The sequence below is a fragment of the Myroides guanonis genome, from assembly GCF_900114085.1.
GTDB classification, from domain to species: domain Bacteria; phylum Bacteroidota; class Bacteroidia; order Flavobacteriales; family Flavobacteriaceae; genus Flavobacterium; species Flavobacterium guanonis.
Genome location: NZ_FORU01000018.1, coordinates 1 through 57671 on the forward strand (window position 1 = coordinate 1; position 57671 = coordinate 57671).

The following is a 57671-nucleotide window of genomic DNA, read 5'->3' on the forward strand; positions in this document are numbered from 1 at the left end:
TCGTATCTCTTATATTGTTCGAGATATCGGATGTAGTTTGTTGCTTACTGATAGTTCTACAAAGGATGTTTTGAACTCTTTATTATTAGATGTCACTACAATAATATTAGGAGGTTCTTCTGCTGTATATAATAACTATTCAGTTGGTTCATTAGATTTATCTTACCCATCTAATTCTTTGAGTTATGTGATTTATACCTCAGGTAGTACTGGAGTTCCTAAAGGAGCAATGATAGATCATTGTGGTTTATTAAATCACCTTTTGGTAATGATAGATGAGTTAGAAATGGATAGTAGTAGTGTTGTAGCTTTTACAGCACCATTTACCTTTGATATTTCGGTATGGCAATTATTAAGTGGTTTATTATGTGGAGCTCGCATAGCTATTTATAATGAGCGTATGATTTTGGATACCTATGATTTTCAAGAAGCTTTATCGACATATCAAGTTACACATCTTCAATTGGTTCCTTCGTACTTGTTAAGTTTATTAGAAACAGATTCAAGGAAAGGCTTAGAAGATTTACATTATTTTTTAATTACTGGAGAGGCAGCTACGGTATCATTATTACGATCATGGTTTTCTTTATACCCTTCTATTCCTGTAGTAAACGCTTATGGTCCGGCAGAAGCATCCGATGATGTGAGCCTTCATATCATGAAAGAATCTCCAAAAAGTGTTGTTGTTCCTGTTGGGAAACCAGTAGCCAATATGTCTTTGTATGTAGTGGATATCTTTGATAATTTGTGTCCAGTAGGTATAATAGGAGAGTTATGGGTTAGTGGAGTAGGTGTAGGTCGTGGTTATTTAAACCAACCTGAACTTACATCTGAAAAATTTATAAAGAATCCATTTAAAGAAGGTGAACGAGTATATAAGACAGGCGACTTAGCCCGTTGGTTACCTGATGGTATTATAGAATATATAGGCAGAAAAGATGATCAGGTTAAAATCCGTGGCTATCGAATCGAGCTTGGCGAGATAGAGAATGTATTATCTTCTTTACCGGGAGTAACACATTGTTGTGTACTAGCTAAGGAAGATATAGGTGGCAACAAGCGCCTGGTTGGTTATATTGTGTTTGAGGGTGATTTCGATAAAGAAGTATTACAAAACCAATTAAAGCTAAGCTTGCCGGAGTATATGGTTCCTCAATTATGGGTGACTTTAGAAGAAATGCCATTAACCAGTAATGGAAAGCTGGATAAGAAGTCATTACCAGATCCTGATAGTTCAGAATTATCCAGCAAAGAATATGTAGCACCACGCAACGAAACAGAAACACAATTAGCAGAAATCTGGCAGAATTTATTAGGAGTGGAACAAGTAGGAATTCATGATGATTTCTTTGAATTGGGCGGTCATAGTTTACTGGCCACGCGTTTAGTTTCGATGATTCGTAAAGATTTGATGATAGAAGTTTCTATCCGTGAAGTATTTGAATATACCACAATTTCTGAATTAGGGACTCATATATCAGTCCAGTCAGAAGGGGTTTTATTGCCAGGTATCGTTGTAGAGGATCGTCCGGCTCGTATTCCTTTATCGTTTAGTCAGGAGCGACTATGGTTTTTAGATCAGTTACAAGGCAGTACCGAATATCATATCCCTATTGTTCTTAGTTTAGAAGGAGCATTAGAGGTATCAATATTAGAGCAAACCTTACAGGAAATTGTTTCGCGTCATGAAGTACTGCGCAGTTTGCTTTTATCAGAAGAAGGAATCGGTTATCAGGAAATTATTAGCGCAGAAAGCTGGTCATTAGATCAATTAGAAATAAAGAATGCATCAATGCTGGAAAGTAGTCTGGAGGATTATCTGATGCGCCCTTTTGATTTATCAAAAGATTATAAGTTACGAGCTTGTTTGTGTACATTAGGGAATGAGAAGTATGTTTTGGCTTGCGTTTTTCATCATATTGCCAGTGATGGCTGGTCAGAGGGAATCCTGACCAATGAGTTTATGGGATTATACAGTGCTCTGCAGTCTGGCCGTAAGGCAGTTCTACCGGAGCTTAGCTTACAATACACAGATTATGCCATTTGGCAGCGCAAGTATTTAGAAGGCGCTGTTTTAGATAATCAGTTATCCTATTGGGAAGAAAAATTAAAAGATGTAAGTGCCTTGTCTTTACCTACGGATTATGTTCGTCCTTCAGTACAGAGCAATGCCGGAGCTAGTGTTTCTTTAGAGTTAGATCAGAACTTGAGAAATTCATTAATTTTTTTATGTAAAGAAGAAGGTGTGACGCTGTTTATGTTATTGCTATCCGCCTTTAAGGTATTGTTATCCCGATATAGTGGACAGGACGATATTTGCGTAGGAACACCAATTGCGAATCGAACCCAATTAGAGTTAGAAGGAATGATTGGTTTTTTTGTAAACATGCTTGCACTTCGCAGTGATTTAAGCGGCGATCCTAGTTTCAAGGATTTATTGTCAAGAGTAAAGCAGACAACTCTGGAGGGTTATGATCATCAGTTAACACCTTTTGAAAAGGTTGTTGATAGGGTGATTACGACCCGAGATATGAATGTGACTCCATTGTTTCAAGTTTTATTTTCATTACAAAATGAGGGGGATAATTTTGAAGAAAAAGACAGAGGTTTAAATGATATTATCATTTCAGGATATGAGTTCGATAACGCTACTTCCAAGTTTGATTTAGCATTTAGTGTATTAGAGAGTAGCAATGGCATTTCATTAGGAATAAATTATTGTACAGCTTTATTTGATAAGACTACGATCGACCGTATGTTATCACAATATCAAGAGTTGTTGGTTAGTATTGTAAGTAATATCACGCTGCCGATAAACAATATATCGATGCTCACCCAAGAAGAAAAACATCAATTATTGGATGTTTTCAACAATACTGATGTTGCCTATCCATTAGATAAAACCGTAGTAGATTTGTTCACCGAACAGGTTAAACGAACACCAAATGCTATCGCAGTTGTTTATGAACAAGGAGAGCTAACCTATAAAGAATTAGATAACCACTCAAATCAATTGGCTCATTATTTATTATCTAATAATAATATTAGTACAGATAGTCTAATTGGAGTAGTTTTAGATCGCAGTGAATGGTTAATTATTTCGTTTCTTGCTATATTGAAAACAGGTGCAGCTTATGTGCCAATAGACCCAAATTTTCCAGAAGAAAGAAAAACGTATATAAAGAAAGACAGTAATTGTAGTATTATTGTAGATACTCTATTACTAGAAGCATTCAAAGAGGATAGTTCTTCGTATTCTGATGATTTACCTGAAATAAATATAAGCCCTGATAATTTGGCATATGTTATCTATACTTCAGGTAGCACAGGCAAACCTAAAGGGGTTATGATTGAGCATAGAAACTTGGTTCATTTATGTTTTTGGCATCGATTAGCCTATTCTGTAACTGCTAAAAGCAGAAGTACTCTATTCTCAGGAGTTGGTTTTGATGCTAGTGTTTGGGAAATTTATCCATACTTGCTTTTTGGAGCAAGCTTATATCCTATTTCTGAAAAATTCCATTACGATTTGGATAAATTTTCGAATTTTTTAATCGAGCATGCTATTACACATACTTACATGCCTACATTATTGTGTGAGAGCTTTGTAGATAAAGAAATCTCTTTACCAAACATTATTGTTTTAACAGGAGGAGAGGTATTACACTTAAATAAATCAAGTGATATTACTATTTATAATAATTACGGACCAACAGAAACTACAGTAGTTGCTACCAATTATAAAGTATTAAATACTCCAACCCCAATGGTTAAAATTCCTATTGGTAAGCCTATTAATAATACTCAGGTTTACATTATGAATGAAGTACAGAATCTCTTACCCATTGGAGTTGTTGGCGAATTGTGTATTGGTGGATTGGGCGTAGCCAGAGGTTATTTAAACCAAGAAGAATTAACGAATGAGAAGTTTATAGTAAATCCATTTAAAGAAGATGAACGAATTTATAAAACAGGCGATTTAGCCCGTTGGTTACCCGATGGAAATATAGAATATATTGGCAGAAAAGATGATCAGATTAAGATCCGAGGTTATCGAATCGAGTTGGGAGAGATTGAGAATGTATTGTCTTCTTTACCGGGAGTAACACAATGTTGTGTATTGGCTAAGGAAGATACACATGGAGCTAAACGCTTGGTTGGTTATGTTGTAACTAACGGTGATTTCAATAAAGAAATATTACAAAACCATTTAAAGCGAAGCTTGCCTGAGTATATGGTTCCCCAATTGTGGGTAACTTTAGAAGAAATGCCATTAACCAGTAACGGAAAGCTGGATAAGAAGTCATTACCGGATCCGGATAACTCAGAATTATCCAGTGAAGAATATGTAGCACCACGCAACGAAACCGAAGCGCAGTTAGCAGAAATCTGGCAGAATTTATTAGGATTAGAACAAGTAGGAATTCATGATAATTTCTTTGAATTGGGTGGTCATAGTTTATTGGCGACGCGTTTAGTTTCAATGATTCGTCAGGAGTTATCAATAGAGATTTCTATTAGAGATGTTTTTGAATATACGACGATTTCTGAATTAAGTACTCAAATATCAAAACAGTCAGAAGTGGTTTTATTGCCAAGTATTGTTGCAGAGGAGCGTCCGGCTCGTATCCCATTATCGTTTAGTCAGGAACGACTATGGTTTTTGGATGCATTGCAAGGCAGTACCGAATATCACATCCCTAGTGTTCTTAGTTTAGAAGGAGCATTAGAGGTATCGATACTGGAACAAACCTTATATGAAATAGTCTCGCGCCATGAGGTTTTACGCAGTATGCTTCTTTCAGAAGAAGGAATCGGTTATCAGAAAATTATCAGCGCCGAGGGTTGGTCATTGGATAGAGCAATTGTATCAAATGAGTTATTATTAGAAAATAATATAGCAGGCTACCTGAATAAACCTTTTAATTTATCGAAAGATTACAAGCTTCGAGCATGTTTATATACATTAGGGAATGATAAGTATGTTTTGGCTTGTGTATTTCATCATATTGCCAGTGATGGCTGGTCAGGGGGAATCCTTAATAATGAGTTTCTGGAATTGTACAGTGCTCTGCAATCGGGTCGTCCAGTAGCATTACCGGAGCTTAGTTTACAATACGCAGATTATGCCATTTGGCAGCGCAAGTATTTAGAAGGCGCTGTTTTAGAGGAACAGTTATCATATTGGAAATCAAAATTAAGTGGTGCAAGCACATTATCTTTACCTACGGATTATGTTCGCCCTCCTGTGCAGAGCAATGCAGGAGCAGGTATTTCTGTAGAGTTAGGCCAGAAATTGGGAACTTCTTTAAGTTCTATATGTCAGCAAGAAGGCGTTACGTTCTTTATGTTGTTGTTATCTGCTTTTAAGATTTTATTATCTCGTTATAGTGGACAGGATGATATTTGTGTAGGAACACCAATTGCGAATAGAACGCACTCGGATTTAGAAGGAATGATAGGCTTTTTTGTCAATACCTTAGCACTTCGCAGTGATTTAAGTGGCGATCCTAGTTTCAAGGATCTATTAGCAATGGTAAAACAAACAACTTTAGAGGGTTATGACAATCAGCTGACACCTTTTGAGAAGGTTGTAGATCGAGTGATTACGACCCGGGATACGAACATGACACCATTGTTTCAGGTAATGTTTGATTTTCAAAACGTGGAATCAAACTCTGCAGAAGTTGTAGAACAAGGAGTCGGTATAAAAGGAGTTACACTATCAAATTACGCTTTTGATATTGTTACAGCTCAATTTGATATAATATTTAGTGTATCAGAAAGTAGCAATGGCATTTCGTTAGGAATAAATTATTGCACGGCTTTATTTGATAAATCAACAATAGATCGAATGTTGCTGCATTATCAAGAGTTGTTGGTTAGTATTGCAGGCAATATCACGCAGCCGATAAGCAATCTATCGATGCTCATCAAAGAAGAAAAACATCAATTACTGGATGTTTTTAATGACACCGATACTGCATATCCAAAAGACAAGACTGTAGTAGATATATTCGAAGAGCAGGTTAAACGCACCCCGGATGCAGTCGCTTTAGTTCATGGAGATAGTTCTATGACTTATAAAGAATTAGAGGAACGTTCCAATCAATTAGTTCATTACCTAAAATCTATGGGTGTGACTAGCGATTCCAGAATAGCTATTCTGTTTGATAAGCGTTTTGAAATGATCATTAGTATGTTAGGTATTCTCAAATCAGGATGTACTTATGTTCCACTAGATGCTTCATTACCATCGAATCGTTTATCCTATATACTTGAAGATTCTAGCGTGAGCTTTCTTCTTTACAGTGAAAATTCTTTGCTGTCTAAGTTATCTGTTTCAGAATTTATTTTTCTCTTAGACATTACAGAATCATATATTTATGAATCTTTGGCTATTTCATGTGAAATAACACCTGCTTCAGCAGCTTATGTTATGTATACCTCAGGAACCACGGGCAATCCAAAAGGAGTGATGGTTAGCCATGGCAATATTGTTAGTTTATGTACAAGTTGTGATTATACTGCTTTAAATTCAGATACTGTTTGGCTGTCCACCGGATCTATTGCTTTTGATGCTACAACCTTGGAGTTTTGGGGTACTTTATTAAATGGAGGTCAATTAATATTAGCAGATACAAATTCTTTATTAGAGATCAACAGTTTAAAAGACCTTATAATCAAACATAAAGTTACCACTATGTGGATGACAGCCTCTTGGTTTCATCAGGTAGTTGAAGAAGATTCCTCTGTTTTTGAACCTCTTATTTCTTTGCTGGTTGGAGGAGATGTAGTCTTATTCAATTATACCAATAAGTTAAAAGAACTATATCCAGCTCTTCAGATTATCAATGGTTATGGTCCTACAGAGAATACTACATTTTCTACTACCTATAGTATTGACAGGGTAACAGAGAAGGCTCTTCCTATCGGGAAACCAATAAAAAACAGCCACGTATATATTACGGATTCGGAATTAAATTTAGTACCAGTAGGAGTTGTCGGTGAATTATGTGTTGGCGGAAGTGGAGTTGCATTAGGTTATTTAAACCAAGAAGAATTAACGTTAGAGAAATTCATAAATGATCCATTTAAAGAAGGCGAACGAATATATAAGACAGGGGATTTGGCACGCTGGTTACCAGATGGCAATATTGAGTTTATCGGCAGAAAAGATGATCAGGTTAAGATCCGCGGCTATCGAATTGAGTTAGGTGAGATTGAGAATGTATTGTCATCCTTACCGGGAGTAACACAATGTTGTGTATTGGCGAAGGAAGATGCAAATGGCACTAAGAGTCTAGTGGGTTATGTTGTCCTGGAAGATGCATTAGACAAAGAAGCTTTACAAGAACAACTAAAGCTAAGTTTGCCGGAGTATATGGTTCCTATGATCTGGGTTGCATTAGAAGTAATGCCATTAACCAATAATGGAAAGCTGGATAAAAAGTCATTACCGGATCCGGATGGTTCAGAATTATCAAGCAAAGAATATGTAGCACCCCGTAATGAAACGGAAGAACAGTTAGCTGTAATCTGGCAGGAAATATTAGGGATTGATAAAGTCGGAATCCATGATAATTTCTTCGAATTGGGTGGTCATAGTTTATTGGTTATAAAATTAGTTTCCCTTATTAATGAGGTATTCTCTACAGATATCAGTATTAATACGGTCTTTGAATATTCAACAATCTCTGAGTTTGTTGATAATATGCATTCAGTGAATCATTTTAAAAATAGTCTTATGGTTCCTTTGCAAGAAAAAGGAAGTCTAAACGCTATATATCTAACGCCACCAGGAAGCGGAACAGTGAATTGCTTTATTGAACTGATAAAACTATTAGGAAAAGATCAGCCTGTTTATGCATTTCAATGTTCAGGATTATATGGAGAATCTCCAATTTCAAAATCTATTGAAGAAATGGCTTCAACGTTTATTACAGAAATGCAAAAAAAGGATCCGCATGGTCCTTATCGACTTGGAGGATATTCATTTGGTGCAACCGTAGCTTATGAAATGGCAGTGCAATTACAAAATGGCGGATTTCACGTCGAAGAACTAGTGATTTTTGATGGAAGAGTTTCATTTAAAGATATTAGTAAATTTGATGAAGATAAATTATTTCGGGAATTTTTAGAAAACCAAACAGAGATATTTGGGGAAGACTTTAATTTTTTAGATTTAGCTCTTGAAGATAAATCTAAAGAAGAACAACTCGCAGCAGTAAACAAATTGCTCCGGGAGTCAGACTTTAAAGTGAGTGAGAAGGAACTAAAAGGACGTCTAGAAGTTAGTTTCTACAATGAAAATTGTTCTTATTTACACAAGGTAGAAGAAAAACTGAATACACAAGTTATCTTGTTTAAAACAACATATGCAGAAATGGATGGAAAAATAGTTTTTAACGATGATGATGTTTATGGATTTGACTATGGGTGGAATAAATATACTAATAAAGAAGTAATAGTACATTCAATATCTACAACCCATGATGCACTGTTAAATAGAGAAAATGTTGAGCAAATTTGTATGTATCTTAAAACATTAAGTAATAATAATTAAGCAGATAATTTAAAAAACTAAAAATATATGGAATTTGGAATTATGTTTTTTGCTAGTAGTGAAGATTCCTTATCAGGAAATATTTATGATTTGGTAAAAAAGTGCGCCGTTTATGGTGATGAAAATAATTTCTCATCTATTTGGGTTCCAGAACGTCATTTTACAGAATTTGGAGGAATATTTAATAATCCGGCAGTGCTTCAAGCAGCTCTGGCAAGTATAACCAAAAGAATAAGACTCAATAGTGGAAGTGTCGTTATGGCACTTCACGATCCCATACGGGTAGCAGAAGAATGGGCAATGGTTGATAATTTATCTAATGGACGTGTTGGATTATCAGTGGCTTCAGGATGGAATCCAGATGATTTTGTTTTTTTCTCACAAAATTATAAAGACAAACATAAAGTAATGTATGAAGGAATATCTACAGTTAAAAAGTTATGGAGAGGAGAATCTATAGAGCGATTAAGTGGTAATGGGAAAAAGGTAGCTGTCAAGATATATCCATCTACAGTCCAAAAAGAAGTGCCATTTTATCTAACGGTAAGCGCAAATTCTGAAGGATTTAAAAATGCAGGAAAATTAGGGTTTAATATTCTGACTTCAGTTCTAGATCAAACAGTGGAAGAGTTGTCAGAAAAAATAGACCTCTATCGACAAGCACGTAGAGAAAACGGTTTTGATCCTAAAACAGGTAAAATTACCTTGATGCTGCACACATTTATTGGGTTAGATAATGAAGCTATAAAAGAGGAAGCAAGAAAACCCTACTGTAATTTTTTAAAACGAAATAAAAAATTATTTGAAGGAATGGCTTATAATAGAGATAGTGATTTTTCATTGGATTCGTTGTCAGAGGAAGATCTGGATGATTTTTTGAATTTTCTATATGAAAGATTTGCTAATACCAAAGGATTGATAGGCAGTAAAGAAGCGTGCATGGATATGGTGCAAAAAACAGAAGAGGCAGGAGTGGATGAAATAGCCTGCTTGCTTGATTTTGGTCCGTCATCTGATAGAATATTGGAAAATTTAAAATACATAACTGAATTAAAGCAATCTTGCTAAAATATTCGGTAATGTATTAGACGTGTTGTTGGTCAATTCTTAGATTGGCATCTGCAAATCAGTAATTTATATAGTATTTCACAAACAAAAAAAGAACCTTCAGGTTGTTTTTTGTTTCCAATTGTGTACGCAGTGTAGGCACAATTGGATTGGTGCTTTAAAACTAAATTAGGAAAACCTTAATAGTAATAATAATTAAACAAGTAATTTTAAAAATTGAAAAAAATGAATAAAAGTCAAATCGAAAGTTATAATGAGGATGGTTATATTATAATTGAAAACATGTTTACTTTAGAGGAAGTGAATAAATACAAGAATGAAATATCTTATTTTGAAAATAAAAAGGATATACCAAATGTTATTTGCGAGGATAATAAGATTCGTTCGATATTTGCACCTCATATGTATTCTCAAGTATATGAAGACTTGTACAAAGATTTAAGGTTATTGAATATAGCTAAAAAATTGGTAAAGGAAAATTTATATTTATATCAATATAAATTAAATCTTAAAGAGCCATTTTTAGGAAAATGGTGGGAGTGGCATCAGGATTATCCCTATTGGCACTTCGATGATGGAGTGGCATCGCCAGATATGACTTCTGCAATGATTTATTTAGATGATGCAAAATCCTATCAAGGTCCTTTAATGGTTATTCCAGGGTCACATAAGGAAGGGATAGCAAAATTTAAAGAGAAAGATACTCTTGATAAAAATGATATATTAAATTCACTTAGTTCAAACTTAAAATTTACTGTTGATAATAGCATCGTTAAAGCATATGCAGATCAAAACGGTATTGAGGTTTTAGAACTTAAAGCCGGATCAGTTATTTTTTTTCATCCGAATTTGTTTCATGCTTCTACAGGTAATCTTTCTCCCTATGAAAGAGATACAGTCATAATAACTTATAATAGTATTAATAACTTGCCGGTTTCAGAAAATAAGAGACCTGATTATATTTGCTCTACAAACAATAGTGTTTTGACTGAAAGTGATGAATTGTGTAATTTATAATTTATTTCCATTTTAGAAAAACGATATAGATTAATGAAGCAGCTGTAAATTATTGCAGCTGTTTTTTTATAAGTTGATTTTTCATGGATAGTCTGGAAAAATGGTCAGTGAGACCATACTTTTTAGCATAATAATTTGACCAGTAGTGGAAAAATTGGTTCAATTGACCATTATCTATCAAAATGGAATGGTCATCTTCATTAGGTTTAAATTTATCGAATATTCAATAAAACCTCATAAATATTACTTACAAAACATTAGCCACTCACATCATAAAGATGTTTACAACATTTCAGAGGGTTATATGTTATTTTGCGAGTATAGTATTCCGTTCCAACGACTTGTTTCCTATTTTTCAATAATGCTAAGGATTATATCTCTTTTATTTCGTAGTCTTTCTCTTTAAAATCTTAAAGCTCCTACTCTTATATGGTCTGTTGTGCAGCCACGAGTATTGCGATTAATTGTGCGGCTGGTACCACCAGATTGTGTTTGGCATCCACTTCTGCCTGCATATTGAATGAAACTTCAACCGCTTGTCATTGCACCAGTAAGGCTCCGACATCTTATCAGTGGTGTTTAATTGGGGTTCACCGCTTGCTTGCAATTTCTCTTCCAGTAACTCATAGCAAAGTTTATTCTTTTACAAACGTGCTATCTTCTGTTGAACGTTTTTGATTTCTTTAGAATTCTCTTTCTTATCATTTTCTTCCAGTAGTCCTAAGTTTTGGTATCAATATATATTCCAAATGTTTGTCTATTTTCCTTTGATTAAAATTAGCTTTCTTGCTATTGTGCGCTCGGCTTTTGGTGCCATCTATAGCAATGGTTTCCCCTGCTATTAAATCAGCATCTTTTAAAAAGCTAACAAAGAGTTTGAATAAGTTCTTTAATGCTACAGGATTGTCTTTTCTGAAATCGGAGATGCTGTGGTAATTGGGACGAATATCTTCCAATAGCCATTCAATATTTCTAAACATTCTTTTTCTAATTTGCGACTGCTTCTTAATCTGGTGAGATAACAGTATAAATAGATTTTCAGAAATATTCCACTCTTATAACCTGACGACCTTCTTTTTTTTAAAGTGTTTTAACCTAAAACCCAAGCTTAGACAAATTTACAAAAAGATGCAAAGCATCTATAAAACGAACTTGATCATCGGCAGAAATAGGGTCTTCTAAACTTCAAATACGCATCAGATGTTGGGAAGTACCTAGGATATGTTGCATTCTTAAAATACGAAAAATCCTGTTTTTAAAAACAATACTTCCTATATTTGTTTAAAACTAAACGGAAGTTTTTTCACAGAATAACGTTGTACGACATTTGACTAAAAAAACGGATAAAAATAAAATTCAAAAACTTTTTACAAATTTTATTTATTTTATTAAGCTTATTTAACGAAATTTTTATGATAAAATTAATGCTTCAGAAAAAATATATCATAGGTTTGTTAAAATTAATTAACTGAAAAATCTTATGAAAAACATCTTTTTAGCTGTATTACTGTCTTCCTTTTTTTTTGTTAAAGCACAAAATAAAAAAGACATCATCCTAAATCCTTATGAGAAGAAAAATGAACTTATCTTGGATTTAATCGGACCGTTATTGAGTGGAGGAATTAATGCAAGTTATGAAAGACATTTAAACAAAAAGTCATCATTGGGAGTTACTTTATGTTATATATACGATAACACCAAGGAAACAGATATGAATTATTCCATATCTCCGTATTACAGAATGTATTTTGGCAAAAAATATGCTTCTGGTTTTTTTGTTGAAGGATTTGGAATGGTTCATTCAACTGATGGAAAAAAAATATATGACACAGTAGAAAAATTAACATTTACTGAAAACCCTAGTGTTATTAATCTTACCATTGGTGTAGGCTTAGGCTGGAGAGGTGTCGCAAAAAGTGGATTTACTTATGGCGCAAACCTAGGTATGGGAATAACTTTCTTAAATGCTGACAAAACTGACCACGACCACGTTGCTAAATTTTCTTTAAACGTAGGCTATCGATTTTAATGAAATTTCAGCATATAAACTTGGTTCTTTCTGGTAATGGTAATGAGGCTGTCCGAAAAGGGCAGCCTTTTTGATGTAGCAAATTTTAGGAATTGATTTTTCTTTGGTTGATTTATGAAAAAATATTCTGTTACGGTTTTAAAAAGGTAAATTTCGACTTTTGTAAGTCTATTTCGAACTCGTACAGAAAATTTTATGGCACAAACTTCTAAGTGGGCATTTATCACATCTTTTTGCTTGATAATATAGAACAAATTCTGGACAACAAACCGGTTGTCCTTCATTTTTTTCTTCTGCTCTTTATGAAAATAATTATACTTTACATAGGCTGTTATTTCTTTACTTTCAAGCATTTCGTAGTTTTCTTCGCTTCCATAACCAGCATCGGCTACCAACTGTTTTGCTTTGTTTTTGGTACCTTTTTTCAAATTCCTCCAGATGGGATTTTAAAGTTGCAGTATCGTTAGGTGTTTGATGGATAGATACGTTTGTAAGGAATTGATTTTCTGTGGATATCTGAGGATTATATGCAGGTTTTAACTGTCCGTTTTTCATATGGTCTTCCTTCATTCTTATAAAGGTAGCGTCAGGATCAGTCTTGCTGTAGGAGTTTCTATTGCCTAAAATCACTAAATCTTTTCGTGTTTTTCGAGTTTTGGCAGATGTTCCTCTTGAAGTTTTTGAAGCTCTTTGGCTGTTTTTTTGTTTGGCTCCTTGAGCTTTTTATTTAACTCAGCCAATTTTTCTTTTAGCTCTTCCGAGTTTATTTTTTTTGGTAACTCTTCCTTGTTAATCTTTCGGCTATCTGATGCTGCAGGCTGTAAATACAGAATAAATTCTGATACGGCTAACGAGGTATTTATAAAGAATTTAAAACAGTTTGTTCCTATACCGGAGATAAAAAATATTTATATTACTGTTTTATCAGAATGTTATAGAGAGCAGACCAAAGAAATATATGAAGAAAAGCTTAAAATAATAGCTCAGCTCAAAGATTATGAAAAGAGACTTTCGCACGCAAGAGATTTATTAGCAACACAACAAATCGATGCTTCAGATTATAGAGATATGAAATCTGATTATGGGCAGTAATTAACAGGCTGGAATTAAAATTAGCAGGTATTAATGTAGATGATCAAGATATTGATGAAATATTAAAAGTAGGTGTAGAAAACCTCTTGAAGCTCAATGAATACTACGATAGTGGGGATTGGTCTCAATCAAGAATTGGTTCGATTTATCCTGAGAATTTCACGATTTCAGAAAATCAGTTTCGAACTACAAGGATCAATGAAGTTTTGCAAGTTATCTATTTGATTAATAGTAGAATATCAACAAATAAAAAAGGGACAAAGAAGAAAAAGTCTTCTTTGTCCCATGTAGTAGCGAAGACGGGAGTTGAACCCGTGACCTCAGGGTTATGAATCCTGCGCTCTAACCAACTGAGCTACCTCGCCATTTTGGCTTGCATTACTTGTGCAATGCGGGTGCAAATATAGAATTAAAAATCAATATTCCAAAAATTATATATTTAAAGATTTAGATAAAAACTTAAATTTTTATTTTTTAATATTAATTTAAATGTTCTATATTACACGTCAAAATTGAAAAACTATGAAAATTAAGTACGAATTAGAATTCCCAATTAACTCATCTCCACAGCTGCTCTTTCAGTATATTTCTGATCCGTCTGGGTTGAGTGAATGGTTTGCTGATAATGTTAATTCTAGGGGGGAGTTTTACTCATTCCATTGGGATGATTCAGAAGAAAAAGCTCGGTTAGTTACAAAAAAAACAGATGAACGTGTTAAGTTTAGATGGCTAGATGAAGATAACGAAGAAACTGAGTATTTTTTCGAAATCAAAATTCTCAAAGACGAAATTACAAAAGATGTTAATTTAGTTGTAGTTGATTTTTCTGATGAGGAAGATTTAGAACAATCAAAACTTTTATGGGAAAATCAGATTTCAGATCTTAAACAAGTATTGGGTTCTGTATAATAAGCTTTATATTTGCTGTTCTTTTAAATAGAGGCATATAATGGTTAATTTAAACGGACAGCAAAAAGCTATTTCAAATATATCGATTGAAACCAATAGAGGGTTTCTCTATGGTGATGCAGTTTTCGAAACAATTAAAGTTTTAGATGGTAAAGTATTATTTTTAGAAGATCATTATTTTCGATTGATGTCTTCAATGAGGATATTGAGAATGGAAATTCCGATGAACTTTACTATGGAGTTTTTTGAGAAAGAAATTAAAAAATCTATTTCTATAGAGAATATCAACTCTTCAACGGCTTATAGAGTACGTTTTACGGTTTATAGGGATTCAGAGGGTTATTACTTACCAAAAGAGCAATCAATCGGGTACGTTGTGACTTCAGAGAGGCTTTTAAACGAAATGTATGTTTTTAATGAAGGGACATATGAAGTAGAATTGTTTCGTGATTTTTATATTACTAAACATTTGTTATCGACTTTAAAAACGACTAATAAATTAGTTCAAGTTGTAGGAAGTATTTTTGCGAAAGAGAATGGTTTTGAAAATTGTTTAGTATTAAATGATGAAAAAAATGTAATAGAAGCTCTACAGTCAAACTTGTTTGTTGTAAAGGGAAATCAAATTAAAACACCACCTGTTTCAGACGGATGTGTAAAAGGAGTAATGCGTAAGCAAATAATTGAATTAATTGCTAACAATAAGGATTATGAATTAGTAGAAGAATCCGTTTCACCATTTGAATTACAGAAAGCAGATGAGTTATTTTTAACAAACTGTATTGTTGGGGTTCAGGCAGTGAGTAAGTATAGAAAAAAAGAGTATACTACAAATGTTACTCAGGAATTACTGAAAAGACTTAATGCGAAAATCAGATTATCTTAATTAAAATCTGGATTTTCAGGGGCGTTTACCCAAATAGAATATTCCTTACCTAGATCTTGAATAAAAGACTTCCAAAGAGTCTGAGAGGGGGTAAGGAATATTTTTTTATAATCAATATTATCATAAATATGAATCCAGAAGTTATCGTCTATTTCATTATGTAGTTGATCAAAATCCCATCCCGAATAACCTAAGAAAAAACGAATGTCTTCTTTTTCTAGTTTTTTTGAATTGATTAGGTGTACAACTTGATCATAATCTCCTCCCCAATACATATGTTCATTAATGGCAACCCCATTGGAAATAAGATCAGGTCTAACATGAAGAAAGAAGACTTTATCTTGCTCAACTGGACCACCGTGATATATAGTGAAATTTGCGTTTATTTCCGATATTAAACTATTTATTTCAATGTCTAGGGGTTTGTTCAAAATAAAACCAATAGCTCCTTCTTCTTCGTATTCTGCAAGTATTATAACAGATCTAGAAAAAACACTATCTCCAGTTGCTGTTGTGGGTAATGAAAGCAGAAAATCACCTTTATTTATAAATGAGGGAAGCATAAGTTTGGGGTGTAAAAGAGAGTTTGCATTATTGAACATAAAAAAGACCCTACTGTAATAAGTAAGGTCTAATTTATATCGTATAAGATACTAATATTATTTCGTGTTAACTGCAGTTTCTAACTCTGAACCTGCTTTAAATTTAACTACGTTCTTAGCAGCAATTTGAATCGTTTTACCAGTTTGAGGATTTCTACCATCTCTAGCTGCTCTTTCAGATACAGACCAAGATCCAAAACCTACTAAAGAGATTTTACCACCTTTTTTCAAAGTTTCACCAACATTAGATAAAAAAGATTCTAGTGCTTTTTTAGCTGCTGCTTTTGAGATTCCTGCATCTTCTGCAATTGCATCAATTAATTCTGTTTTGTTCATAATAATTTTTTTTTAACGGTTATTTTAATACGTTCTCATACAAATTTAAAGTTATTCCTTTATAAAGCAAGTGTTGAGCAATAAATACTTTACCATTGTTAATAACTTTTTACTGTTTGTTGATAACTTACCTTGTTTTTTATAAAAACCCTCGAAGCCTATGTGTTATAAGGCTTTAGCGCTTTTACTTAGTTTTATCCCGTTTAATAGACTTGCAGTAGACATTTGTTTTTTTCCAGGAAACTGTAATTGAAGTATGTGAATGTATCCATCTGAAACGGCAATTTTCATTTCTTTTTTAGTAGTAATTATGGTACCTAAGGAATCTTGATGATTTGAAGCTTCAAATAGACTTTCATATATCTTAACTGTCCATGATTCGTCTTCATCTTTAAATTCGCACCAAGCAGTTGGGTAAGGACTTAATCCTCTTATGTGATTGTGAATCTCTTGACCTGATTTAGACCAATCAATTTTACAATTATCTTTATTTAATTTATAGGCTGTTTTAGTTTCTTCAGCTGGTTGAAGTATTGTCTTTACAGAATCGTTTTGAATGGCTTGTAACGTTTCAACAACAGCTATCGCTCCTAAATTCATTAATCTATCATGTAAAGCTCCTGCATTCTCTTCTGGTAATATAGATGTTTCTTTACGTAATATAATTGCTCCGGTGTCAATTTTTTCATCAATGAAAAAGGTTGTAACACCAGTTTTAGTTTCACCATTTATAATTGCCCAGTTAATAGGAGCAGCTCCTCTGTAGTCAGGAAGTAAAGAAGCGTGAAGATTGAAAGTTCCAAGTTCAGGAATTCTCCAAACAACTTCAGGTAACATACGGAAGGCAACTACTACTTGCAAGTTTGGATTTAAACTATTTAATTCGTCAAGAAACTCTTCTGATTTTAAGTTTGTTGGTTGTAGAATTTTAAGCTCTTTTTCCAAAGCATATTCTTTTACTGCGGAGTATTTTATTTTTTGTCCACGTCCTGCCGGACGGTCTGGAGCTGTTATTACAGCTACAACATTATATTGATTTTGGATCATGGCGTCTAGGATACCGACTGCAAAGTCTGGAGTTCCCATAAATACGATACGAAGATCTTTCATTTTAGTATATATTGATTATTTTCGTTTGGTGTAATTCTGTTTTCTTCCAACAATAACATAATTGCTGTCTGAATGTGTTTTGAGTTAGTTTCTAGAAGCTGTTCTATATCTTCTATGCTTCTCGGCCCAATTTCTAAAAGCGTTGTAATATCCGTAGTTAGTTTTTTTAAATTCGGAATAACTTCATTTTTTTTCTTTTTTAGACAGCTAGAGCATTTTTCACAATCTTTTAAACACTCTTCATCAAAATAGTGCAGTATGATTTTGTTTTTACAAATATCGTTATTCTCAACGTAGAACAACATAGATTTAAACTGCTTTTTCTTTAAATCATTTTGCTGCTTAAGGTAGGGGAGAGTTCTATAAAGAGTTCTGTCGTCTTCTCTTGCTTCGCAAAATACCATGGAAATGTCATTGTCTTCTGGTTCATATATACATAAATCATTCTCTTGCCATTTTAGCAAATAGTTTTTTAACAATTCTACTTCACTATCAATCAGTTCTGAAATCTTTTCTAAATTTAAGTCTATTTTGAATTCATTGATACCGGGGTAATTTCTAATAAGATGTAAAAGAAAATTCTCTTCATTTTCATCAGTCGACGCATAATCAAGGAGAACACTGCTAGAGGCAGTAAATTGAATGTTGGTTTTACTACCAAAGTTCTGTGAGAATTTAACAATGCTTTGACGGTCTAGAAATTGTAAGGCGTTGAATGTTTTCTTTGTAGGTAACTTATATAGAGTGCAAAATGCATTAAAATTAAAGCTGTGTTGAGAATTAAAACCCTCACCATAAGCAATTCTTAAAAAGTTGTTTAGTTTTCTGTAAACAAGCAATAGAAAGTCCTTGTCAAAAAGAGTGTTACTAAATGAGATATGATTTAGTTGTATGTCTTCATGATTGATGAGGAGTGTAGTAAAAGCTTTATCTCCATTTCTTCCAGCACGACCAGCCTCTTGGTAATAACTCTCGATATTTTCGGGAATTTGTATATGAATGACGTTTTTTACATTGTCTTTGTCTATTCCCATTCCAAAAGCATTAGTAGCGACGATAATAGGTGTTTTTTCATCAAGCCATGATTTCAAGCGTTTTTTCTTTTCGTTTGATGATAGTCCCCCGTGAAAAAAAGTACTTTGAAAATTAAGTTGGTTTAGTTTTTCTGAAAAAAGTTGACATTGTTTTCTATTTCTAGCATAAATAATAGTCGGAGCTGGATTTTTATGAAGAATTTTAAAGATAGTTTGTTCTTTGTCTTCTACTTTGTATACCCCATAATACAGATTGTCTCTATAGAAACTTTTTTTAAAAACTGTTGGTTTCTCAAGCTTAAGTAGTTCTATAATATCGTTTTGTGCTTGAAGGTTAGCAGAAGCGGTGAGTGCTATAAAAGGTTTGTCTGGGAAAACTTCTTTAAGTTTATGAATTTGTAGATAAGCTGGTCTGAAATCATGACCCCATTGGGAAACACAATGTGCCTCGTCAATTGCAATTAAATTAATTTTAAGTTTTTCCAAGCGCTCAATAATCCATGCTTGCTGCAGGCGTTCAGGTGCGAGGTAAAGGAATTTATAGTCACCATACATGCAGTTGTCAAGAATGTCAGAGATGTCTTCCATGCTATTGCTGCCCACAATTGCAGTAGCCTTAATACCTTTATGTTGTAAGTTTTGAACCTGATCTTCAATAAGAGCAATAAGCGGGGATATGACAAGACATATACCGGGAAGAATAAGACCTGGAATTTGAAAACAAATACTTTTACCGCCTCCAGTAGGTAGCAGTGCAAAAGTATCTTTGTTTGCAAGAACATTTTGGATAATCGCTTCTTGTGGATTTCTAAATTCCGAGTGTTTCCAATATTCTCGTAGTAACTCTATTGGTTGAATCATGCCACTATTTTGTCCGTTAAGTATAAAAGTATTCAAAAAAAAGAAGGGTTACAAGTTTTAAATGTACCCTTCTTATATTATAATTGGTTTAAGATAAAATCTGCCCGATTTGCTACAGTATCTTTTGGAACTTCAATTAGATTATAGCCATATTTATTATAAGTTTCGACTAAGTGTGAGTGAATGGTATTTGCTTGTTCAAAGTTTTCATAACGAGCTTCGTCACTTTGGTAAATAGTCTCCCAAGGTGGAAGTAAAAAGATCTTTGAGTAAGTATGTTTTTTGCAAGCCAAGTCAAAAGATTCAGGGTATTGATCTCCAATATAATGCATATAGGCAAGAACATCAGGAATACCTCTATCAATAAAAACTACATCAACCATTTCTTCACAAGCTTTTTGATGTTGTTTTATTCTACCTTCTAAAAGCAACTCGCTAAATAATAATGGGTTTTTTAGAAAAAGTTGATCGATTCCCTTTTTTTGAGCCTCTAAAGTAACCTCTCTAGAAATCTCAGGATAGCACACATGTCCTTGGTTCGACAAATAATCAATTAAAGTTGTTTTGCCTGATCCAGGACCTCCTATAATTAAAATGATGTTTTTATTCATTTCGCCTCAAAAAAATATGAAAGCGCAAAATTACAATAAAAACTTTGGTTACTAAAATTCTTTAACTACCTATGATTCTTAAACAGTGATAAAAGCATTTTAAAATATATATAAAAACCGTATATTTGCGTAAATAATACAATAATGGATACGAAAACAGAAGAGTTCTACGAGAGACTAAAAGGGGAATTAGAAAAAAGCACTTCATGGCCAAATTCTTATTTGTTTAAATTTATTGTTCCCGCGGATATTTCTAAAGTAGCTCGTATTGAACAAGCTTTTGATGGGTTAGATGCAGAAATCGAAACGCGTGATTCAAGTACTAAAAAGTTTACTAGTGTTTCTATTCGTGTAGTTATGCCTAATGCAGAAGCAGTCATTAATAAGTATAAAGATATGTCTTCAATTGAAGGAATCGTATCTCTATAATTTTCTTCATTTTCACTATAAGGCGTCAATAGTTTTATAGTATTTTAGTGGTAGTTTTTGTTTTTAAAAACAAAATGCTACGACTCGTTTAAAAACAAACCACATTATGGAAGCAGTTACGGAAAAGATAGTCTCAGAGTTGGAATACAACGCTCTAAGATCGCATTTAATCATACCTGAATATGGAAGACATATTCAAAAATTGATTGAACATGTTGTTTCAATTGAAGACAGTGTTGAGAGAAATAAAGCTGCTAAATATGCTATCTCTGTTTTGGGGAGCATGAATCCTCATTTAAGAGATGTACCTGATTTTCAGCATAAGTTGTGGGATCAGCTATTCATGATAGCGGATTTTAAATTAGATGTAGAGAGTCCATTTCCAATACCAAGTAGAGAATCAGTAAGTACTAAGCCAGAGCGATTAGATTATCCACAGAATTTCCCAAAATACCGTTTCTATGGTAATAATATCAAGTATATGATAGATAAAGCTATGGAGTGGGAAGAAGGAGAAATGAAGGATGCTTTAATTATGGTGATTGCTAATCACATGAAAAAAAGTTATTTGAGTTGGAATAAAGACACTGTAAAGGATGATGTGATATTTGAGCATCTATGTGAATTATCTAATGGAAAGATAAATCTTTTCAAGAAAGAAGAAGAGTTGTCTACCTCTTCAGATTTAATAAAAGTCAATAAAAAGGTATCAAATAAAAGCGGGTTTACAAACAATAATCCCAAAGGAAAGAAACAACATAAAAATTATCAAAACTCAAAAACTAAAAAATAGAAATGGGAACATTTAAAATTGAAGGAGGCGTTACTTTACGTGGAGAAGTTCATCCACAAGGAGCAAAAAACGAAGCCCTGCAAGTGTTATGTGCCGTTTTGTTAACCCCTGAAAAAGTTATTATTTCTAATATACCAGATATTATTGATGTCAACAAACTGATCAATTTATTGGTAAAACTAGGGGTAAAGGTTGAACGTTTGGGAGCTAACGAATTTTCGTTCCAAGCAGATGAATTAAATCTTGGTTATTTAGAATCAGAAGATTTCAAGGAAGAAGGAAAAGCACTAAGAGGATCGATCATGTTGGTTGGACCATTATTGGCACGTTTTGGAAAAGGATATATTCCAAAACCAGGAGGTGATAAAATCGGAAGAAGGCGTTTAGATACCCATTTTGAAGGCTTTATTAATTTAGGAGCTACTTTTAGATATAATAAAGAAGACCATTTTTATGGAGTGGAAGCAGAAGAACTGAAGGGAACTTATATGCTTTTAGATGAAGCTTCTGTTACAGGAACAGCTAATATTCTAATGGCTGCTGTTTTGGCAAAAGGAACTACTACAATTTATAATGCTGCTTGTGAGCCTTATACGCAGCAATTGTGTTCTATGTTGATTTCAATGGGAGCTAAAATTCAAGGAGTAGGTTCTAATTTATTGACAATTGAAGGAGTGAGTGCTTTAGGTGGTTGTAATCACCGTATCCTTCCAGATATGATTGAAATAGGTTCGTGGATAGGTTTAGCAGCCATGACACAAAGCGAAATAACTATAAAAAATGTAGGCTGGAAACATTTGGGATTAATACCAACAGCATTTAGAAAATTAGGGATTACGCTAGAGTTGTCAGGAGAAGATGATATTTATATTCCGGCTCATACTAATGGATATGAAATTCAAAATTTTATAGATGGGTCTATATTAACTGTTTCTGATGCACCTTGGCCTGGTTTAACACCAGATTTATTGAGTGTTATACTAGTAGTTGCAACTCAAGCAAGAGGGGAGATTCTACTTCATCAAAAAATGTTTGAAAGCAGATTGTTCTTCGTGGATAAGTTGATAGATATGGGGGCAAAGATTATTTTGTGTGATCCGCATAGAGCTGTCATTATTGGACATGATTTTAAATCAAAACTAAAGGCGACCAATATGTCTTCACCAGATATACGAGCAGGAATATCTCTTCTGATTGCTGCCTTATCTGCAAAAGGTACAAGTATTATTCAAAATATTGACCAAATCGATAGAGGATATGAACGAATCGATGAAAGACTACGTGCATTAGGCGCTAAAATTGAAAGAGTCAATTAAACTGAAACGTTTTCTTATATTACATACATAGGAGTGAAACATATTGTTTTACTCCTTTTTTTTTAAAATAATTAAACGAGTGTCAGTGATTTTAGAAAAATAGAAAGAACACTTAAAGGTCTCTAGATAGAAATCCGTACTGTCTGGTGATAAAGATTGATGTTTTTTATTTTTGGATTAAATCCAATACTTTAATACCTAGAATTATTCCTTGATCTTTAAAGCCTCCATTGTAATTAGACCTAAAATAATCAATTCGAAATGGTCTAAATTTACCGAATCCAAAATTATTTAAACCGATACTGAACTCTTGATATGGAGATTTGTCCTCGACTGTTAAGTGATGAAAACCTAATATAAGAGAATATCGAGTTTTATTTAAAATAGGAATCTTATTAATAATGAAGCCCTTAAAGTCGTGTTCAATATGATACTCAATATACGATTTCCGAGTACTATATTCATAATAGGGTAATAAATTGAATTGCTTATTGTAATCAGGGCTAGAGCCAATCGGCGTTTCATTACCGTAAAAGTGCTTATAATCCATGAAAGCAATATCATTTTGCTCGATAAATTTTCCTGTGTCAAAACCAAAGCTTAGATTTCCAATAGAGCCAATGGAGCTGTTGTATTTAGTAGATAGCGAAATAAATGTGTAATCATACTTCTTAATACTAGAACTTAAACCTTTTTCCAATTGAAGTGAAAGGACAGGATATTTAGAGTTTCGGATATATTGCTTTTGATTTGAGTAGCTTATAATTTTTTGATCGAAGACCAATTCGATACCTGCGTTAAATTTAAAAATGCTATGTGACTCAAAAGGAGCGTCTGTGTAATTTGAGTCGTCTATAGGATTGTTTGAGCTGAAATTTAAACTTGGTACAAATGGAGGAGAAATAATGTTGTTAAACAAAGGCGTTCTGCTTGCGTATTCAAAGCTTGATTTTAATTTTAAACCGGTAAAAGCATATTGTTCATAAGCAATTTTAATAAAATCTTTTTGATAATATTTAGCAAAGTTCTTTCCGAACCAAGCGCCTGCAATAGAGTTAATAATGTTTTTGATAGGAGCTTTTTCTTGACCAAATTGTTCAATAATCATTCCACCAGAAAGGTTAAGAGTGTTATAATTCTTCTTATTAAACATATGAGAGGCAAAACCGGAAAAACGAGGTTTGTCTTCCTCAATACCATAACTCAGAACTACACCTAACTCTGTTTTACGCTCGTCTTTTCTGTTTTGTGTAAATACTAATCCAGTATTTACATTAAAGCCTTGTACGGGATTAAAAGCAAAAGAAGATATAAGTCCTTGGTAAACGTATTTTCTATTTTTGAATGAGTTGTGGTACTCATAACCTTTTATTAATTTAAACAAGGTAAAAGCGTTAGTACCACGGTCGATAGAATCTAAGACTAATTTCACATTTCTACTTTCCAATAGTTGTTCGCTTCTGTCAAATCGATTGGATTCTCTTTCAGTTAAAGGGATTTTTCTGTGCATTACCCAAAAATAATCTCCCTTTTTACTAAAGTCTTTCTCATATTGAATTAGTTCTCTAGTAAAATCAGATTTTGAAAGAGTGTCAACAATCTTATAGTTCGTAAAAGTTGATTTAAAACTACCGTAATAATTGAAAACAAGAAATTTTCCTTTCAAATCTAAGTATTGTTTATCCTTAACCCATGTTTGATGTTTTTCGTCAAATACGAAATTTTGTTGTAAATAAAATTCGTCCACTTTCGTAACACCAATATTAGCAGCTTTAATCTTTGCATCGACGGCATATAACTGCCAAGAGTCCTTAACTAGATAGATGAAACCTTCCATAACCGGTTCGTTACTTCTTTTAGGTGTAACTTTAATCTGATATATGGTATGGTTGTTAGATTTAAAACTTCTTTCTAATTGAAAAAAGTAATAGCTCGGAGCAATAGGTGCAAGAGGGGAAATCACTTTTAGAGTTGGAGAAATTTCCTTTCTATAAAAATCAATATGTGCATCTGTTCCCGTAAGAAATTCTAAACCATTGTTATTACCACTTTCTTTCATACCCAAAACTCTTTCTTTGAAATAGTCAGGTTTTTTAAAAGTTAAAGATGAAGAAAGTTCACTTAAATAGAAAAATTTATCATGAACAGTGTCGGTGTCAAGAGCTGGATTTAAGTCTTTGCGTTCCTGTCCTAAAAATTTAGCTCTGTTATTACTTAGTTCTAAAGAAGCTTTTGAATAAAAGTCAACAGTATATTTGCTCATTTCAGCAGTTTTTCGGTTTTTACTAGCTGCTTGAACAATGAAGAGAGCGAAAGGGTCTAGTGGTTTTGTAGAAAAAAAATTAGGATCTAGTATGGTAGACTCTAAAGCTATTTCGATTTTGTTAGAAGATCTTTTGGGGTGCCAGCTAATTTTTTTTGTTTCGTAGGTCTCCTTTTGAAAAAATATATAAGTGTTTTTGGCAGGTTCCTCAATAGTGAAGTTACCCCATTTATCTGTAAATGTAAGCAGAGTTGTGTTTTCAACAAAAACAGCCACTTGTTCGAGAGGAACTCCTTTATTTGAAATAATACGACCCGAAATTTGAGCCAATGCATTCAAGTGAAGAAGTAATAACGTTAAAACAAGAAGGAGTTTGTTCATTTAGGTTATTTTAATACAAAAAGGATTGAAGTGCTAGTGTGTAGCTATTTAAACCAAAACCAGATATAGAACCTTTACATACAGCTGCAATATAAGAATGACTTCTAAAAGATTCTCTTGAATGTACATTAGAGATGTGAACTTCAATAACGGGGCTTTCAATTGCACTGATTGCATCTGCTATCGCTATTGATGTGTGTGTGTATGCCCCTGCATTCAAAATGATGCCATCATACTCAAATCCGTATTTGTGTAATGAATCTATTAATTCGCCTTCATGGTTACTTTGAAAATAGGTGAAAGAAACTTGTGGAAACTGTTCTTTTAGTAGCAAGAAGAATTGATCAAAAGATTGATAGCCATAAATACTAGGTTCTCTTTTTCCTAATAAATTTAAATTAGGTCCGTTTAGGATTGCTATTTTCATAGGATTGTAAATGTATGATACAAATATAATTAAAATTCGAAGAGGTTTACTAGGTATTATGAACCTTTAAAGCGTTTGGAATACAAGTTAAAACGCAAGAAACGGTATAGTAATTGCATTTGATCGATTATAAAATATTCACTAAAACTATAAGACACAGTAGATGTGAATTATTATATAAGTTACCTAGTTGAGTGATTTAAGATTTTTAACATTAAAACTTGTCATATACTTGGTTTTTTATGTAATTGCAAGTGAGTATGTTAGTGATGATTGTAAAATATTGTTTATTGTAAATGTTATATTTATGTAAAAATGACATTATCTTCATGTAAACTTTTGTAAATTTGTCTAGTTAATAATTCAAAATAATCTAACAATGAAAAAAATTGTATTATCATTAGCAGCTGTTTTAGCTTTCGGATTAACTGCTCAAGCTCAAGACAAACCTACTTACGGATTCCAACAAAGTGATGTGTTCGTAGAAGGAAATTTCGGATTAAACTCTACAAACGATAAAAACACTGAAACAAAAACATCTAGCTTTAACTTTAACCCAAAAGTTGGTTATATGCTAAATGACAAATTTGCAGTTGGAGCTTCTTTCCAAGTTGGTAATGAAACAGAAAAAGTTGCAGGTGTTAAAACGGAGAAATTTAATAACTTCTACGGAGGTGTTTTCGGACGTTATAATTTCTTGGAATTAGGTAATCGTTTCCATACTTATGCTGAAGTTGGAGTTGGATTCAACCAATTAAAAAATGATATCGCTGACGTTAAAGCAAAAGGAATTAGCACTGGATTACATTTAGGTTTTGATTATTTCTTAACTCCAAATGTAGCTTTATCTTTCACTTTGGCAGACGTTATTTCATATGATTCTATGAAAGAAGATGGAAAAGAATCAGTTAGTGAATTCAATGCAAATATCAACGTGTTTGATAACTTCTTTGATTCTGCTAAATTTGGTTTGATCTACAAATTCTAATTTAGAATTATCTTATCTTAAATAAGGAAGAGGAACTGTGAAAGCAGTTCCTCTTTTTGTTTTGTGTATCTTTGATTTTTAAAGCAGTGTTAATGATACATAAAGATTGGGACTACTATTTAAGCAGTTTTCGCACTTATCTCAAGCTTGAAAGAGCTCTGTCTGAAAATTCTATTGCCAATTATACATTTGATGTTGAGCGTTTAATAACATATTTAGCTCAATATAATGAAGTTATTAGTCCACTAGAAGTTACACCCGATTTAATTCAGGCATTCTTATATCAAATAAATGCAGAAGTTGCTCCAACTACTCAATCACGTATTATTTCTGGTTTAAAAAGCTTTTTCAATTACCTGCTACTGGAGCGTTGTTTAGATAAGTCTCCTATGGATTTAATAGAAGTACCAAAAACTGGACGCAAACTACCCGATGTTTTAGCTTTAGAAGAGATAGATTTATTGATGGAAGGAATAGACCATTCTACTCCAGAAGGATATAGAAATCGTGTGATTTTAGAAACACTTTACAGTTGTGGGCTGCGAGTGAGTGAGCTTACGCATTTAAGAAAATCGGATTTGTTTTTCGAAGAAGGATTTATAAGAATTATTGGAAAGGGAGAAAAACATCGTTTTGTTCCTATAGGTCCCGATACAATGGGATTTATAAATAGATATATGCAAGAGATAAGATCTCATTTAAAAATAGATTCTAAGTACAGTGATATTGTTTTTTTGAATAGGAGAGGTAGGCAACTTACAAGAGCGATGATATTCACTATCGTTAAAAATGCAGCAGTAGAAATAGGGTTAAAAAAACAGATAAGCCCCCATACATTCAGACATTCATATGCGACTCATTTATTAGAAAATGGAGCGGATATCCGTGCTATACAGTTGCTATTAGGTCATGAGTCTATTACCACTACTGAAATTTACACACATGTAAATAGAGAACATTTACGCTCGGTCTTGGAGAAATTTCATCCTAGAAGTAGTTCAGTAAATGAAAAGTAAAAAATAACCCCATTTCATTTTGAAACAGGGTTATACGTAACAATTAATATAAAGATATGAAATTACTCTTCATGGAATGCTAATACTGGAGTGTCCATATGATAACTCAATTTACGAGTCATACTAGAGCTGAACAGTTTTTCAAAAAAGTTTCTACTTCTAGTAACAGCGACAACCAAGTCAATATCTTCATCATCCATAAACTCAAAAATAGCCTCGTCAACGGTTTTACTAGTTATGAAATGGAAAGAAATAGGTTCATTTTCATATCGTTCTCGCCATTCTGCAAGCTTTTGACCGTTAATGGTAGTTTTTTCTGAAGAGATATGTAAACATTCTATTTCAGCCTCAAAAACTTTTGCAATAGGAATAAGCTTATCTAATATCTCTAAATCCTTGTCTTTAAAAAGAGTAGTAAAGGCTATGTTTTGTATTCCATGAAATACTGCATTATGAGGAACGCTTAAAACAGGAATATGTAGCGATGAGATAGCATTAGCTGTGTTTGAACCTAAAAGTTTTTTGTCAAATCCTGAGTTTCCATTAGTTCCCATGACAACTAGGTCAATATTTTCTTCCTTGACGCATTTTTTTATAATTGAATTTAAAAACCCTTCTTCTAAAATGTATAACATAGGAACATGTGATAAACCTTGTTCTTCTGCAATCTGTCTAATGAAAGGTACCTGGTCTTTAAAGTTCTCAAACTTGCCGAGTTCAATCGTTTTATAAACATCTTGAACCATTACAGGGTTGGCAGTCGCAGAAATCACAGGCATTTCATATGCGTGTAATACATAAAGAGTAGAGCCATATTTTTCAGCCATCTTTAAAGCATAAACCAAGGCATTATTAGCAGTAGTTGAAAAATCTGTAGGAAATAGTATCTTTTTCATAGTAATCTAATTTGGTTTGTTCCATAAAGATAAGAATATAGTTTGATTTTTTTTAAAAATGTAAGCTTTAAATCATCTAGAACTACTAAAAAGAGCATTTTAGAAAACAGACGATAAAACCGTATATTTGCACCTTTAAAGATTGAATGAATATGATTTTACAAGATACCATTGTAGCCCTTGCTACTCCTTCAGGAGCTGGAGCTATTGCTGTTATAAGAGTTTCTGGAAAAAATGCAATTAAAGTAGCGGAAGAAGTTTTTGAATCGGTGAAAGGGAAGAAGTTAACAAAACAGAAAACGCACACATTGCATTTAGGACATATAGTAGATGGTGATCGAGTAATAGATCAAGTATTGACATCTTTGTTCAAAGGGCCTAACTCTTATACGGGTGAAGACACCGTTGAGATATCTTGTCACGGCTCTACATTCATTCAGCAGCAAATTATACAATTGCTATTGAGAAAGGGTTGTAAAATGGCACAAGCAGGGGAATTCACTATGCGTGCTTTTTTAAACGGCAAGTTAGACCTTTCTCAAGCAGAAGCTGTAGCAGATCTTATTGCTTCAGATAATGAAGCAAGTCATCAGATAGCTATGCAACAGATGCGCGGTGGTTTTTCTAGTGAAATAGCTAAGTTGAGAGAAGAATTATTAAACTTCGCATCTCTAATCGAGTTAGAACTTGATTTCTCTGAAGAGGATGTAGAATTTGCAGACCGTACTCAGTTTCGTGAACTCATTCAGCGCATAGAATTTGTATTAAAAAGATTGATAGATTCGTTTGCAGTAGGAAATGTTATTAAAAATGGAATACCAGTTGCAATAGTGGGAGAGCCCAATGTAGGTAAATCAACACTATTAAACGCATTGTTGAACGAAGAACGCGCAATTGTATCAGAGATAGCAGGAACCACTAGAGATACTATTGAAGATGAATTGGTAATAGATGGAATTGGCTTTAGATTTATAGACACTGCGGGAATACGCGAGACGAAAGATGTGGTAGAGAGCATTGGGATTCAAAAAACATTTGAGAAGATAGAAGCAGCCCAAGTTGTAATTTATTTAATAGACGGAGGTAAATTGAATGAAAGCACACTGGAGAAGATTAAAGTAGAGGTAGAGAAATTAAAAAATCAATATCCACTAAAACCTTTATTAGTAGTTTGCAATAAAAGAGATTTATTAAGTGAAGAGCAAATAACTAGCTGTCAGACATACATACCAGAGTTATTATTCATGTCTGCTAAAGAAAAAGAAGGTGTAGAGGGGTTAAAAGACAGTTTATTGAGCTTTGTAAATACTGGAGCATTGAGAAATAATGAAACTATTGTAACCAACACCAGACATTATGATGCGTTGTTAAAAGCATTAGAAGAAATTGAAAAGGTGAAATGGGGGTTACAAACAAATATATCAGCAGACTTAATGGCAATAGACATTCGTCAAGCACTTTATTATTTCGGTGAGATTACTGGTCAAGTAAGTAATGATGAACTGCTTGGTAATATTTTTGCTAATTTTTGTATCGGGAAATAAGATATTTGTAATTATATTTTTATAAAGCGTTGTAGTATTAACTACAACGCTTTTTTTTTGGATATTCTTGTGTAAAGTAAAACAGTAATACTAGTTTTTAGACCTAAATTGATTTAACACTTTAATGTTTAAAAGACGATTATGAAATATAGTACTTCCTTCATCTTCTATAGCAAATAGTATTTGTGTTAGGTTTATGTTTTTTTTCAAATTTGCTACGCTCAAGTCTTACCAATTTATTTTTACCATTCTCGGTACTGATGATGTAACTACTAATGATATTGAAGAACATCTTTTTTGCTTTACTTCCAATTTCGGTCAAGTAGACTCAAAAAGCAAAACGTGTAAACAACGTGGAATAAAGAATGATGACCAAAAAGAAGGTGAGTCTAATCAAGGAGCTCAAATGGGAGGTGCTATATAATATTTTATTATTTCAATTTTATTATTTTAAATTCATGAACCCTAATTCTGATTTTTTAGAATTGGGTTTTTTGTTTTTAATCGAATCACTTTTAAATAATCTAATACAGCAGTTCTATTTGTCAAATAGGCATAAGAAGAGTTATTTATCGATATTTTTTTATATAGATCTGGATATCAGAGATTATTTTCAAAATTAATACTTATAAAATATTGTTTGAGTTTCGATGTAATCTCCTCAATTTGTTTTGTAAAAAGCTTCAAACCTTGCTAAATAGTTAAACTTTTAATTTGTTTTAATGAGAGGTACGTGCTGAAATTAAAATAGTGTAACTTCATTGTATTCAAATATATAGGTAAAAATAAAGAACGGATTATATAAATAATTACATTTGTTTTTTTGTAATATTAATTATTCATACTATGTATTCACTATTAGTATTTCTTGGAGCGATAGCTCCTTCTGAATTTATCTTAGTTATTGCAATTGTGTTGTTGCTGTTTGGTGGTAAAAAAATTCCAGAATTGATGAAAGGTTTAGGAACTGGTATCAAGGAATTTAAAAATGCCACAAAAGAACATAACAATCCAACTGCGAAAGCGACGACACAAGATCAGGAAGAACAATTTAAAACAGAGTAATAACACTCTTTTTAATAAAAAAAACACTAAGAAATTAGTGTTTTTTTATTATTCTCTAGGTTGATGTTATATTACTACGTGATTTTGTAAAGGAGTTTGATTTATGGTCGACAAATCCATAATTCTTGAATTAAGAATACTTTTTAAAACCCTAAAGTGATTAGAACTTTAGAGTTTTTTTTAAAATAAAAGTCATAATTCAAAAGGAATTAAATTGGCACAATTATGGTAATCTATTTATTGAAGGCACATCCGCTAATTGTTGGATGTAGTTAAAAGATAATCATATGAAAAAAATAAAAAAATCCATTTTAGCATTAGCCGTTATCATGACTGCTTTTGCAGCTTGTAATAACGTAGAAAATAAGAAGAGTGAAACATCTGAGACATCAGAAGAAGCTGTTCAAGAATATACACACGAATGTTCTATGCATCCTGAAGTAAAGGGAATGGAAGGGTATAAATGTACTAAATGTGGTATGGATTTACAACCCATTAAAAAAGATGAGATTAAAGCGTTAAAAGTTGATATTTCATCAAAACAAGGAGTTATTGAATCTGGTAAACCAGTCAACTTTTCTATTTCTATTACTGATAACGGAAAGAATGTTCCATTAGAAGTGCAACACGATATGAAAATGCACCTTTTGGTTGTAAATGAGGAGTTAACTTGGTTCGATCATATTCACCCAGAAGAACAAACAGATAGTACTTACAATGTTTCAGAAACATTTCCATTTGCTGGAAAATACTTAATGTTTACAGATTTTAAAGCTGTTGGAGCATCTGGTATTGTAGATAAACAAGAGATTGAAATAAAAGGTATCCCTAGTAATCAAGTGGCTAAGTTGGACCCGAAATATGTTTCTAAAGTAGGTGGTTATACTGTAACATTACTCAACGGTGAAGATTTGAAAACCAATAGACCCCAAGATTTAAAGTTTACAATTGAGAAAGATGGTAAACAATTTCAAGTTGCAGATATGCAGAATTATCTTGGAGCAACTGCCCATATTGTGATGATTAGTCAAATCGATAAGGATTTTCTACACATTCATCCCATGTCTGATAAACAACTTCCAATTTATGCTGAAACAAGCATAAATAAACCTGGTGTTTATAGAATGTGGGTACAGTTTAAAATTGATGGAAAATTACAAACCGCTGATTTTACCGTTGATGTTTCGGAAGGAGAAAAAACTAGTGAAGCTCATAGTGGGCATGATCATCATTAAGTAAATTGTACGATTAAAGTAAATAGCTAATATTATCTAAGTACCAAGTATATTATATGCTTGGTACTTTTTTGTTTTTAATTAAAACGACTTTTTCAAAACGACCGTGATTGCTAATCGAAACTGCTTGTTGATGTTTATTTTGGGCTGACAGTAGATATGGGATACCGTGTTCGTCTTTTCCGATTCCTCTTCTTTCAATTTGTATTATATCTTCCAAATCGTTTAAAGAAGTAACAGCAACAGTATGTAAAAATTCTATTGAGATGTCGGTTTTAGTGTAGTAAACCATGTCTAAAAATCTAACTATCCCTGTAACACAAGTAGTAGTTTCGGTTAGTATTAGGCATTCAAATTTTTGAGGGATAAATTCTCTTCTTTTAGTTTGGCGGTTGTGTATTTTATATGCGGCTTCTTTCATGCTCCAAAACAACCATACGATAGTTTCAGAATTTGAATTATTAACTATTAACCTTTGCTCTTTAGTTGTGAATAGTTTTTGAATAAAGCCTTTGCGTTGCCAATCACTTTCACGCCGACTCAGAGATAAATCTATCACATCATTGCCAATCATTTTGCGTCGAGTTTGCTTTGAATGATAGCAACAGCGGTTTTAACATCGAGCATACGTTGCATGTCTGTAGTGTCAATTAATATGTCGAAAGTTTCTTCAATATCCAATACAATATCGACTAAGTTGGCTGAATTAATGTTTAAATCACTAATGAAATCGGTATTCTCCGATAAGTTTTCATAAGCTTCGATATTAGATGTATAAGGTTTGATGATAACCTTTAATTTGGCAATTAGTTCGTCTTTGTTCATAATAGTTCGTTGTCAAATTTTTTTAATATTATACAGGCGTTTACATCTCCAAAGCCAAAACTAGCTTTAGCAATTATATTCAGATTATAATTTTTTGTTTTTAAGGGAACTTTTGAGGGACTTATAAGTGATGATATTTCTGGATGTAGATCCTCACAATTGGTATTGCCAAAAATAAAACCCTCGTGAAGCTGAAGTACAGCAGCTACGCTTTCTATACTTCCCGCAGCACTTAGACAATGTCCGGTCATACCTTTTAAGGAGTTTATATAAGGAAATTCATTTTCAAAACGATTCAATGCTTTTGCCCAGTTTTCGATTTCAAGACTGTCCTTTGTAGTTGCGGTGAGATGTCCATTTACAGCATCAATCTCTGTTGCGGAGATACCAGAGTTCTTAAGAGAATCGGTAATGCAACGTTGTACAGCAAGGCTATTGGGTGCTGTCATACTACCCGTTCCTCGTTGTCCACCTGAATTTACACTACCTCCTAATATTTCAGCGTAAATGGTTGCATTTCGCTCTAAAGCGCTTTCTAAACTTTCTATGACTAATGCTCCAGCACCACTTCCCGGAACAAATCCAGAGGCAGTAGCGCTCATAGGACGAGAACCTTGATTTGGAGTGCCATTATATCTTGAGCTGCAAACACGTAAAGCGTCAAAACCTGCCCAAATATAAGGACCACTATCTGAAGTACTACCAGCTAGTATGCGTTTTGCTTTTCCTGAACTTATTCGGTCATAAGCCATTAAAATAGCTTCTGTGCCCGTTGCGCAGGCTGAAGAGTTGGAGGTTACTTGGTTCCCAAGTCCAAGTTTTCCGCCAAGGTATGCACTGATACCACTGTTCATAGTTTGAGCTACTACTGTACTACCGAGTTTACGGGTTTGCAAATCATCAATCTTATAAATGCTTTCTCGGAATTTGTCAATGCCCGATGTCCCTGTTCCAAAAATGGTTCCCGTATCCCAGTCAGGTTCTGTGTTTTTTTCGATTGGTAATCCCGCATTTTCCCATGCCTCAATACCTGCTATGACTCCATATAGTATACCAGTACTATTAAATCCCCGGAGTTCGAGATCAGTAAAATATTTTGATTTTAGTTCGTCAGTTATTTCTGGCTTACCCGCTATCTGACAAGAAAACTGCAATTGTTGCAATTGTTCATCGTATCGTATACCTGAGACTCCATTTTTTATTGCATTAGTAAAAGCAGGGACTCCAATTCCGTTTGGAGCTACTACACCCAAGCCAGTTATCACAACTCTATTCATAATCTAGTTGTTATCATGCCAGCCAATATGCCTTTACAGACTTCTTGACCTGTTTCGTTTTTCATAACAACGTCACATTTTAGTTTACCGAATCTGAAATATATTTTTTGTGATGAGACGGTAACTTTTTCTTTGGGATATACAGGTTTTAGAAACTGCATATCAGCTGATGTAAATGCTATTACGGTATCTTTTTCTAAATTATTGTTCAACAAATGTATGCCCATGCAAACTAAACCTATCTGCGCCATGGTTTCGGTTAAAATTACCCCAGGAGTTACGGGATTATCTTTAAAATGTCCTTTATAAAAATCAAGGTTTTCATCAAAGGTATAGGTTCCTGAAATGCTATTTTCATCTACATGAAGTAATTCATCTACAAATAAAAATGGTTTGCTATAAGGTAATTGTGTTATAATATCATTTAAGTTCATCGTTTGTATTTTATAGGATTACCATTGTAATAAGACCCGTTGTGCTGAAAATCCAGGACCAAAGCTCAACATGAGACCTTTTTCGCCTGGCTGAGGTTTGGTGTCCATAATTCGCTCCAGAACATATAGAACTGTAGCGCTGGACATATTGCCATATTGTTTAAGAACTTCTTTAGTTTCATTAATGTTTTTCCCCAGACCAGAAAAAAGGGATTCAACTGTTGCAACGATTTTTTTACCACCTGGATGAAATATCATATGGTCTATGTCTTTGATTTCTAAATGGTTTTTTTGAAGAAATGGATGAATAATGTCTTCGAAATGAGATGCAATGATTTCTGGTACTTCTATATCTAGTATCATTTTTAAACCACTATTTGTAAGTTTAAAACCCATCATGTGTTCAGCATGATAGAAATGATACATCTGTTCATCAAGTATAGTAGGACCGCAGTCATCGTCTTGGGATGACAATAAGCAACAAGCTGCACCATCACCAAAAATGGCGGCACTCACAATATTGGCCATTGAAAAATCATCTAATTGAAAAGTTGCTGTAGGTGATTCGACAGCTATAACCGCAGCTCGTTTTCCTGGATTGGATTTGAGGAAATTTTTAGCGTATAGAATACCTGATATTCCAGCAGCACACCCCATTTCAGTAACAGGTAATCTTACAATGTCTTGTCTGAGTTTCATCTTGTTTATAAGATAAGCATCTAGTGAAGGTATCATAATTCCCGTGCAACTTACAGTGATAATGTAATCTAAAGATTGAGGATTCCAATTAGCTTTTTCAAGTGCTTTCTGAAGTACTTGTTCTCCTAAAAGAATTGCTTCTCGACAGTAAATGTCATTTTTATCTTCAAACGAAGTCGCTGTAAAAACTTCAGCGGGATCCATAATAGAATAGCGCTTGTCAACGGCGGCAGCTTCAAAAATCTTTTTTACTTTTTTGATAAAACGCGCATCTTGTTCATGCAACCATATATCTAAAAATGGAAGTATTTCATCGGTGGTACGTGAGTATTTTGGTAGTTGTTTTGCAACTGTTACTATCTTTACGTTCATATCTTATTGATTATCCATTGGTAGCGAAATGCCCATTTCCATTGAATGGTGTAATTCTTTAAGTTTAGTTTTTTGGAAAAATCTTCTAATTCATTTTTTTTGAATCCTCTTAATATGGAAATAAGTCCATCTTCTCGGGACATCTTGTTTAGACTAAAAAAAGTACATATTTTTTCAAAAAGCCAGTATGCTAATTTGTTGCGATGCAAATCGTTTATTACTATTCCTGTGCTTGCATTGTTATTAAAGGTAGCAATTAAATTCATTATTTTTTCATTAGAAAAATGATGAAGAGTAAGTGTACATAACACAATGTCGTATTTTAATAATTCGAATTTGTTGCTAAATACATCTGTACAGTGATATTCTATGTTGGGATAATTGCCAGAAAGTTTCTTGGCGTAATTTATAGTGAAATCATTGGCATCTATACCAATCATTTTAAAAGTTAAATTATTTTTAGAACCATAGTCAGCTAACATGCGAAGCATTTCTCCATTGCCACAACCTATATCTGCAATTATTATGGGCTTGGAAGTGTCACTTTTTGCTAATAATTGTTTTACGCCGTCAAGCGTAAGTTTATTACCACCTAGAAATCGATTGATGTGTGCGATTTTATCCAATGCTTTGATTAATTCTTCTCCTTCAAGTAAGAAATCATCCATTATCTCGGTTTGTTCTGATCTAAATTCTGTGTTTATAGTCATTATAGAGAAATTGGTTTACCATGAGTCTGTTTGATTATCCAAGGTAGGATTAATGGAAATGTCGTAGCTATATTGAATAATAGAGCAGTACTGGTTTTATGTTGGAGCATTTGTGATAAAAGCCTACCCATATATAAGCGTTTACCAAAATATCGTTGCCATTGTTCTTGGTATGTTTTTTCTAATAATTGTCTAGAAGTTATTTTTCCAGCATGATAATCTAAAACCAATTCCGATGCAATTTTAGCACTGTGTATCGCCATTGCCATACCATTACCACATAGAGGGTGAATCAGACCTGCTGTGTCTCCTATCATGAGTATATGGTGTTCTACAGCCTTTTTTTTGTCAAAAGAAACTTGACTAATGGTCAATGGTTTTTCAAATAAAGGAGTGCTGTTTTCAAAAATTGACTTGATATATTTGTTTTGGTATAGTACATTTTGTTGGTACTCTTCTATGTTTTTGTATTTCTTAAAAGTTTTTAGATTTGCTAAATAGCAAATGTTTATAATGTTGTTTTCTACTTTTGAAATTCCACAGTATCCACCATCAAAGTTGTGTAAAGAAACCATATCATTGGGATAAGTACCAGAATAATGAGCTTTTATTGCTAACCATGGGGCTGGATTGTTAATAAAATCACGTGTTAAATACTGGTCGATATTGGAACGCTTTCCATATGCTCCTAAAACAAGCTTAGTTTTTAAAGCTTGATTCTGCGTGGTAATTGTAAACAAATTCTCAACAAAGGAAATTGCTGTGACAGTATCATTAATAACAGTGCATCCATTTGAAACAGCTATTTGATATAAGTAATTATCAAGAGTGTAACGACTGATTCCAAAACCTCCTAAAGGTAATGGTGTTTTGATTGCCTTACCGTTGTGTGTTGTAAATTCAAGGGTATTAATTTGGGTGGGACTCATTTTTAAAATATCTACACCAATCGAATATAAATATGGTAAGATTTCATTGGAAACATATTCTCCACATACTTTATGGCGTGGATATTTAGATTTTTCAATCAAAACGACTTGCAATCCCTCTCTGGAAAGATGTATTGCAGCCGTAAGACCTGCTAAACCACCACCTATAATTATTGCATCGGGATTTGTTTCCATATACAGCAATTTAGTTAAAAAAAATGAAAATTTAAGAAGATTTTGAGTTTGTTGTTATTAGAAAAAGCAAAGGAGTAGAACCGAGCGTTAAGTTTTAGTTTGGTAGACTAAAATTGTGATAGAGCTAGTAGGAGGGGTGGTTTAGAGGAAATGTAGAAAGGAGCAAAGAGTTAAAATATAAGTGTTAATAAAAGGGATGTGAAAGCGAAAAGGATTATGTATAAAAGTGTAAATTCGCGTGAATGTTGTTAATACATAATCTAAATCTCTATTGCATAACTATAAATAGAGTATTGATATTTTTATGAAAAATATTTTATCTGAAGTTATAGCATTTGTGAGGTTTCCTACTGATGAAAGAATTGATAATTGGTCATTAAGAAAAAACCTCAAATACCTACTCTCAATATTTGTTTTTGAGTTAGCACTGAATGTTTTGGTTGTATTTCCAATCTTGTATTTTCTCAATGAAATCGAACCTCTAATTGTTGAAGAAGAAATCGATTATAAAAACAATACACTTTTAGGTACTTTAATAATAACTGGAGTATTAGTTCCGATTGTAGAGGAGTTTATTTTCCGGTACTTGTTGCGATATAATAAAGTATTTTCCTTTTTTGTCAATAGAGAAAAATGGAATATCTATTTTAAGTATCTAGTGTATCTTTCAATTTTAATCTTTGGATTTATACATAGTTCTAACTATTCAAATGAATCAGTTCTTTTTTATTTATTCCTTCCTGTTATTGTAGCTACTCAACTTATAGGAGGAGTGTTTCTAACTTTTTTGAGGGTTAGGTTTAATATGTTGACTTCTATTTCATCTCATATTTTATGGAATATATCCCTCACTTTGTTACCTCTTTTTATTGTGTTTTTTGAAAAACCTTATTTCAAAAGTCTAGAAGATTATTCTGTTCAAATAGAATATGTTATTTACAACAAAAAAGACAATCAAGTATTTAAAATAGATTCACTTGGTAGTAAAATATACAATATCGATATTAAGGAATATTCTATCAATCACATTTTAGATTCATTAAATGGCTATAAGAGAAATAAAGAAGATTATTTAATTAATATAAAACTCAGCTCAAAAAAAGGAATAAGTCTAAAAGATGTTGAAAGTGTTTTGTTAGATTACGCTCAATCAGAATTGGATTAAATGAAAAATTATATAGGTCATAGTTGTTCCTATTTAATTGATAGGAAATAATACTGCTCTTTACAGAGAAGTTTAAGTGATGCTAATTAATATCTTACTTTATTTTACTAAATTTTAAAGACTTTCTTTTGTTGCAACTATGGAATATATCATTGGTATTTTATTTTCAAGGTGTTTTATACGGAATTTTTTAGGTTCAAATTCAATCATATTACTGAACACATTGTATGGGGAATAATCATATTCCTGAACTTCATTAATTCTTAATGAGTTATTTAGTAAGCCAGTTAATACTTCACTCATGCTGTGATTCCAGCTAACATATGATTGTGAAATATTGGCTGTTTTATCGGCATAGGTTCCGCTTTCCGTTTCTACAATAGCTTCAACATTAAAATAATTATATCCAATCTTCTTAAAATTATCATCAAACATCCAAACTACTGGGTGGAATTCTACAAATACGAATTTGCCATTAGGTTTTAAAAAATTAGAAATTAGTTTACCCCATTTGTCTAAATCAGGTAACCATGTTATTGTTCCATAACTTGTAAAAACAATATCGAATTGTTTGTTTAAATGTTTTTCTAATTCATAAATATCGCAGCATATAAATTGAGCATCTGAGTTTGTTTCATTAGCAATTTTCCATGCATTTTCTATTGCTTTATCTGATAAATCCACTCCCGTAACTTCCGCACCGAGTCTACTTAAAGAGATACTGTCTTGTCCAAAATGACATTGTAAGTGTAGTATACTTTTTCCTTTTACATCCCCAAGTATTTCTAACTCTATCGGATTTAACGAAGACTCACCTTTTAAAAATCCTTCAAGATTATAGAACGAAGATTTTAGATGTGTTTCGGTTCTATTATTCCAAGAGTGCTTGTTTATTTCAATGTAGTTGCTTTCCGGATTCATATTAAAAATGTATTCAAGTTAAATTATGCTTTCAAAGTATTTCATTTAAAGAAGCAGTTAAATTTAGTCTTTTTTTTTAATTCATTTTTATAAGCGAGGAAGTAAATAGGGTGATTTGTTGATTTGTGAATGCGTTAATGAGTTGATTCGTACTAATGGTTTCTGTCTCCGGTACACTTCTCACTCTTTAAGAGATAAAAAAGAGAGTAATTCTATACCAATTCGAAGGCCATAGCAAATCTTAGTAGTTCAGCAAAGGAGTTGCATTGAATTTTTCTAAGTATATTCTTGCGATGGGTTTGTACGGTATGCACTGATATAAATAATTCATCAGCAATCTCTTTGGATGGTTTTCCTTGTGCAATTTTGCATATGATTACTTTTTCTTGTTTTGTTAGTAATGCAAATTGTTTATAGTTGTTTTTTATAAATTGGTCCTCATCTAAAACCTTGTTTACACGTCCTATTACACGGTCTATTCCTTCAACAGGACTCGCTAGTATAATCATTTGATTAAGCGTTCCTTCTTTTGTGGGCTTTTGAAGTAATTTACATATTGAATAAAACCAAGTGTAGTCTTCTTGTTTGTGGAGCTTAACACGTTGAAAAAAGTTATATTGACGTGAAAAGTCTGCTTCTCCTAGATAGTTTTGAATACCATTAAAAATTGTGATTGATTCTTCTTTTACAAAGTATTTCTCATAATAATCGGGACCTAATGTATTGACTTCTTCTGCCGAGGTTCCCAAGCGTTCGCATCCCCAATTATTCATATAATGAATTCCTAAGGGTTGCATTTCATTTAAATTATGTAACATAACAGCAGCAGGTATAATACTACCTAGATCAGTAATATTATAAGCATTTTGTCTAATGTCTTTTTGAATACTATGAAATTGTCTGTTTAGTTCAAACTCATTCAAACAAGATGTACTGCTTTTAGTTACCATTTGATTATGTTTAAAATAAGTGAGTAATAAAGTTAGAGAAATACTATATCAAATCAAATGAATATTCAAAATTATTACAGTTTCATTTTATAGTATTCGCATTTACAAAAATAAGAAATTACAGAAGCGCAAAAATACCCTGTGATAGGTATTTTACAACAACGCAATTAGAGCGAATTTTGAAAGAGAATTTACTATCTATTACATGGAATGTAATTAGAGGGTTTTAGATATAATCTCCAAAATACGTCTTTTAAGTGTCGATATTTGAGTTTTAAACTTACGTTAGAATTAGTTTTACGAATTTGAATAGGGTAGTTATAAACTTAGTACTATAAAAATGAATCAATCAGCTTACACAGTCAGAAATGAGGATTTTATCTCGGAGATACAGGTTGTGTGTCCTAAGTGTAAATCAAGAGCTCTAGTTTCTGGGGGACAACCTTATAAAAATATTAATGAGTATGAATTGGATGTACAGTTTTCATGCATAGCATGCGGTTACACAGTAAAGTATTTTAATACTCCTAAATTTTCTTTATATACAAATAGCAAGGGAAAGGAATATAAAAGCAGAGTGATGTTTTTAAATGGACCTTATGACCCATATTTTGGGTTTGAAGTATGGTATAGTATTGATACTAAATTTGGACTTCTTTGGGCCTATAATTCAAAACATTTAGAAGTAATAGAGAATTATATAGGTAGTACTTTACGGAGCAGAAATGGATTAGAGATTCAGAATAACAGTATTGGAAGTAGATTGCCACAATGGGTAAAAGATTCTAAGAATAGGGAATATCTCCTAAAAATCATTCAAAGAATAAAGATCTAGTAGACAAGTATAAAAAAAGCCAACCTATATAGGTTGGCTTTTTTATGCTATATGAAAACTTATTTTTTATCTTTTATAGTGTTTTTATAAATCTGACCATCTTTAATAATCAATAAAAAGTTCTTTTCAGGATTATCAATTAAGGACAAATCCTTTAGAGGGTCTCCATCAACTAATAATAAATCTGCTAAAGCTTGTTCTTCAACTACACCTAACTTTCCTGGATATGGGCTTCGTAAACCTGACATTTGTAATAGTTTAGCATTGTCATTGGTTACCATCTTTAAAATTTCTGCATTGGTAAACCATTTTTGAAGACGCAATATATAACTGTTTTGAGTATCGTTTAATTCCGGTTCGAATAGGAAGTCTGTTCCCCATGCTAGTTTTACACCTAATTGTTTAGCTAATGGCCAAACTTTGTTTTGTCCTTCTAATACAGGCTTACGCTTTTCAATTCGTTGAGGCGTCATATTGGCATTGTTGTCCATTAGATTTTGAAGACTTAACCACACATCTTTTTCAACCATTAATTTCAATGTTTCTTCATCTAGCATTTGACCATGTTCTATTGATTTCACACCTGCTGAAATTGCACGCTGAACCGCTCTTGGTGTATATGCATGTACCATTACATAAGTTCCCCAATCTTCTGCTGCATCTACAGCAGCTTTCATCTCGTCAAAAGTATATTGAGTTACATCGATTGGATCGTATGCTGAAGAAGTTCCTCCACCTGCCATAATTTTAATTTGACTAGCTCCAAAACGTAAGTTCTCTCTTGTAGCTGTTAAAACATCGTCGCGTCCATCAGCGATGAATGTAGCTCCTAATTCTTCACCGCGAGAAGGTTTACCAAAAAACCTACGTGAACGTTCTTCAGGTGTTCTAAAATCACCATGACCTGAGGTCTGACTAATCATAGCACCCGATGGCCATATGCGCGGACCTTTTAATTTACCATTATCAATAGCTAATTTTAAAGGAAATATAGGACCTCCCGCATCACGAACACTTGTAAATCCACGCATTAACATTTTATGTGATGATTCTCCCACTTTTTGTATTATAAGTTCTTGAGTCATATCAGGAGACATCAATTCAGCCATTGTTAAAGCACCAAATACCATATGAACGTGAACATCAATTAAACCAGGCATTAAGGTTTTACCTCCTCCGTTTATTTTCACAACATCTTTCCCTTTTACAGAAATAGAGGAAGAACTTATCTTTTCAATCTTTTGACCTGAAACTAATACGTTCATCGGTGCTGTAAGAGATGCTTTATTGTGGTCTAATATTCTAACGTTCTCAATTAGAATTTGTTCTGTTTGTGCAATCGCAATAGATGTACCCATAAGAAAGAATGCTACTAAAGATTTAAATACCATGAATAATGTAAGTTAGGGGGTTAGTTCAGCTACTTTTGAAAATCTAATATACTATAAAAAATAAATTATTTGTTCTTTTAATATAAATATTGATGATAATTTAAACTAATTAACCATTTAATTGTAAATGAGTCTTTCATTTATAATTAAATGGTCTTTCAGTATTGAAAAGTAGTCTACAAAAAGGACTTTTTAATAGGTAATTGAACCTTTTATAGATAGTTTGTTTTCACTTTTAAGAGTCGTTATCACCTCTACCTTAACCTTTCTGTTTTTTAAATCTTTCAATATAAATAAGTTCCACATATCTGGCCATTTTTCAAAGTCTATAGCACAATATAAAGGATGTGAAGTTGCTGTGTTTTTTGTTGAATTAATTGGCGTTTCTAAGGTTGTACTTACTAAGTATGGTGCTATTTCTTGTTTGTGAAACTTGTAAAACATACTGGTAGGAAGTGAGTTTTTTAAAAGAGTATTATATTTCCAAGTAAGTTGAATGTTGGGAACTTTTTGCTCTTGTATTGTTACTTCTTCTATCTCATTAAAATCATCGTCATAGCTATAAGTAATCGACGTGTCTTTTTGAATAATTAATTCGTTCTTAATCTGTAAGTCGAAATAATTATCATAATTAACAGATAGTGTTTTTTGATCAAGACCTGTATACTTCGTCATAAAATAGGAGAGAGCTGGTATTTCTTCAATAGGAATAAAACTCCAAAAACGTACTGCTTGATTAACAGTATCCATCTTTCTTATTTGAAAACCATTATTTAAATTGTTGGAAAGTTTCCATTCTCCTTCAATTTCAGTTTTGTTTTTTGAAACTGTAGCTTCAATTCTAAAGGAATTGTCTATTTGAACATAAGAGATGTGCTTGTTAGACAAAACGTTTTCAGCTCCTTTTAATGAACTAACTTTGGACCAAGTGTTTGGAGTTTGCAAAAGCGTTTGTAGCTCTTCAAAGCTTGTGTTGTTTTGTCCAGTTATCTCATAAACTAAATGACTTCTATTAAAAACAAGTTTTAGGTGTTTGTTGATAGTAACACTGATAATTTCTTGTTCTTTATTTATAAAATTAATTGAGTCTGGAAAATAGGTAGCAAAAAAAGAGAAGCAATTATCGTAATTGTTTACTCCAACGATTCCATAGAATTGCTGTGTGTTTTGTGGTAAAGTAAATAAATACATTCGGGCCGGAATAGAAATTCCGGCACTCCAAATGATTTTTGTTTTCCAATTATCACTTTCGTTTTCTTCCTCTTTAGAAGAAGTTTTATTGAGAGTAATTAAGCTGGAAATATTATCTAAAAGTAGATCATCAATTGCAAAAGATAAAACACTAGTACTCGATTCACTCACAAACTGCTCTTCAATTTTACTTTTTCGAACAGTATAAACTGCTATTGTAAAACAAATAGTTAAGAGTAAAAGCGCACCGAGTATAATAGCTGTCTTTTTCATTTATAATTCATTTATACTGTTAAGATTTGTTTCTGTAAATAGGTTTTTTAAAATGTACTGTAAAGCGTTATTTTCTCTTTTAGGTAATTCTATAGACATCTCACTGTGTATAGTATTTCTCTTCATTTTCGATACTTTTACTTGAATATCTCCATATTCAGAAAGAGTTTCTAGTGACTCATTATTAACTAAAGAAACAGGAACTTCTAGCTTGGTTGTTATTTCAAGTAGAGCAGCAGTTTTGATTCTTACATTAAATGGATTTGATAAAATATCTTTCTTTAAGTTGGCATTAGTATCATTAACAAATCTATTCTCTTTAATAGCTGTTAATTGATCTAAATTGCTACTTACAAAGACAATATTATCTTTGAAAAGGAAGTAGATATCTTCTGAGTTATATTCTGCATTTTTTCTATAAATACCATTTTCAAATACTATTTGTTCTTTAGATATAGCATATTCAAGTATTTTTTTGAACAGACGTTGGTCTTCGGAAGTAAACATCCATAAATAGTCAGGAACGTATTCTTCTTTTGTTTCCTTTATTTCTTCATAGTTGTAGTCTTCATCATAATCGTAAGTAACGTATTCTTTCGTTACCTTTTTCAACTCATTAATAAAAAGTAGGTTGTCTCCTTTTGCTACTTTTCCAATAGCTTTTTCATCTAAAGTAATCTCTAAGGCAGTAGCAATTATACCGAAAAACTCGTCTTCTACTATTGGCATGTACCATCTTGTAATGAACTTTGGTAATTGCTTTAAGTATTCTTCTGTACTTATGTTTAGAGAAGAATAAGCGATATAATCTTTTGGAATGTAATTTGTTAATTTCTTATTGAAATTATTCTTTGTGATTGTTTTTAGATAGTCCGCCATTTCATCATCCACATTCACTTTTGCAGTAAATTTAAGATTGTATTGCTCTTGAATAAGGTCTAATGTAGCATCTTTGTAACCGTATTTTAGATTTTTCATATCTAAATTATATACCATTGAAACAATTTCATTTGGTATAATATCACCGTATAATTGATCGAGATTAGGTACCCAAATACGAACTAAATGATTGTTTTTAGAAATCTTAATAGCACTGTTTTTTCCGAGATTGTTTTCTGGATTTAAATACTCGCTAAAATCATTGGAAATCCAATCTTTAAAAAGCTCTTTTTTGATAGAATCATTTTTTGCTTCTTGTTCAGGACTTAAAAGGTGCGAATACCAATTCCATTCGTCTTCATAAGCTTCTGATGTATCTTCTGCTTCAGTCACTTCAGGGTATTCAAGTTCATATGTAGCATCAAGGGCTACTTCTGCTGCGGCTTCTGCTACAGCTTCAACATAAGGTGCTTCATACGTTTCCCATGCTTCTTCTACTTCTGTAGCACTAATCGGTTCTTCAATAGATTCTTGAACATAAACTGTTTCATAGGTAGCTGAGGGTTCTTCAATAAAACTTTCTTCTTCAGTAGCCCATGCACTATCGGCAGCTACAGCCAAATCTTCGTTGTAGTTCCAATCACCAGTATTGTTGGAAACAAATTCTAAACCAAAGCGCTCTGATATTTCTTCTGTTCTGAAGTAATCATCGTTTAAGCTTCCTGTTAAAATCAACAGACTTTCATTGTCCCAAGCGACTTGAGTTTCTCCATCCTTAGATACTCTTCTTTCATAGTTTTTACTTGAAGGAAGTACATCATAATCAAGGAAAAGGTGTTCTTTAATTTTATGGTTTTCTTTTAGAGGAGCTAAAAAGCCTACATATTGGATACTGTCTGTGTTTGTATAATAGAAGTAAGCCTGTTTGTCAAGGTTAAAATCTGATTGTAATCCCTTTGTAAGGTTGCTGTTAGAATCTTTGTATAGTCCAAAATTGATTAAAGCATCTTTGAGTATTTCTGGAGAACTGTTTACAACGATTCCCTTGTTGTTAATTGATACAACCAACTTGGCTTGTGCTGGAATTTTTGTAGACAAGTCTTGGGCAGTAACTTGAAAACCTGTAAAGGCAATACATGTAACTAATGTGATTTTTCTTATATTCATATTCTATTTGTTATTTAATGTAATGGTGTTTTGCAATGTTGTTTTTCCTGTAACTAAGTCAGTTGCTTTCAATTTGAGTAATACTGATTTAGAGGAACTCGATATTTTAGCGGATTTGTTTCCTTGAGATTTTATTGTTTTATCAAATCGGATGATTTGTGTATAAAAAGCGTCATCAAAGTACTTTTTATCTGTTTCTGAAATTTTAGTATATTCTTTGTTTAGTTTAGAAGGGGCTGTAAACGACCGAGAAAAAACACCTGTTTTAGCGTTAAATGCATAACTATTAGATCCTTCAATAGAGGTTTTAAAATGAGAGGCTATGGTTTTACTAAATGCGTTTAAAGCTTTGACAGAAGAGAAAGAACAGGAAACGCTGGCTATGTATTTTGTAAAGTCTAGACTGTATGCTACATTACTGATACCTTCTGTTTTTTTCAAAATTGCAATCATGGTTTCTGTCTCGCTTTGAATTTTTTCTTTGGAAGGTATGTCCATTCCTTGAACACTTTTTAGTTTCATTAAAGAAGCTACTTTAGTACTGCTTTTACTCAAGTTAAGTGTTGCCTTAATAGTTCCAGAACCGTCACTTTTTATATTTATATCTTCAATAAAGTCAAAGCATCCTGTTAATAGAAAGCTACAGGAAATAGTGACTATTAAGAGCAATAAGGATTTTAATCTAATCATCGGTATATTATATTATTTAGGATGGTTTTTAATGTGTTTCCCCTTTGATCTAAAGAATCGCTAATGGGTTGATTTCTTTGTTGAAGCAAAGGTAAAACAGAGAACAGTATATGATTATCCCCGAAAATGGGGGTTTTTGAACAATCTCAATCTTATTGCCTTATAAGACCGTATTCTATAGCTAGTTTAATAGCAGAACTCAGGTTTTTAGTATTGAATTTCACAATAAGGTTTTTGCGATGACTTTCAACGGTATGTGGACTAATAAATAGTTTATCGGCAATTTCAGAGGTAGTTAGCCCCAAAGCAGCTTCTACCAAAACTTCTTTTTCTCTTCTTGTTAGTTTTGGAACGGTACTTAGACCATCTTCTGTTTTTCTATCAACAATACTTTTGGTTTGTGCACATAGGAAGATTTTACCTTCTAGAATTTGTTGAATTCCATTTACTATCTCCTCTATAGAAGCATTTTTTTGGATATATCCTTCTGCACCTTCCTTTAGAACACTGTTTATAACAGCATATTCATTATGGACACTAATAATGATTATGTGCATAAAGGGAAATTGTTGCTTAAGAGGCTTTATTAACTCTATACTATTGGCATCTGGGAGATTAATGTCCAAAAGGAGTACATCTATTTCCGTAGAGGTTAATGAGTTATTCATTGCTAATGCAGTTGGATAACATCCAACTACATCAAAATTATCTTCCTTAGAAAGTATGTTTTTTAATCCCTCTAATAGTATGGGGTGGTCGTCTGTAATTGCTATTTTTATCATTTAATATCGTTTTTAGGAAAAATTATTTCAACACTCGTTCCAACTCCTTCTTCAGAAAAGACTTTAAAATCTCCTTTCAAAAAGTCGATTCTCGATTGTATATTATATAGTCCCGTAGAATTATTTCCTTTAACCTTAGTAATGTCAAAACCTTCTCCATCATCTTCAACAGTGATATTGTAACTGGTATCTTCTTCTACTATTTGTATTAAAATTTGATTTGGAGAAGCATGTTTAATTGCGTTGTTAACTAGTTCTTGAATAATTCTGTAAATCAATAATTGTTTATCTTTATCTAAATCATTCTGACAGTGTAGAAATTGTACGTCTATTTGCAATTGTTCATTAGACATACGAACAGCATAATCTTTTAATGCTTCTTGTAAACCATATCTATTTAATAAATCAGGCATTAGATTGTGTGCAACACGGCGGAGCTCTTCGACAGCTAAATCTATTTGCTCTAATGATTTTTGTAGGTCATCTTTAAAGGGAAGAGATACCTGATCTGTTAGTTGTGATAAATTGATTTTAGTACTTGAAAGCAATCCACCTAAACCATCGTGTAAGTCTCTAGCAATTCGCCCACGCTCTTTTTCCTGACCATCTAACATGGCTGTAAGTGTTGAAATCTTAGTATTTTGTCTTTCTTTGTCTAAGGTGAAATTATAGAGTTCTTTATTTTGTTTAAGAGTCTTAGAACGTTGTTTATAAGCATACAGTAGTAGAATAACGACTAGTGAGAAAACTAAAATTAAACTTATGTAGTATTTGCTTATTTTCTCTTTGTAGTTAATTTCATTTTTATAATTCAAGATGTCTTGTGCTCGACTTTGAGTTTCTAATCTTGATAGTTTAAGTTCTTGGGTTCTCTTTTCTGATTCTAATTGAGATAGTTCTAATTTTTTGCTTTGGTTCTCTTCATGTAATTTTAAGTTCTCAAATTCTTGCTTTTGTTGTAGACTAATGCTGTTCATCAAATTGATTTGCTGTTCTTTTTTGTCAGCTTCCAATTGCATTGTTATAAGTTGTTGTCGCTGTCTTTCTTTGTCAAACTGTGCTTCCAATCTTCTACCCAATTCAATTTGTTCTTGATTGTGGATAGATTTAAAGGTGTCCATATAAGCTTTGTGGAACTGTATAGCTTCATCTAATTTATTCTCCGATTCTGCAATTTCCGAAAGACTTTCATAGATACTTAATATGATATTTTGATTAGTAAACCCACTTTTAGAAATTTCTAAAAGAGCTTGAAGTAGATGTTCTTTTGCAAGCTTCGGGTCATTGTTTTTAAGGGCTATTTCTGCCATAATTCCATAAGCAGAAGCTATATGAGTATATTGTTGCGAAGCTAAGCCTTGTTTTTTAGCAAGTTCAGCATAATAGAGTGCTTTGTCGTTATAACTATCAGGAAAATAGCTTAAATAGAGATTCGCTAGATTGATTGCAACAAACGATAGGTGGGAGGGAAACGGAATGTTTTTTTTGTTCTTATTGTAGGTATCAATCGCCAATAGATAATATTTTTCTGCATCATTTCGCATTTTAATATTGCTATCGTCTGCTACATAACTGTTTTCATACATATATCCCATAAGCATATAAGCATCAAAAATTGCTAGTGGGTCATTTTGTTTTATGGCTAATTCTAAAGCAAGTGAACTGTATTTTTCTTGCAATTGAAGTTCATTCCAATTTGCATAAATAGTTGTAAGCTCTTTGTAGACTGTAGATTTTCGTGCGTTGAGTGTATTTGAGGGAGGGGCTTGATCGTAAAAATTAATGGCAGTAAGAAAGCTTCTAACAGCTTCTCCTTCTTTGTTATCTCGTGTTTGTAACCATCCTTTACAGTAATTTATATATCCCTTTATCTCTAGGTCGTTAGATTTGTTTGCAAATTCTTGTGCTTTAGTAAAACTAGCTTCAGATTCTTTTAAACGATCAGAAATGCGATTATTCATAGCGTTTATAGCATACAAATTAGCTGCGTATTTACTGTCTTTTTGAAGAAGAGCAATTTTTAAGTTCTCATTGAATATTTGCTTAGCTTTTTCTTCTTGTTTGTTAGAATATAGAGCAGTTATGTATTTACCAGCTAATATTAATCTCTCCGAATCACTGATGTTTTTGCTTTCGTATTGTAATTTTAAATTATCAATGACTTCTTGTGCTTTTACACAATGAGTTATTAAACAGAATAATATACTTAATAAAATAGGTTTTAAAGCTGATAAATGCAGACTCATTGATAGTAAATATTGGTCATTATAGAGAAGGCTAAAGTATAATTTCTTATAAACAATAAATAGCCTTTTTAACAAAAATAGCTATCTAGTAATTGTTCCTAAATTAAAAGTTTACAGATTGAGATGTTGTTTTTTATTTTTTAGAATTGATTTACAAATATTTAATTTCTTACTCTGGTTTACAATCCCTGTTTTCAGCTAATTTAGAATGGGAAGGATTACACTCCTTGAAATATCCCTAGTTTCAGCTATAGGAATAGAATACCCATCACTATAAATTTGCAGTAGATAATCTAAATAACATACTTAAAAGTAATATCAATGGAAACAAACAACAGAAACTCAATTAACACTTCACAGGGAAAAACGATAGCTATCGTATCATATTTAACTATCATTGGAACTGTTATTGCGTTTATTATGAATAAGAATAACCCGACTAGTCTTGGTAGATTTCATATTCGTCAAAGTATCGGAATTACGGTTATATCTATAGGATTGTCCGTGTTGAATTTCGTTCCTGTAGTAGGTGGGATAATTGCACAAATAGCTAGTATACTTATTTTGGTAGCTTTAATTCTTGGTATTATTGCTGCAGTTAAAGAAGAGGAGAAACCAACACCTTTTATCGGTGGTCTTTTTCAAAAATGGTTTTCTTCTATCTAAATATATTTTTCAGTTAGGACATAAAACAAAAAGGCTATATGTTCCTTTTATACAAAATCCCAAACTATGTAGTTTGGGATTTTGTATTGAATCAAAAAAAGTGCAGTAAATTCTTTTTTTAAGTTATTTGAAAAGTTCAATAATTTCATCGACGGTTACTTTTCCGAAATAAGAAGTGAGGTCTAAAGTTTCTAGAAGAATTCGAATTTCTTGCTCATTATGATTTAAGCCGATTAGCTTTTGCTCCAATTCTTCGATAGGTTTAGAAGCAAAGAAATCCCCGAAAATTTTAACCTCTTCAATACTACCTCCACGAACAACATTTAAGTGTATTTCTATAAATCCCGCAGGTATTTTAATAGCATTCTGAAAGTTGTATTTTGGTGAAAATCCAAAATTCCAATCCCAAGTACTGTATTTCGTTTCTACTAATTTTTCAACTTCTAAAAAGTCTTCTTCAGTTAAGTGGTAAAGTGCAGCATGATCATTTTTAGAAATCATTTCATCGATTAACGCTTGCTTCAAATCCTCGACTGTAGTATTGTCAGATATATATTCTTTTAAATTAATCACTCTAGAACGATTGGATTTTACAGCTTTGTCTTTGTATTTTAAAGGGTTTATTTTCAGAGCGTCTGATAGTATATCCATGTTGGAATCGAATAAAATTGTTCCATGTTGAATCATCTTACCATTTCTAGCTAATTTTGCATTACCACTGAACTTTTTACAATCCACTAACAAATCATTACGACCTTCTAATTTTGCAGGAATATTTAATTTATTCAGAACATTTAATACAGGTTCCGTAAATGTTGAGAAATCCATAAAGTCGTGTTTGCCTAATAAAGTGTGGAATGAAAAGTTCAGGTTTCCCAAATCGTGATATACAGTTCCTCCACCAGACATACGGCGAACTACTTTGATTTCTTTGTCCTTTACATATTCTAGGTTTATTTCAGCTAATGTGTTTTGAAATTTACCTACTATGATAGAAGGTGCGTTGATATATAATAAGAAAATAGTTTCTGTGGGATATTTGTATAATAGGTATTCCTCTAAAGCAATATTGAAATAAGCGTTTGTAGATGGAGAATTTATAATAATCATGATGTTGTTCTTTGTAAGCAAAAATACAAAGTATTATCACAACCAATGCATCGTTTTATGATTGAAGAGATGAAGAGATTGTAAATACGTTAATGTGGTTGTTTGTAAAGGAGCTAAGGGGCTAATTTGTTGATTTGGTTATTCGATAATTTGAAAATGCGTGAAGAGGCAAAGGAGGCAAAGGGGGCAAAGGAGGCTAATTTGAAAATACGCGAAGAGGCTAAGTAGCAAAGGGGCTGAAATCTGATTATTCATTAACGTCGCCTAATTTCAGTTTCCTTTCACTTTTATGGCCATCACGCCTGCTGGCTCCATCGTTATTTCAGTCCACCGGACTAAAACTTAACACTCGGCCCTGTTAATTTGAAAATGAGCAAAGGGGGCTAAGGAGCTAAGTAGGTAAAGGAGTAAATTTGTTGATTTGGTAATTTGAAAATACGTGAAGAGGTGAGGGAGTTGGAGTAGGGTCGATCGCTAAGCGAAGTAGAATTACAGGGTTGAGCTACTGATTGCGTTTTCTACTTCTGCTCACTGTTTACTTCGTATTTAATTTATGTATGAAATATACAACATTAAGGGGGATTTTAGTTGTTATGAGTTTTTTTTTGTACATTAGTGTCTAAATAAGATAGATTACTATATTGAATGAAATATCATTCATTAAGTATAAAATTAAGCTATTATGACTAATATAACAGACATTAATCTCATCTCAGATAAAGCAATATTAAGTATTATAGGCTTGTTCGTACAACAGACAAGAATTAAACAAAATATAACTCAAGAAGAATTAGCGAAGCGAGCCGCAATAAGTCGTTCTACTGTTAGTATGCTTGAGCGTGGAGATAATATTTCGTTGAATAATTTGATAAAAATATTACGAATATTAGATGCTTTATACGTGCTTCGAGAGTTTGAGACAAGCGAAGAAATAAGCCCTTTGCAATTAGCTAAAAAGGAAAAGCAAAAGCGTAAACGGGTTTCAAAACAAGTTTCTGAAAGTAATGATGATATCGATTTAGGATGGTAACAACAGCTTTTATTAATGTTTTTGGTAAGCGATTAGGTGCAGTGGCTTGGGATTCTGATAGAGAACTTGCGATATTTGAATATGAGCCTAAATTTGATTTAGAAGCGTTTCCCGTTGCTCCAATAAAAATGCCTTTTAACAATAAAGTTTATAGCTTTCCAGAGCATCGAGAGAGTGAAACATTCAAAGGAATGCCAGGGCTATTAGCTGACGCTTTACCAGATCGTTATGGTAGGGATTTAATAAATACATGGTTGGCTAGACAAGGACGTCCAGATAATAGTTTAAATCCTGTAGAATTGCTGTGTTTTATTGGTAAAAGAGGAATGGGAGCTTTGGAGTTTGAACCTGTTATTGGTAAAGAATCTTCTTCTTATACTATAGAGTTAAGTGATCTAATCGAAACAACTAAGGCTTTACTTCAAAACAAAGAAAATGTCTTTCTCGAAACAAAAAAAAACATGGAAGATGTTATGATGGATGTTCTAAAAATGGGTACTTCCGCAGGTGGAGCTCGTCCCAAAGCTATTATTGCTTATAATGAACAAACAGGACAAATAAAATCAGGTCAAACACTAGCTGATGATGGGTTTGAGCATTGGTTGATTAAATTTGATGAAGTGAGTGATGTACAGTTTGGCGAGACTAAAGGTTATGGACGTGTAGAAATGGCTTACTACAAAATGGCTACTGACTTCGGAATAGAAATGATGGAATCTAGGCTAATAGAAGAAAATAATAGAGTTCATTTTATGACGAAGCGCTTTGATCGAGGAGGTGGAAATCAAAAAATACATACTCAGACATTGTGTGCAATTCAGCACTATGATTTTTCAAATATTACTTCATATAGTTACGAGCAAGTCTTTCAAACTATGCGACAATTAAGACTTTCTTATGCGGAGGCGGAACAAATGTTTAAGCGTATGATTTTCAATGTAATTGCACGGAATTGTGACGATCATACCAAGAATTTCTCGTTTTTAATGGATAGGTCAGGAAAATGGAAATTAGCCCCTGCCTATGACATTTGTTTTGCATACCGTCCAGATAGTGAATGGGTAAGTCAACATAATTTGAGTATCAATGGAAAGAGAAAAAATTTCACACGGGAAGATCTATTAACCATAGCTGAACAAAATTCAATTCGAAATCCTGAGGGACTTATCAATTCATGTATAAAACTGGTGAGCAACTGGAGAGACTATGCAGAAATGTATGGTGTAGATTCACTCAAAACGAGTTCTATAGAGCAATTTCTATTAAAGGATTTAAAATAATAGGAGGCTAATTTCAGTTTCCTTTCACTTTTATGGCCATCACGCCTGCTGGCTCCATCGTTATTTCAGTCCACCGGACTAAAACTTAACACTCGGCCCTGTTAATTTGAAAATGAGCAAAGGGGCTAAGGAGCTAAGGAGCAAAGGAGGCAAAGTGGCTAATTTGTTGATTTGAAAATGAGCAAAGAGGCTAAGGAGCTAAGGAGGTAAAGAAGCTGAAATCTGATTATTCATTAACGTCGCCTAATTTCAGTTTCCTTTCACCTTTATGGCCATCACGCCTGCTGGCTCCATCGTTATTTCAGTCCACCGGACTAAAACTTAACACTCGGCCCTGTTAATTTGAGAATACACGAAGAGGCTAAGGAGCTAAGTAGGCAAAGTCAAATATTAAGTTTAGGTTACTCTTTTAAGTTAGCTAGTCTATAAGTTGTGAGACAGTTTCAAATAGTCTAATTTTGGCGTCAATGATTCGAAAAATAGCCATATTTTGTACTATAATCTTAATGGTTTCTACAACACCTCTGTCTGAAGTGTTGAAATTGCCTATTTTTATAGAACACTATATGGAATATGACAAAGGTGGATTGATTCATTACGTTGTACATCATTATGGTGGTCATGAGAAAGATGAAGATTGGGAAACGGATCAAAAACTTCCTTTTATGGATTTAAGCTCTGTGCTAACAATCGTTTCTATTGCACCTACAATTCCTCTTACCTTAATTCCTGAAACAAGGGATTTTAAATTCAAAAAACCTATCATTAAGCATGAAGAAAATCTGATGGACCAATATCTATCAAATATTTTTCAACCTCCTCGATTGAGCTAATTGAACACTAGACATTTAAAACTCCAAGAAATCTCTTGGCAGTAATACTATGTTATAAAATCAATTAGTAAATAACGAAACATGTTAAATAAAATCATTGAGTTTTCTGTAAAGAATAAACTCATCATTGCCCTATTTACCTTAGGGCTCATAATTCTTGGTATCTATGAGTTAACCAAACTTCCCATAGATGCACAACCAGATATCACTAATAATCAAGTACAAGTAATCACAGTTGCACCTTCTTATGGAGCTGCAGATATAGAAAGACTAGTAACCTTTCCCATTGAACAAGCTTCTAGCAATATTAGTGGTATTGAAGAAATTAGAAGCTTTTCTCGTTTTGGATTGTCATTAGTTACCATTGTTTTTGACGATGAAACTGATGTTTATTGGGCTCGTCAACAAGTTAGTGAACGATTATTACAAGTAAAAGAACAGATTCCTGCCGACATTGGTATGCCTGAACTTGGACCTATTTCAACAGGTCTTGGTGAGATTTTCCAATATGTGGTTCGCGCCGAAGAAGGCTATGAAGACCAATACGATGAAACCAAACTCCGAACCATTCAAGATTGGGTCATTCGAAGAGAGTTGTTGGGAACCAAAGGGGTTGCAGAAGTGAGTAGTTTTGGTGGAAAGCTAAAGCAATACGAAATAGCTATTAATCCTCAACGTTTACAGGCATTAAATGTAAATATTAATGAAGTTTTTGAAGCGTTAGAACAAAACAATCAAAATGCTGGAGGCTCCTATATCGAAAGAAAGGAAACCGTACTATTTATTCGTACGGAAGGACTTATTGGTAGTCAGGATGATATAGAAAATATTTCTATAAAATCTACTGTAAATGACACTCCCATACGCATAAAAGATGTGGCAGAAGTAAAAGAGGGTTATGCTACTCGTTATGGTGCGATGACTTATAATGATCAAGGTGAAGTGTCTGGAGCGATAATCATGATGTTGAAAGGTGAGAATGCTAATGAGGTAGTTCAAAACATCAAGGAGCGTCTTGCTATTATTGAAAAAACACTTCCAGAAGGAGTTGTAATAGAGCCTTTTTTAGACCGTGCTAAAATGGTAAGCAATACCATCAGTACCGTGAAAACCAACCTTATGGAGGGTGCTTTAATAGTGGTTTTTATACTCGTTTTGTTCTTAGGGAACTTTAGAGCGGGATTCTTAGTGGCTTCTGTTATTCCTTTAGCGATGTTGTTTGCAGTTATTATGATGAATCTCTTTGGAGTGGGTGGAAACCTTATGAGTCTCGGAGCACTTGATTTTGGATTGATTGTCGATGGAGCTGTCATAATAGTGGAGGCCGTTCTGCATCAGCTCGGTTTTAAAAAGCACTTTGGTTTTAAAAACAGACTAAGTCAACACGAGATGGACGTTGAGGTTTCCAATTCAGCCTCGAAAATGGTTAATTCAGCGGTTTTTGGTCAAATAATTATCTTGATTGTTTATTTACCAATTCTTACGTTGGAAGGTATAGAAGGCAAAATGTTTAAACCTATGGCACAAACGGTTGCTTTTGCTCTAATAGGTGCATTTATACTTTCATTGACCTATATTCCGATGATGAGCGCTTTGGTTTTAAATAAGAATAAAAAGACAAAAGCGAATATGTCCGATCGTGTAATGAGTCGGATAGAAAAAGTACATCAAACTTGTTTGATTAAAGCATTAAAATTTAAGAAGGTAATACTTACCACCGTTTTGTTGCTATTCATCGGAGCTGTTTTTGTACTATCAAGAATGGGGGGTGAGTTTATTCCATCATTAGAAGAAGGAGACTTTGCGGTAGAAATGCGTATTCTTCCAGGAAGTAACATCAATAAAACAAAAGAAGTAACTACCCAAGCAGCTAAAATTCTAATGGAACAATTTCCAGAAGTAGAGAAAGTAGTTACAAAGATAGGTAGTGCTGAAATTCCCACAGAACCTATGCCAATGGATGCTGGAGATATGATTATAGTATTGAAACCTAAAGGAGAATGGACATCAGCCAAGACATTTCCAGAACTTTCTGAAAAAATGAGCAAATCTTTGGAGGTGATTCCAGGTCTAACTACTGGTTTTCAATTTCCAGTACAAATGCGTTTTAACGAGTTAATGACTGGTGCACGTCAGGATATTGTTTGTAAAATTTATGGAGAAGATTTAGACAATCTAACACAATATGCCGAAAAACTTGGGACTATTATACAAACTATAGATGGTGCACAAGATCTTTATATAGAACCTGTTATTGGTGCGCCACAAATAGTCATTGACTATAATAGAGCAGCACTTTCGCAACACAAGCTTTCTATTGTAGATGTCAACCGTATCGTAAATATGG

48 protein-coding genes, 1 tRNA gene and 3 pseudogenes (1 of these 52 running past the window's edge) are annotated in these 57671 nt (G+C 33.0%); 25 read left to right on the forward strand and 27 right to left on the reverse strand.

From position 1 onward, the window contains the following. Positions 1 to 13: 13 nt before the first annotated feature. The 5 genes and pseudogenes from BM024_RS13930 to BM024_RS12605 form a co-directional block, all read left to right on the forward strand. A pseudogene (locus BM024_RS13930) lies at positions 14 to 2848 on the forward strand (condensation domain-containing protein); the annotation flags it as partial. Between the two features lie 117 nt (positions 2849 to 2965). Then, a pseudogene (locus tag BM024_RS13935) lies at positions 2966 to 4279 on the forward strand (non-ribosomal peptide synthetase); the annotation flags it as partial. A 108-nt stretch (positions 4280 to 4387) separates the two neighbouring features. Further along, positions 4388 to 8566: pseudogene (locus BM024_RS13940) on the forward strand (amino acid adenylation domain-containing protein); the annotation flags it as partial. A 27-nt stretch (positions 8567 to 8593) separates the two neighbouring features. Next, positions 8594 to 9634 carry a MupA/Atu3671 family FMN-dependent luciferase-like monooxygenase gene (locus BM024_RS12600; protein ID WP_090681039.1) on the forward strand — a complete coding sequence of 347 codons (1041 nt, stop codon included), beginning with the start codon at positions 8594 to 8596 and terminating at the stop codon, positions 9632 to 9634. A 225-nt stretch (positions 9635 to 9859) separates the two neighbouring features. After that, on the forward strand, positions 9860 to 10651 hold the full coding sequence (locus tag BM024_RS12605) for a phytanoyl-CoA dioxygenase family protein (protein WP_090681042.1): 792 nt from the start codon (positions 9860 to 9862) through the stop codon (positions 10649 to 10651). An 895-nt stretch (positions 10652 to 11546) separates the two neighbouring features. Here the strand turns inward: BM024_RS12605 and BM024_RS13920 are convergent. Beyond that, positions 11547 to 11699 carry a transposase gene (locus BM024_RS13920; protein ID WP_394333277.1) on the reverse strand — a complete coding sequence of 51 codons (153 nt, stop codon included), beginning with the start codon at positions 11697 to 11699 and terminating at the stop codon, positions 11547 to 11549. Between the two features lie 432 nt (positions 11700 to 12131). Here BM024_RS13920 and BM024_RS12615 point away from each other — a divergent pair, with 432 nt between their 5' ends. Further along, positions 12132 to 12680 carry a DUF3575 domain-containing protein gene (locus BM024_RS12615; RefSeq protein WP_090681047.1) on the forward strand — a complete coding sequence of 183 codons (549 nt, stop codon included), beginning with the start codon at positions 12132 to 12134 and terminating at the stop codon, positions 12678 to 12680. Here BM024_RS12615 and BM024_RS13795 read toward each other — a convergent pair. Further along, positions 12677 to 13108: a hypothetical protein gene (locus BM024_RS13795; RefSeq protein WP_218148714.1), complete on the reverse strand. Its 432-nt coding sequence runs from the start codon at positions 13106 to 13108 to the stop codon at positions 12677 to 12679. The two genes, BM024_RS12615 and BM024_RS13795, sit on opposite strands and share 4 nt — an antisense overlap. Positions 13109 to 13466: 358 nt before the next feature. On the opposite strand from BM024_RS13795, the gene BM024_RS12625 reads away from it, so the two are divergent. Then, on the forward strand, positions 13467 to 13772 hold the full coding sequence (locus tag BM024_RS12625) for a hypothetical protein (RefSeq protein ID WP_090681050.1): 306 nt from the start codon (positions 13467 to 13469) through the stop codon (positions 13770 to 13772). 291 nt (positions 13773 to 14063) lie between these two features. On the opposite strand, the gene BM024_RS12630 is transcribed toward BM024_RS12625, so the two are convergent. Next, positions 14064 to 14137 (reverse strand) — tRNA-Met (locus tag BM024_RS12630). 157 nt (positions 14138 to 14294) lie between these two features. Here BM024_RS12630 and BM024_RS12635 point away from each other — a divergent pair. Beyond that, positions 14295 to 14681, forward strand: coding sequence for an START-like domain-containing protein (locus BM024_RS12635; protein WP_090681052.1), 387 nt, complete (start codon positions 14295 to 14297; stop codon positions 14679 to 14681). A gap of 40 nt (positions 14682 to 14721) precedes the next feature. Then, positions 14722 to 15567: an aminotransferase class IV gene (locus BM024_RS12640; protein WP_090681055.1), complete on the forward strand. Its 846-nt coding sequence runs from the start codon at positions 14722 to 14724 to the stop codon at positions 15565 to 15567. On the opposite strand, the gene BM024_RS12645 is transcribed toward BM024_RS12640, so the two are convergent. The 5 genes from BM024_RS12645 to BM024_RS12665 all read right to left on the reverse strand — a co-directional run bounded on the left by BM024_RS12645 (position 15564) and on the right by BM024_RS12665 (position 20121). Continuing rightward, on the reverse strand, positions 15564 to 16130 hold the full coding sequence (locus BM024_RS12645; RefSeq protein WP_090681057.1) for a YqgE/AlgH family protein: 567 nt from the start codon (positions 16128 to 16130) through the stop codon (positions 15564 to 15566). The two genes, BM024_RS12640 and BM024_RS12645, sit on opposite strands and share 4 nt — an antisense overlap. Before the next feature lie 96 nt (positions 16131 to 16226). Continuing rightward, a complete protein-coding gene (locus tag BM024_RS12650; RefSeq protein WP_090681060.1) occupies positions 16227 to 16505 on the reverse strand; it encodes an HU family DNA-binding protein in 279 nt (92 codons plus the stop codon). A 165-nt stretch (positions 16506 to 16670) separates the two neighbouring features. Continuing rightward, on the reverse strand, positions 16671 to 17615 hold the full coding sequence (gene fmt, locus BM024_RS12655) for a methionyl-tRNA formyltransferase (protein ID WP_090681063.1): 945 nt from the start codon (positions 17613 to 17615) through the stop codon (positions 16671 to 16673). Further along, positions 17612 to 19510, reverse strand: coding sequence for a RecQ family ATP-dependent DNA helicase (locus tag BM024_RS12660; protein ID WP_090681065.1), 1899 nt, complete (start codon positions 19508 to 19510; stop codon positions 17612 to 17614). Before BM024_RS12660 ends, fmt begins: the two co-directional genes overlap by 4 nt. Before the next feature lie 77 nt (positions 19511 to 19587). After that, positions 19588 to 20121 carry an AAA family ATPase gene (locus BM024_RS12665; protein WP_090681068.1) on the reverse strand — a complete coding sequence of 178 codons (534 nt, stop codon included), beginning with the start codon at positions 20119 to 20121 and terminating at the stop codon, positions 19588 to 19590. A gap of 144 nt (positions 20122 to 20265) precedes the next feature. Between BM024_RS12665 and BM024_RS12670 the strand changes: the two genes are divergently transcribed. From BM024_RS12670 to murA, 3 genes are all read left to right on the forward strand, one after another. After that, the gene (locus tag BM024_RS12670) at positions 20266 to 20550 is read left to right on the forward strand and encodes a DUF493 family protein (protein WP_090681070.1); all 285 of its coding nucleotides are present in this window, start codon (positions 20266 to 20268) and stop codon (positions 20548 to 20550) included. Between the two features lie 106 nt (positions 20551 to 20656). Then, entirely contained in the window at positions 20657 to 21343 is a 687-nt protein-coding gene (locus BM024_RS12675; RefSeq protein ID WP_090681073.1) for a DUF4290 domain-containing protein, read from the forward strand. Between the two features lie 2 nt (positions 21344 to 21345). Beyond that, entirely contained in the window at positions 21346 to 22659 is a 1314-nt protein-coding gene (murA, locus tag BM024_RS12680) for a UDP-N-acetylglucosamine 1-carboxyvinyltransferase (RefSeq protein ID WP_090681074.1), read from the forward strand. A gap of 166 nt (positions 22660 to 22825) precedes the next feature. Here the strand turns inward: murA and BM024_RS12685 are convergent, their stop codons facing one another. Both BM024_RS12685 and aroQ read right to left on the reverse strand, forming a co-directional pair. Next, complete coding sequence (locus tag BM024_RS12685) at positions 22826 to 25303, reverse strand: DUF5686 family protein (protein WP_143077779.1); 2478 nt, start codon at positions 25301 to 25303, stop codon at positions 22826 to 22828. 10 nt (positions 25304 to 25313) lie between these two features. Beyond that, positions 25314 to 25730: a type II 3-dehydroquinate dehydratase gene (aroQ, locus tag BM024_RS12690; protein WP_090681076.1), complete on the reverse strand. Its 417-nt coding sequence runs from the start codon at positions 25728 to 25730 to the stop codon at positions 25314 to 25316. A gap of 379 nt (positions 25731 to 26109) precedes the next feature. Between aroQ and BM024_RS12695 the strand changes: the two genes are divergently transcribed. Together BM024_RS12695 and BM024_RS12700 are read left to right on the forward strand one after the other, a co-directional pair. Beyond that, positions 26110 to 26718 (forward strand): outer membrane beta-barrel protein, encoded by a 609-nt coding sequence (locus BM024_RS12695; RefSeq protein WP_090681079.1) that lies wholly within the window; start codon positions 26110 to 26112, stop codon positions 26716 to 26718. Between the two features lie 92 nt (positions 26719 to 26810). Then, positions 26811 to 27734 carry a site-specific tyrosine recombinase gene (locus BM024_RS12700; protein ID WP_090681082.1) on the forward strand — a complete coding sequence of 308 codons (924 nt, stop codon included), beginning with the start codon at positions 26811 to 26813 and terminating at the stop codon, positions 27732 to 27734. A gap of 62 nt (positions 27735 to 27796) precedes the next feature. Here the strand turns inward: BM024_RS12700 and BM024_RS12705 are convergent, their stop codons facing one another. Then, positions 27797 to 28630: a universal stress protein gene (locus tag BM024_RS12705; protein WP_090681085.1), complete on the reverse strand. Its 834-nt coding sequence runs from the start codon at positions 28628 to 28630 to the stop codon at positions 27797 to 27799. Positions 28631 to 28782: 152 nt separating this feature from the next. Between BM024_RS12705 and mnmE the strand changes: the two genes are divergently transcribed. The 4 genes from mnmE (at position 28783) to BM024_RS12725 (ending at position 32474) form a co-directional block, all read left to right on the forward strand. Then, positions 28783 to 30174: a tRNA uridine-5-carboxymethylaminomethyl(34) synthesis GTPase MnmE gene (gene mnmE, locus BM024_RS12710; protein ID WP_090681087.1), complete on the forward strand. Its 1392-nt coding sequence runs from the start codon at positions 28783 to 28785 to the stop codon at positions 30172 to 30174. Positions 30175 to 30370: 196 nt separating this feature from the next. Then, positions 30371 to 30598, forward strand: coding sequence for a hypothetical protein (locus BM024_RS12715; RefSeq protein WP_090681090.1), 228 nt, complete (start codon positions 30371 to 30373; stop codon positions 30596 to 30598). A gap of 422 nt (positions 30599 to 31020) precedes the next feature. Continuing rightward, positions 31021 to 31239, forward strand: a complete 219-nt coding sequence (locus tag BM024_RS12720; RefSeq protein WP_090681092.1) for a Sec-independent protein translocase subunit TatA/TatB — start codon at positions 31021 to 31023, stop codon at positions 31237 to 31239. A gap of 287 nt (positions 31240 to 31526) precedes the next feature. Next, entirely contained in the window at positions 31527 to 32474 is a 948-nt protein-coding gene (locus tag BM024_RS12725) for a hypothetical protein (RefSeq protein ID WP_245753890.1), read from the forward strand. Positions 32475 to 32526: 52 nt separating this feature from the next. Here the strand turns inward: BM024_RS12725 and BM024_RS12730 are convergent, their stop codons facing one another. The 7 genes from BM024_RS12730 to BM024_RS12760 are packed head-to-tail and all read right to left on the reverse strand — an operon-like array spanning position 32527 to position 37915. Next, entirely contained in the window at positions 32527 to 33048 is a 522-nt protein-coding gene (locus BM024_RS12730; protein ID WP_090681094.1) for a 4'-phosphopantetheinyl transferase family protein, read from the reverse strand. After that, positions 33045 to 33299 carry an acyl carrier protein gene (locus tag BM024_RS12735; RefSeq protein WP_090681097.1) on the reverse strand — a complete coding sequence of 85 codons (255 nt, stop codon included), beginning with the start codon at positions 33297 to 33299 and terminating at the stop codon, positions 33045 to 33047. Before BM024_RS12735 ends, BM024_RS12730 begins: the two co-directional genes overlap by 4 nt. Beyond that, positions 33296 to 34579, reverse strand: a complete 1284-nt coding sequence (locus tag BM024_RS12740; protein ID WP_090681101.1) for a beta-ketoacyl-[acyl-carrier-protein] synthase family protein — start codon at positions 34577 to 34579, stop codon at positions 33296 to 33298. The genes BM024_RS12735 and BM024_RS12740 overlap by 4 nt, the downstream gene beginning before the upstream one ends. Beyond that, positions 34573 to 35010, reverse strand: coding sequence for a 3-hydroxyacyl-ACP dehydratase FabZ family protein (locus BM024_RS12745; protein ID WP_090681107.1), 438 nt, complete (start codon positions 35008 to 35010; stop codon positions 34573 to 34575). The genes BM024_RS12740 and BM024_RS12745 overlap by 7 nt, the downstream gene beginning before the upstream one ends. An 18-nt stretch (positions 35011 to 35028) precedes the next feature. Next, positions 35029 to 36081, reverse strand: a complete 1053-nt coding sequence (locus BM024_RS12750; protein ID WP_090681109.1) for a type III polyketide synthase — start codon at positions 36079 to 36081, stop codon at positions 35029 to 35031. After that, positions 36078 to 36791, reverse strand: a complete 714-nt coding sequence (locus BM024_RS12755) for a methyltransferase domain-containing protein (RefSeq protein ID WP_090681112.1) — start codon at positions 36789 to 36791, stop codon at positions 36078 to 36080. Before BM024_RS12755 ends, BM024_RS12750 begins: the two co-directional genes overlap by 4 nt. Further along, a complete protein-coding gene (locus BM024_RS12760) occupies positions 36791 to 37915 on the reverse strand; it encodes an NAD(P)/FAD-dependent oxidoreductase (protein ID WP_090681116.1) in 1125 nt (374 codons plus the stop codon). Before BM024_RS12760 ends, BM024_RS12755 begins: the two co-directional genes overlap by 1 nt. 304 nt (positions 37916 to 38219) lie before the next feature. Between BM024_RS12760 and BM024_RS12765 the strand changes: the two genes are divergently transcribed. Further along, positions 38220 to 39080: a CPBP family intramembrane glutamic endopeptidase gene (locus BM024_RS12765; protein ID WP_090681118.1), complete on the forward strand. Its 861-nt coding sequence runs from the start codon at positions 38220 to 38222 to the stop codon at positions 39078 to 39080. A gap of 114 nt (positions 39081 to 39194) precedes the next feature. Here BM024_RS12765 and BM024_RS12770 read toward each other — a convergent pair whose 3' ends face one another. Both BM024_RS12770 and BM024_RS12775 read right to left on the reverse strand, forming a co-directional pair. Further along, a complete protein-coding gene (locus tag BM024_RS12770) occupies positions 39195 to 40001 on the reverse strand; it encodes a class I SAM-dependent methyltransferase (RefSeq protein ID WP_090681121.1) in 807 nt (268 codons plus the stop codon). 212 nt (positions 40002 to 40213) lie between these two features. Next, entirely contained in the window at positions 40214 to 40951 is a 738-nt protein-coding gene (locus tag BM024_RS12775; RefSeq protein WP_090681124.1) for a response regulator transcription factor, read from the reverse strand. Between the two features lie 340 nt (positions 40952 to 41291). On the opposite strand from BM024_RS12775, the gene BM024_RS12780 reads away from it, so the two are divergent. After that, complete coding sequence (locus tag BM024_RS12780; RefSeq protein ID WP_090681126.1) at positions 41292 to 41786, forward strand: hypothetical protein; 495 nt, start codon at positions 41292 to 41294, stop codon at positions 41784 to 41786. A 59-nt stretch (positions 41787 to 41845) separates the two neighbouring features. On the opposite strand, the gene BM024_RS12785 is transcribed toward BM024_RS12780, so the two are convergent. From BM024_RS12785 to BM024_RS12810, 6 genes are all read right to left on the reverse strand, one after another. Then, positions 41846 to 43177 carry a metal-dependent hydrolase family protein gene (locus BM024_RS12785; protein WP_090681129.1) on the reverse strand — a complete coding sequence of 444 codons (1332 nt, stop codon included), beginning with the start codon at positions 43175 to 43177 and terminating at the stop codon, positions 41846 to 41848. A 192-nt stretch (positions 43178 to 43369) separates the two neighbouring features. Next, on the reverse strand, positions 43370 to 44641 hold the full coding sequence (locus BM024_RS12790) for a hypothetical protein (RefSeq protein ID WP_090681131.1): 1272 nt from the start codon (positions 44639 to 44641) through the stop codon (positions 43370 to 43372). Continuing rightward, a complete protein-coding gene (locus BM024_RS12795) occupies positions 44642 to 46687 on the reverse strand; it encodes a hypothetical protein (protein WP_090681134.1) in 2046 nt (681 codons plus the stop codon). 3 nt (positions 46688 to 46690) lie between these two features. Then, positions 46691 to 47377 (reverse strand): hypothetical protein, encoded by a 687-nt coding sequence (locus tag BM024_RS12800; protein ID WP_090681137.1) that lies wholly within the window; start codon positions 47375 to 47377, stop codon positions 46691 to 46693. A 152-nt stretch (positions 47378 to 47529) separates the two neighbouring features. Beyond that, positions 47530 to 48159: a response regulator gene (locus tag BM024_RS12805; protein ID WP_090681140.1), complete on the reverse strand. Its 630-nt coding sequence runs from the start codon at positions 48157 to 48159 to the stop codon at positions 47530 to 47532. After that, positions 48156 to 50405: a sensor histidine kinase gene (locus tag BM024_RS12810; RefSeq protein WP_090681143.1), complete on the reverse strand. Its 2250-nt coding sequence runs from the start codon at positions 50403 to 50405 to the stop codon at positions 48156 to 48158. Before BM024_RS12810 ends, BM024_RS12805 begins: the two co-directional genes overlap by 4 nt. Before the next feature lie 321 nt (positions 50406 to 50726). Between BM024_RS12810 and BM024_RS12815 the strand changes: the two genes are divergently transcribed. Beyond that, the gene (locus tag BM024_RS12815; protein WP_090681145.1) at positions 50727 to 51071 is read left to right on the forward strand and encodes a DUF4870 domain-containing protein; all 345 of its coding nucleotides are present in this window, start codon (positions 50727 to 50729) and stop codon (positions 51069 to 51071) included. A gap of 123 nt (positions 51072 to 51194) precedes the next feature. Here BM024_RS12815 and BM024_RS12820 read toward each other — a convergent pair whose 3' ends face one another. Beyond that, the gene (locus BM024_RS12820; RefSeq protein ID WP_090681148.1) at positions 51195 to 52181 is read right to left on the reverse strand and encodes a lipoate--protein ligase; all 987 of its coding nucleotides are present in this window, start codon (positions 52179 to 52181) and stop codon (positions 51195 to 51197) included. Between the two features lie 682 nt (positions 52182 to 52863). Here BM024_RS12820 and BM024_RS12825 point away from each other — a divergent pair. From BM024_RS12825 to BM024_RS12840, 4 genes are all read left to right on the forward strand, one after another. Beyond that, a complete protein-coding gene (locus BM024_RS12825; protein WP_090681151.1) occupies positions 52864 to 53211 on the forward strand; it encodes a helix-turn-helix domain-containing protein in 348 nt (115 codons plus the stop codon). Further along, a complete protein-coding gene (locus BM024_RS12830) occupies positions 53205 to 54491 on the forward strand; it encodes a type II toxin-antitoxin system HipA family toxin (RefSeq protein ID WP_090681153.1) in 1287 nt (428 codons plus the stop codon). The genes BM024_RS12825 and BM024_RS12830 overlap by 7 nt, the downstream gene beginning before the upstream one ends. A 467-nt stretch (positions 54492 to 54958) precedes the next feature. Beyond that, entirely contained in the window at positions 54959 to 55324 is a 366-nt protein-coding gene (locus BM024_RS12835; protein WP_143077780.1) for a hypothetical protein, read from the forward strand. A gap of 81 nt (positions 55325 to 55405) precedes the next feature. Beyond that, a protein-coding gene (locus BM024_RS12840; protein WP_090681158.1) for a CusA/CzcA family heavy metal efflux RND transporter crosses the window boundary here: on the forward strand, positions 55406 to 57671 show its 5' portion. Its footprint extends 2066 nt past the window's final position; only the first 2266 of its 4332 coding nucleotides appear in the window; the start codon lies at positions 55406 to 55408; its stop codon lies beyond the right edge, outside the window.

What these genes read in the sequence shown, in the direction of transcription:
- BM024_RS12675 (WP_090681073.1), top strand. Translation starts at nt 20,657, where the DNA reads ATGGAAGCAGTTACGGAAAAGATAGTCTCAGAGTTGGAATACAACGCT.
- BM024_RS12790 (WP_090681131.1), bottom strand. Translation starts at nt 44,641, where the DNA reads ATGAAAAAGACAGCTATTATACTCGGTGCGCTTTTACTCTTAACTATT.
- BM024_RS12765 (WP_090681118.1), top strand. Translation starts at nt 38,220, where the DNA reads ATGAAAAATATTTTATCTGAAGTTATAGCATTTGTGAGGTTTCCTACT.
- BM024_RS12665 (WP_090681068.1), bottom strand. Translation starts at nt 20,121, where the DNA reads ATGAATAAAAACATCATTTTAATTATAGGAGGTCCTGGATCAGGCAAA.
- BM024_RS12785 (WP_090681129.1), bottom strand. Translation starts at nt 43,177, where the DNA reads ATGGTATTTAAATCTTTAGTAGCATTCTTTCTTATGGGTACATCTATT.
- BM024_RS12825 (WP_090681151.1), top strand. Translation starts at nt 52,864, where the DNA reads ATGACTAATATAACAGACATTAATCTCATCTCAGATAAAGCAATATTA.
- BM024_RS12830 (WP_090681153.1), top strand. Translation starts at nt 53,205, where the DNA reads ATGGTAACAACAGCTTTTATTAATGTTTTTGGTAAGCGATTAGGTGCA.
- BM024_RS12720 (WP_090681092.1), top strand. Translation starts at nt 31,021, where the DNA reads ATGTATTCACTATTAGTATTTCTTGGAGCGATAGCTCCTTCTGAATTT.
- BM024_RS12815 (WP_090681145.1), top strand. Translation starts at nt 50,727, where the DNA reads ATGGAAACAAACAACAGAAACTCAATTAACACTTCACAGGGAAAAACG.
- BM024_RS12775 (WP_090681124.1), bottom strand. Translation starts at nt 40,951, where the DNA reads ATGGTAACTAAAAGCAGTACATCTTGTTTGAATGAGTTTGAACTAAAC.
- BM024_RS12730 (WP_090681094.1), bottom strand. Translation starts at nt 33,048, where the DNA reads ATGATTGGCAATGATGTGATAGATTTATCTCTGAGTCGGCGTGAAAGT.
- BM024_RS12660 (WP_090681065.1), bottom strand. Translation starts at nt 19,510, where the DNA reads ATGATTCAACCAATAGAGTTACTACGAGAATATTGGAAACACTCGGAA.
- BM024_RS12745 (WP_090681107.1), bottom strand. Translation starts at nt 35,010, where the DNA reads ATGAACTTAAATGATATTATAACACAATTACCTTATAGCAAACCATTT.
- BM024_RS12650 (WP_090681060.1), bottom strand. Translation starts at nt 16,505, where the DNA reads ATGAACAAAACAGAATTAATTGATGCAATTGCAGAAGATGCAGGAATC.
- BM024_RS12800 (WP_090681137.1), bottom strand. Translation starts at nt 47,377, where the DNA reads ATGATTAGATTAAAATCCTTATTGCTCTTAATAGTCACTATTTCCTGT.
- BM024_RS12685 (WP_143077779.1), bottom strand. Translation starts at nt 25,303, where the DNA reads ATGAACAAACTCCTTCTTGTTTTAACGTTATTACTTCTTCACTTGAAT.
- BM024_RS12600 (WP_090681039.1), top strand. Translation starts at nt 8,594, where the DNA reads ATGGAATTTGGAATTATGTTTTTTGCTAGTAGTGAAGATTCCTTATCA.
- murA (WP_090681074.1), top strand. Translation starts at nt 21,346, where the DNA reads ATGGGAACATTTAAAATTGAAGGAGGCGTTACTTTACGTGGAGAAGTT.
- fmt (WP_090681063.1), bottom strand. Translation starts at nt 17,615, where the DNA reads ATGAAAGATCTTCGTATCGTATTTATGGGAACTCCAGACTTTGCAGTC.
- mnmE (WP_090681087.1), top strand. Translation starts at nt 28,783, where the DNA reads ATGATTTTACAAGATACCATTGTAGCCCTTGCTACTCCTTCAGGAGCT.
- BM024_RS12605 (WP_090681042.1), top strand. Translation starts at nt 9,860, where the DNA reads ATGAATAAAAGTCAAATCGAAAGTTATAATGAGGATGGTTATATTATA.
- BM024_RS12805 (WP_090681140.1), bottom strand. Translation starts at nt 48,159, where the DNA reads ATGATAAAAATAGCAATTACAGACGACCACCCCATACTATTAGAGGGA.
- BM024_RS12810 (WP_090681143.1), bottom strand. Translation starts at nt 50,405, where the DNA reads ATGAGTCTGCATTTATCAGCTTTAAAACCTATTTTATTAAGTATATTA.
- BM024_RS12735 (WP_090681097.1), bottom strand. Translation starts at nt 33,299, where the DNA reads ATGAACAAAGACGAACTAATTGCCAAATTAAAGGTTATCATCAAACCT.
- BM024_RS12670 (WP_090681070.1), top strand. Translation starts at nt 20,266, where the DNA reads ATGGATACGAAAACAGAAGAGTTCTACGAGAGACTAAAAGGGGAATTA.
- BM024_RS12795 (WP_090681134.1), bottom strand. Translation starts at nt 46,687, where the DNA reads ATGAATATAAGAAAAATCACATTAGTTACATGTATTGCCTTTACAGGT.
- BM024_RS12725 (WP_245753890.1), top strand. Translation starts at nt 31,527, where the DNA reads ATGAAAAAAATAAAAAAATCCATTTTAGCATTAGCCGTTATCATGACT.
- BM024_RS12750 (WP_090681109.1), bottom strand. Translation starts at nt 36,081, where the DNA reads ATGAACGTAAAGATAGTAACAGTTGCAAAACAACTACCAAAATACTCA.
- BM024_RS12640 (WP_090681055.1), top strand. Translation starts at nt 14,722, where the DNA reads ATGGTTAATTTAAACGGACAGCAAAAAGCTATTTCAAATATATCGATT.
- BM024_RS12820 (WP_090681148.1), bottom strand. Translation starts at nt 52,181, where the DNA reads ATGATTATTATAAATTCTCCATCTACAAACGCTTATTTCAATATTGCT.
- BM024_RS12695 (WP_090681079.1), top strand. Translation starts at nt 26,110, where the DNA reads ATGAAAAAAATTGTATTATCATTAGCAGCTGTTTTAGCTTTCGGATTA.
- BM024_RS12700 (WP_090681082.1), top strand. Translation starts at nt 26,811, where the DNA reads ATGATACATAAAGATTGGGACTACTATTTAAGCAGTTTTCGCACTTAT.
- BM024_RS12780 (WP_090681126.1), top strand. Translation starts at nt 41,292, where the DNA reads ATGAATCAATCAGCTTACACAGTCAGAAATGAGGATTTTATCTCGGAG.
- BM024_RS12835 (WP_143077780.1), top strand. Translation starts at nt 54,959, where the DNA reads ATGATTCGAAAAATAGCCATATTTTGTACTATAATCTTAATGGTTTCT.
- BM024_RS12635 (WP_090681052.1), top strand. Translation starts at nt 14,295, where the DNA reads ATGAAAATTAAGTACGAATTAGAATTCCCAATTAACTCATCTCCACAG.
- BM024_RS12715 (WP_090681090.1), top strand. Translation starts at nt 30,371, where the DNA reads ATGTTTTTTTTCAAATTTGCTACGCTCAAGTCTTACCAATTTATTTTT.
- BM024_RS12615 (WP_090681047.1), top strand. Translation starts at nt 12,132, where the DNA reads ATGAAAAACATCTTTTTAGCTGTATTACTGTCTTCCTTTTTTTTTGTT.
- BM024_RS12705 (WP_090681085.1), bottom strand. Translation starts at nt 28,630, where the DNA reads ATGAAAAAGATACTATTTCCTACAGATTTTTCAACTACTGCTAATAAT.
- BM024_RS12755 (WP_090681112.1), bottom strand. Translation starts at nt 36,791, where the DNA reads ATGACTATAAACACAGAATTTAGATCAGAACAAACCGAGATAATGGAT.
- BM024_RS12760 (WP_090681116.1), bottom strand. Translation starts at nt 37,915, where the DNA reads ATGGAAACAAATCCCGATGCAATAATTATAGGTGGTGGTTTAGCAGGT.
- aroQ (WP_090681076.1), bottom strand. Translation starts at nt 25,730, where the DNA reads ATGAAAATAGCAATCCTAAACGGACCTAATTTAAATTTATTAGGAAAA.
- BM024_RS12770 (WP_090681121.1), bottom strand. Translation starts at nt 40,001, where the DNA reads ATGAATCCGGAAAGCAACTACATTGAAATAAACAAGCACTCTTGGAAT.
- BM024_RS12645 (WP_090681057.1), bottom strand. Translation starts at nt 16,130, where the DNA reads ATGCTTCCCTCATTTATAAATAAAGGTGATTTTCTGCTTTCATTACCC.